Source organism: Chryseobacterium ginsengisoli, assembly GCF_039542325.1.
Lineage (GTDB): Bacteria > Bacteroidota > Bacteroidia > Flavobacteriales > Weeksellaceae > Chryseobacterium > Chryseobacterium ginsengisoli.
The window spans coordinates 1-57,671 of record NZ_BAABHX010000002.1; the positions used below are offsets into that span (position 1 = coordinate 1).

The 57,671-nt window shown below is 33.9% G+C and carries 56 protein-coding genes (1 of these 56 running past the window's edge); 17 read left to right on the forward strand and 39 right to left on the reverse strand.

The genetic code is table 11. The annotated features are described in order from the left end of the window. The 6 genes from ABD940_RS05020 to ABD940_RS05045 all read right to left on the reverse strand — a co-directional run. The coding region (locus tag ABD940_RS05020) for a DUF8202 domain-containing protein (protein ID WP_425550355.1) at positions 1-1,663 on the reverse strand (1,663 nt) is incomplete at its 3' end. Between the two features lie 45 nt (positions 1,664-1,708). Further along, positions 1,709-2,338: a hypothetical protein gene (locus tag ABD940_RS05025; protein ID WP_345200727.1), complete on the reverse strand. Its 630-nt coding sequence runs from the start codon at positions 2,336-2,338 to the stop codon at positions 1,709-1,711. Between the two features lie 112 nt (positions 2,339-2,450). Further along, a complete protein-coding gene (locus tag ABD940_RS05030; RefSeq protein WP_345200728.1) occupies positions 2,451-4,016 on the reverse strand; it encodes a hypothetical protein in 1,566 nt (521 codons plus the stop codon). Positions 4,017-4,035: 19 nt separating this feature from the next. Next, positions 4,036-5,997, reverse strand: coding sequence for a beta strand repeat-containing protein (locus tag ABD940_RS05035; protein WP_345200729.1), 1,962 nt, complete (start codon positions 5,995-5,997; stop codon positions 4,036-4,038). Positions 5,998-6,257: 260 nt separating this feature from the next. Then, complete coding sequence (locus ABD940_RS05040) at positions 6,258-6,572, reverse strand: helix-turn-helix domain-containing protein (protein ID WP_345200731.1); 315 nt, start codon at positions 6,570-6,572, stop codon at positions 6,258-6,260. Between the two features lie 18 nt (positions 6,573-6,590). Continuing rightward, positions 6,591-7,016: a helix-turn-helix domain-containing protein gene (locus ABD940_RS05045; RefSeq protein ID WP_345202614.1), complete on the reverse strand. Its 426-nt coding sequence runs from the start codon at positions 7,014-7,016 to the stop codon at positions 6,591-6,593. Positions 7,017-7,615: 599 nt separating this feature from the next. Here ABD940_RS05045 and ABD940_RS05050 point away from each other — a divergent pair. The 3 genes from ABD940_RS05050 (at position 7,616) to ABD940_RS05060 (ending at position 11,208) form a co-directional block, all read left to right on the forward strand. Further along, entirely contained in the window at positions 7,616-9,133 is a 1,518-nt protein-coding gene (locus ABD940_RS05050) for a helix-turn-helix domain-containing protein (RefSeq protein ID WP_345200732.1), read from the forward strand. Between the two features lie 85 nt (positions 9,134-9,218). After that, a complete protein-coding gene (locus ABD940_RS05055; RefSeq protein ID WP_345200733.1) occupies positions 9,219-10,274 on the forward strand; it encodes a helix-turn-helix domain-containing protein in 1,056 nt (351 codons plus the stop codon). 91 nt (positions 10,275-10,365) lie between these two features. Next, on the forward strand, positions 10,366-11,208 hold the full coding sequence (locus ABD940_RS05060; protein ID WP_345200735.1) for a GLPGLI family protein: 843 nt from the start codon (positions 10,366-10,368) through the stop codon (positions 11,206-11,208). Positions 11,209-11,275: 67 nt separating this feature from the next. Here ABD940_RS05060 and ABD940_RS05065 read toward each other — a convergent pair whose 3' ends face one another. Both ABD940_RS05065 and ABD940_RS05070 read right to left on the reverse strand, forming a co-directional pair. After that, positions 11,276-12,058 carry a helix-turn-helix domain-containing protein gene (locus tag ABD940_RS05065; protein ID WP_345200736.1) on the reverse strand — a complete coding sequence of 261 codons (783 nt, stop codon included), beginning with the start codon at positions 12,056-12,058 and terminating at the stop codon, positions 11,276-11,278. Positions 12,059-12,099: 41 nt separating this feature from the next. Continuing rightward, on the reverse strand, positions 12,100-13,137 hold the full coding sequence (locus ABD940_RS05070; protein WP_345200737.1) for an SDR family oxidoreductase: 1,038 nt from the start codon (positions 13,135-13,137) through the stop codon (positions 12,100-12,102). A gap of 200 nt (positions 13,138-13,337) precedes the next feature. On the opposite strand from ABD940_RS05070, the gene map reads away from it, so the two are divergent. Then, positions 13,338-14,102 (forward strand): type I methionyl aminopeptidase, encoded by a 765-nt coding sequence (map, locus tag ABD940_RS05075; RefSeq protein WP_345200738.1) that lies wholly within the window; start codon positions 13,338-13,340, stop codon positions 14,100-14,102. A 71-nt stretch (positions 14,103-14,173) separates the two neighbouring features. Here map and ABD940_RS05080 read toward each other — a convergent pair whose 3' ends face one another. From ABD940_RS05080 to ABD940_RS05115, 8 genes are all read right to left on the reverse strand, one after another. Beyond that, positions 14,174-14,449: a hypothetical protein gene (locus ABD940_RS05080; protein ID WP_345200739.1), complete on the reverse strand. Its 276-nt coding sequence runs from the start codon at positions 14,447-14,449 to the stop codon at positions 14,174-14,176. Positions 14,450-14,468: 19 nt separating this feature from the next. Further along, positions 14,469-16,016, reverse strand: coding sequence for a DHA2 family efflux MFS transporter permease subunit (locus ABD940_RS05085; protein WP_345200740.1), 1,548 nt, complete (start codon positions 16,014-16,016; stop codon positions 14,469-14,471). 148 nt (positions 16,017-16,164) lie between these two features. Continuing rightward, on the reverse strand, positions 16,165-17,208 hold the full coding sequence (locus ABD940_RS05090; RefSeq protein ID WP_345200741.1) for a GlxA family transcriptional regulator: 1,044 nt from the start codon (positions 17,206-17,208) through the stop codon (positions 16,165-16,167). Positions 17,209-17,349: 141 nt separating this feature from the next. After that, positions 17,350-17,556: a bacteriocin-like protein gene (locus ABD940_RS05095; RefSeq protein ID WP_345200742.1), complete on the reverse strand. Its 207-nt coding sequence runs from the start codon at positions 17,554-17,556 to the stop codon at positions 17,350-17,352. A 79-nt stretch (positions 17,557-17,635) separates the two neighbouring features. Further along, positions 17,636-17,923 carry a bacteriocin-like protein gene (locus ABD940_RS05100; protein WP_425550356.1) on the reverse strand — a complete coding sequence of 96 codons (288 nt, stop codon included), beginning with the start codon at positions 17,921-17,923 and terminating at the stop codon, positions 17,636-17,638. 451 nt (positions 17,924-18,374) lie between these two features. Then, on the reverse strand, positions 18,375-18,836 hold the full coding sequence (locus ABD940_RS05105; RefSeq protein ID WP_345200744.1) for a PA2169 family four-helix-bundle protein: 462 nt from the start codon (positions 18,834-18,836) through the stop codon (positions 18,375-18,377). A 78-nt stretch (positions 18,837-18,914) separates the two neighbouring features. After that, positions 18,915-20,054, reverse strand: coding sequence for an FAD-dependent oxidoreductase (locus ABD940_RS05110; protein ID WP_345200746.1), 1,140 nt, complete (start codon positions 20,052-20,054; stop codon positions 18,915-18,917). Positions 20,055-20,099: 45 nt separating this feature from the next. Continuing rightward, the gene (locus ABD940_RS05115; protein ID WP_345200747.1) at positions 20,100-20,930 is read right to left on the reverse strand and encodes a helix-turn-helix domain-containing protein; all 831 of its coding nucleotides are present in this window, start codon (positions 20,928-20,930) and stop codon (positions 20,100-20,102) included. Positions 20,931-21,048: 118 nt separating this feature from the next. Here ABD940_RS05115 and ABD940_RS05120 point away from each other — a divergent pair, with 118 nt between their 5' ends. Continuing rightward, the gene (locus ABD940_RS05120; protein WP_345200749.1) at positions 21,049-21,855 is read left to right on the forward strand and encodes a Cof-type HAD-IIB family hydrolase; all 807 of its coding nucleotides are present in this window, start codon (positions 21,049-21,051) and stop codon (positions 21,853-21,855) included. 127 nt (positions 21,856-21,982) lie between these two features. Next, positions 21,983-22,153, forward strand: coding sequence for a lmo0937 family membrane protein (locus ABD940_RS05125; protein ID WP_345200750.1), 171 nt, complete (start codon positions 21,983-21,985; stop codon positions 22,151-22,153). A gap of 162 nt (positions 22,154-22,315) precedes the next feature. Here ABD940_RS05125 and ABD940_RS05130 read toward each other — a convergent pair whose 3' ends face one another. The 6 genes from ABD940_RS05130 to ABD940_RS05155 all read right to left on the reverse strand — a co-directional run bounded on the left by ABD940_RS05130 (position 22,316) and on the right by ABD940_RS05155 (position 30,325). Further along, the gene (locus ABD940_RS05130) at positions 22,316-23,206 is read right to left on the reverse strand and encodes a helix-turn-helix domain-containing protein (RefSeq protein ID WP_345200751.1); all 891 of its coding nucleotides are present in this window, start codon (positions 23,204-23,206) and stop codon (positions 22,316-22,318) included. Between the two features lie 90 nt (positions 23,207-23,296). After that, entirely contained in the window at positions 23,297-24,121 is an 825-nt protein-coding gene (locus ABD940_RS05135) for an oxidoreductase (RefSeq protein ID WP_345200752.1), read from the reverse strand. Between the two features lie 210 nt (positions 24,122-24,331). Beyond that, a complete protein-coding gene (locus tag ABD940_RS05140; protein WP_345200753.1) occupies positions 24,332-24,889 on the reverse strand; it encodes an OmpH/Skp family outer membrane protein in 558 nt (185 codons plus the stop codon). Positions 24,890-25,054: 165 nt separating this feature from the next. Beyond that, on the reverse strand, positions 25,055-28,240 hold the full coding sequence (locus ABD940_RS05145) for a TonB-dependent receptor (RefSeq protein WP_345200755.1): 3,186 nt from the start codon (positions 28,238-28,240) through the stop codon (positions 25,055-25,057). Positions 28,241-28,494: 254 nt separating this feature from the next. Beyond that, a complete protein-coding gene (locus ABD940_RS05150) occupies positions 28,495-29,910 on the reverse strand; it encodes an aminotransferase-like domain-containing protein (RefSeq protein WP_345200757.1) in 1,416 nt (471 codons plus the stop codon). Positions 29,911-29,962: 52 nt separating this feature from the next. Further along, positions 29,963-30,325 (reverse strand): hypothetical protein, encoded by a 363-nt coding sequence (locus ABD940_RS05155; protein WP_345200758.1) that lies wholly within the window; start codon positions 30,323-30,325, stop codon positions 29,963-29,965. Positions 30,326-30,564: 239 nt separating this feature from the next. Between ABD940_RS05155 and ABD940_RS05160 the strand changes: the two genes are divergently transcribed. From ABD940_RS05160 to ABD940_RS05175, 4 genes are all read left to right on the forward strand, one after another. Further along, a complete protein-coding gene (locus ABD940_RS05160) occupies positions 30,565-31,110 on the forward strand; it encodes an AraC family ligand binding domain-containing protein (protein ID WP_345200759.1) in 546 nt (181 codons plus the stop codon). Continuing rightward, positions 31,107-31,409: a helix-turn-helix domain-containing protein gene (locus ABD940_RS05165; protein ID WP_345200761.1), complete on the forward strand. Its 303-nt coding sequence runs from the start codon at positions 31,107-31,109 to the stop codon at positions 31,407-31,409. The genes ABD940_RS05160 and ABD940_RS05165 overlap by 4 nt, the downstream gene beginning before the upstream one ends. A gap of 82 nt (positions 31,410-31,491) precedes the next feature. Then, positions 31,492-32,697: an MFS transporter gene (locus ABD940_RS05170; protein ID WP_345200762.1), complete on the forward strand. Its 1,206-nt coding sequence runs from the start codon at positions 31,492-31,494 to the stop codon at positions 32,695-32,697. A 188-nt stretch (positions 32,698-32,885) separates the two neighbouring features. Continuing rightward, positions 32,886-34,154, forward strand: a complete 1,269-nt coding sequence (locus tag ABD940_RS05175; RefSeq protein WP_345200763.1) for an NAD(P)/FAD-dependent oxidoreductase — start codon at positions 32,886-32,888, stop codon at positions 34,152-34,154. Positions 34,155-34,213: 59 nt separating this feature from the next. On the opposite strand, the gene ABD940_RS05180 is transcribed toward ABD940_RS05175, so the two are convergent. The 3 genes from ABD940_RS05180 to ABD940_RS05190 form a co-directional block, all read right to left on the reverse strand. Further along, complete coding sequence (locus ABD940_RS05180; RefSeq protein ID WP_345200765.1) at positions 34,214-35,158, reverse strand: aldo/keto reductase; 945 nt, start codon at positions 35,156-35,158, stop codon at positions 34,214-34,216. 159 nt (positions 35,159-35,317) lie between these two features. Continuing rightward, positions 35,318-36,127, reverse strand: coding sequence for an anti-sigma factor (locus tag ABD940_RS05185; protein ID WP_345200767.1), 810 nt, complete (start codon positions 36,125-36,127; stop codon positions 35,318-35,320). A gap of 1 nt (position 36,128) precedes the next feature. After that, complete coding sequence (locus tag ABD940_RS05190; RefSeq protein ID WP_345200768.1) at positions 36,129-36,605, reverse strand: RNA polymerase sigma factor; 477 nt, start codon at positions 36,603-36,605, stop codon at positions 36,129-36,131. A gap of 368 nt (positions 36,606-36,973) precedes the next feature. Between ABD940_RS05190 and ABD940_RS05195 the strand changes: the two genes are divergently transcribed. The 3 genes from ABD940_RS05195 to ABD940_RS05205 all read left to right on the forward strand — a co-directional run bounded on the left by ABD940_RS05195 (position 36,974) and on the right by ABD940_RS05205 (position 39,195). Further along, positions 36,974-37,543, forward strand: a complete 570-nt coding sequence (locus ABD940_RS05195; RefSeq protein ID WP_345200769.1) for a fasciclin domain-containing protein — start codon at positions 36,974-36,976, stop codon at positions 37,541-37,543. A 100-nt stretch (positions 37,544-37,643) separates the two neighbouring features. After that, positions 37,644-38,351, forward strand: a complete 708-nt coding sequence (locus tag ABD940_RS05200; RefSeq protein WP_345200771.1) for a ferritin-like domain-containing protein — start codon at positions 37,644-37,646, stop codon at positions 38,349-38,351. Positions 38,352-38,376: 25 nt separating this feature from the next. Further along, a complete protein-coding gene (locus tag ABD940_RS05205; RefSeq protein ID WP_345200772.1) occupies positions 38,377-39,195 on the forward strand; it encodes a ferritin-like domain-containing protein in 819 nt (272 codons plus the stop codon). Between the two features lie 63 nt (positions 39,196-39,258). Here the strand turns inward: ABD940_RS05205 and ABD940_RS05210 are convergent, their stop codons facing one another. Further along, a complete protein-coding gene (locus ABD940_RS05210; RefSeq protein ID WP_345200773.1) occupies positions 39,259-40,182 on the reverse strand; it encodes a DUF3078 domain-containing protein in 924 nt (307 codons plus the stop codon). Between the two features lie 368 nt (positions 40,183-40,550). Between ABD940_RS05210 and ABD940_RS05215 the strand changes: the two genes are divergently transcribed. Next, complete coding sequence (locus tag ABD940_RS05215; protein ID WP_345200775.1) at positions 40,551-40,712, forward strand: hypothetical protein; 162 nt, start codon at positions 40,551-40,553, stop codon at positions 40,710-40,712. A 143-nt stretch (positions 40,713-40,855) separates the two neighbouring features. Here the strand turns inward: ABD940_RS05215 and ABD940_RS05220 are convergent, their stop codons facing one another. From ABD940_RS05220 to ABD940_RS05250, 7 genes are all read right to left on the reverse strand, one after another. Beyond that, entirely contained in the window at positions 40,856-41,563 is a 708-nt protein-coding gene (locus tag ABD940_RS05220; RefSeq protein ID WP_345200776.1) for a YetF domain-containing protein, read from the reverse strand. A 237-nt stretch (positions 41,564-41,800) separates the two neighbouring features. Then, a complete protein-coding gene (locus ABD940_RS05225; protein ID WP_345200777.1) occupies positions 41,801-42,523 on the reverse strand; it encodes an SDR family oxidoreductase in 723 nt (240 codons plus the stop codon). A gap of 169 nt (positions 42,524-42,692) precedes the next feature. Continuing rightward, positions 42,693-43,448, reverse strand: a complete 756-nt coding sequence (locus tag ABD940_RS05230) for an SDR family oxidoreductase (protein ID WP_345200778.1) — start codon at positions 43,446-43,448, stop codon at positions 42,693-42,695. Positions 43,449-43,773: 325 nt separating this feature from the next. Then, the gene (locus ABD940_RS05235; RefSeq protein ID WP_345200779.1) at positions 43,774-44,514 is read right to left on the reverse strand and encodes an SDR family oxidoreductase; all 741 of its coding nucleotides are present in this window, start codon (positions 44,512-44,514) and stop codon (positions 43,774-43,776) included. A gap of 243 nt (positions 44,515-44,757) precedes the next feature. Continuing rightward, on the reverse strand, positions 44,758-45,687 hold the full coding sequence (locus ABD940_RS05240; RefSeq protein ID WP_345200780.1) for a helix-turn-helix domain-containing protein: 930 nt from the start codon (positions 45,685-45,687) through the stop codon (positions 44,758-44,760). 345 nt (positions 45,688-46,032) lie between these two features. Beyond that, positions 46,033-46,608 carry an NAD(P)H-binding protein gene (locus tag ABD940_RS05245; RefSeq protein ID WP_345200781.1) on the reverse strand — a complete coding sequence of 192 codons (576 nt, stop codon included), beginning with the start codon at positions 46,606-46,608 and terminating at the stop codon, positions 46,033-46,035. Between the two features lie 7 nt (positions 46,609-46,615). Continuing rightward, positions 46,616-47,599 (reverse strand): aldo/keto reductase, encoded by a 984-nt coding sequence (locus ABD940_RS05250; RefSeq protein WP_345200783.1) that lies wholly within the window; start codon positions 47,597-47,599, stop codon positions 46,616-46,618. A 393-nt stretch (positions 47,600-47,992) separates the two neighbouring features. Between ABD940_RS05250 and ABD940_RS05255 the strand changes: the two genes are divergently transcribed. Further along, positions 47,993-48,889: a helix-turn-helix domain-containing protein gene (locus ABD940_RS05255; RefSeq protein ID WP_345200784.1), complete on the forward strand. Its 897-nt coding sequence runs from the start codon at positions 47,993-47,995 to the stop codon at positions 48,887-48,889. Positions 48,890-48,923: 34 nt separating this feature from the next. Here the strand turns inward: ABD940_RS05255 and ABD940_RS05260 are convergent, their stop codons facing one another. The 6 genes from ABD940_RS05260 to ABD940_RS05285 all read right to left on the reverse strand — a co-directional run bounded on the left by ABD940_RS05260 (position 48,924) and on the right by ABD940_RS05285 (position 54,284). Beyond that, positions 48,924-49,460: a GNAT family N-acetyltransferase gene (locus ABD940_RS05260; RefSeq protein WP_345200786.1), complete on the reverse strand. Its 537-nt coding sequence runs from the start codon at positions 49,458-49,460 to the stop codon at positions 48,924-48,926. 33 nt (positions 49,461-49,493) lie between these two features. Beyond that, positions 49,494-50,765: an adenosylmethionine--8-amino-7-oxononanoate transaminase gene (bioA, locus tag ABD940_RS05265; protein WP_345200787.1), complete on the reverse strand. Its 1,272-nt coding sequence runs from the start codon at positions 50,763-50,765 to the stop codon at positions 49,494-49,496. Positions 50,766-50,776: 11 nt separating this feature from the next. After that, positions 50,777-51,793 carry a biotin synthase BioB gene (bioB, locus tag ABD940_RS05270; protein WP_345200788.1) on the reverse strand — a complete coding sequence of 339 codons (1,017 nt, stop codon included), beginning with the start codon at positions 51,791-51,793 and terminating at the stop codon, positions 50,777-50,779. Further along, positions 51,790-52,443 carry a dethiobiotin synthase gene (gene bioD / locus ABD940_RS05275; RefSeq protein WP_345200790.1) on the reverse strand — a complete coding sequence of 218 codons (654 nt, stop codon included), beginning with the start codon at positions 52,441-52,443 and terminating at the stop codon, positions 51,790-51,792. The genes bioB and bioD overlap by 4 nt, the downstream gene beginning before the upstream one ends. Positions 52,444-52,558: 115 nt before the next feature. Then, positions 52,559-53,668, reverse strand: a complete 1,110-nt coding sequence (locus ABD940_RS05280; protein ID WP_345200791.1) for an aminotransferase class I/II-fold pyridoxal phosphate-dependent enzyme — start codon at positions 53,666-53,668, stop codon at positions 52,559-52,561. Beyond that, entirely contained in the window at positions 53,658-54,284 is a 627-nt protein-coding gene (locus tag ABD940_RS05285) for a hypothetical protein (RefSeq protein ID WP_345200793.1), read from the reverse strand. Before ABD940_RS05285 ends, ABD940_RS05280 begins: the two co-directional genes overlap by 11 nt. A 65-nt stretch (positions 54,285-54,349) precedes the next feature. On the opposite strand from ABD940_RS05285, the gene ABD940_RS05290 reads away from it, so the two are divergent. After that, entirely contained in the window at positions 54,350-55,831 is a 1,482-nt protein-coding gene (locus ABD940_RS05290) for an aminotransferase-like domain-containing protein (RefSeq protein ID WP_345200794.1), read from the forward strand. A 292-nt stretch (positions 55,832-56,123) separates the two neighbouring features. After that, positions 56,124-57,671, forward strand: the 5' portion of a protein-coding gene (locus tag ABD940_RS05295) for a TonB-dependent receptor (RefSeq protein ID WP_345200795.1). The gene runs 684 nt beyond the window's last position; the window shows 1,548 of its 2,232 coding nt (coding positions 1-1,548); its start codon is at positions 56,124-56,126; its stop codon lies off the right edge, out of view.

The window sequence follows — 57,671 nt, forward strand, 5'->3', positions numbered from 1 at the left end:
TTTCTCCTGTACTTGAACCAGCTGCGCTTAATGTTGCTGCACTCACGTTCATCTGTACGTTATATGCCAAAGTGGGAGAAGTTCCTGCTCCTGCTTTGGAAACATTGTAGAATGTTCCTCCTGTTCCTGATGTTGTTGCATTGGTGGAAAATGCATTGAGCATTCCTAATCCTGCGCCCTGAATCATTCGTACTGAAGGATTAAAATTAGATGAAGTAGATGCAGTTAAGAAAGTTGGGCTTGCCGTATGAAGGGAGAAACCTGAGAGAGCCTGTAATTGTCCTCCTGTAAATCCTGAATTATTCCATGTTGTAACGTTGGCTGCATTGGTCGTTGTATTTGTACCAAAATCTGCTCTGTTCCAAACCTGTAAATTAGTAACTACTCCACCCGGAGCCTGTATAAGTGCAGCAAAAGTAAAATACTGTCCGTCGGATAATGTTACATCGGCATAGTTGTAAGTAATACCGTTGATGATCTGTGTTCCCGTCATATTGGTAACAATATTTCCGGTAGTAAATGTAGGATCGGAAGTATTTTGAACTAATTTCAAATTAGTCAGACCTTGAGGCCACATTACACGGACTGTTCCTACAGTATTGGTGTTCTGTACTTTCCATACCGATGCAAAACGCGCATTGGCATCAGAAATACCGCTGATTGATATTAATGGTGCTTTTGTCAGCCCATTGTCTCCCCATGTCATAAATTGTTGATTTGCCAATGTCCCAGTATTGGTGTCATTGGTATCATTCATATTATTAAGCCCGATCAAAACCTGTTGTCCGGAGTTGATACTCATCGACTGTCTTTGGTATAATGCTGAGTTATCATCCCTTCCAATACCTGCTATATTATTGTTATAGCCTGTATTAGTTGTAGCATTCCAAAAGGTATATGTCGTACCCGAAGATGTGTAATTACCAGCTTTTGTGATCCCGTATTTCAGAGCAAGATAACTTTCTATCTGCTGACGTCCGGAAGGTTGGGCTGAATTGTAAATAACGATTTCAGCAATATCAGCATTAGAAAAGATTGTAGTTCCCTGTGCTCCTACCCAGAAATTTTGCGTTCCAATAGGAATGGTTGTATTTGCAAGTGTGGTAGATGCAGAAGAACCATTAACATATAATCCTGCCGAACCGGAGTTACCATCCATATTCATTAGACGGATCTCATTGGCAACGGGAAGTGTAGTAGAGATCACTCTATTAGTTACTATCATGCCTGTTGCAGCAGATCCTACATTCCAAGTTCCTCCTGCTCCGTCAGAATGACTATAAAATGTATTGTTAACCGAACCTAATTTTCTAAATACTATGTATTGAGAAGTTGCATATGGAGCCGACGCAGTTGTTGTAACAGTCTGTGGAACTGAAGGTGTGTATAAACGATCATCAACCCCATCAAATCTCACTGTCGGATTAAAATTGATAGCACCTGCATTATAGGTTGGGAGTGTAGTTGCAGCTCCTTGCTGTACAAGATTGTATGAAGCTGAAGCACTGTTGTTCCATTGGGTAACAGTCCCAGCTTGTGTTATTCCTGCATTGCCTTTATACCATAACTGTGTACCGGAAACACCTCCCGGACTTTGTGCATAAAAGCCTTGACTTATGAATAAAGCCCATAATGCTGTTTTAATTTTTATAATTGTTTTCATAACTGTTTTTTAAGTTTTCACTAAATAAAATAATAGCAGATTCTTTTATAATATTAAAGCAGGTGGTGGGCGGGAATAATGAATTGATACTTCTCTCCTTATAGGAAAAGTGTTGTGTATGGAAAAAAGCTTAACGGTAATACCCGAAAAACAGATTAAAAGATAAAAAAGCGCAGACAGGAAAAGATATTTCGAAGCAACAGGATTATTCAACACTGCATTTTCAGAGGAGCCTGATGATAAGCTAAAACGATGCTTCCCTTCCAAACCTTTTATAAACGAACTGGTTGCATTTTTCTTTACCAGATTGCCGATTATTTTCTTTGGTTGGGCTTTTCTTTGTGCTCCGGTATTATAACGTTGAATTTTAATCTTAGGGACTTCCGATGCTTCAAAATTATCTATACCATATACCTGCGCTCCATTTGCTATAAATATATATTCTTTTCCTTCGACAATATTTGATTTTGAAGCAGGATCTTCCTGACTATTAACAGAAATATCATCGTGAATATAAACAGCAGTGCTGTCCTTAATATATATTTGTGGATTATTTTTACTGAATGACTGAGAATAACAAAATGTACTGATCAATACCATCAAAAATCCAAAAGGGATTCCGCAAATGCAGAAACCTTTTGGATTCAATTTTGAAGTCATCAGTTCTATTTTCATTATAAATCTCAATTTTAGATACTAAGAATGTATTTTAGTATTTTATTAAATATTTATACAGATATGTTTTTTGTCTTGTACGTATTGATAGAGTAAATATTTTCATGGAATATTAATTACTAATTTTCCATCCTTGAAAAGTTCTTGCAGCAGTGCTATAAGTAGTTCCGCTATCTACATAAGCCAATGTAGCCATATAAACAGTTTCTCCGGCAAGGCAATACAGAAGTCCACTGGCAGTAAGAGAGTTGAGCTTTGTTGTAACAGTTATGAACTGTTGCGCTATAGTTGATAGAACATTCGCTGCGTCTTTTCTGTAAATTCTCATCCCACACTGAGTGAAATTTCCTCCTGATACAGTATTGTCAAACTGTACTGATCCAATGAAATAATAATAACCTGAAGTAGGAACTATAAATGTACCCGCAGTAGGTGAGAATGCATTGGCAGCGTCAACATTTTCTGCCTGATAAACTACATTAGTATAGCTACCGCCTGCGGTTCCCGTTGGTCTATCACTAGTAATTGTTGCCGCAAAAAGCCCTAAATCTGCAGCATTTGGAGGAACAGGTCCTGATAATATCACATTTCCACTATTATCTACACTAAGATTCTTAGATGTTCCAGGAGAAGCTGGGGAAGATGATGTGAGACTGGTAAATTTTAATCCGCTTTGTCCACTTACTCCAGAATTTAACTCTAATTTTGCTGTCGGATTTACAACCCCTATCCCTACGTTATTTGTTTCAGTAATATTCAATACATTTGTTCCTCCACTCAAACCATTGAAGATTGAAAAATTTCTTGTCCCATCTGCATTGATATCCTGCAACACTTGCCAGCTTCCGATACCTAAAGCCGCACGTTTGGAGGTTGCATATGTAGTTTCCAGAATATTTATAGCCTTCGGATATTGAGTACTACCGCTGGATACAGTAAGGGGATTTGCCGCAGAAGTTGTACCGATTCCAATATTTCCTTTATTAGGTCCTGCCGTATCATAGCTTAAATACTCCAGACCCTCATAGGTTCCCAAGGAAACGCGAGCAATAGTATTATCAATATTCGTATAATTTAAAGCTCCCCATGTAGGAATTCCACCTCCTATACCAAGTCTTGTTACTGTATTTGCCGCAGTAGTTGAGTTACTTAATGTTATACCATTTCTTGCTCCAGATGCAATAACTTGCAACTTATTACCAGGATTTGAAGTACCTAAACCTACATCACCATTGTCCTTTACAATAAATTCGGCTCCCACTACTCTTGCTGTGCTTCCATCAGATTGTGTACCTATCTTTACCATTGTATTACCATTATCATTTACCCAAGCATCATTTGTGGTATCCCCCGTACTTCCAGTAATAACCTTTTGCCATACACTTCCGTCAAAATAATAATATCCAGGCGCTGTGATGTTAATGGTTTTTCCTGCAGGCGCAGAGTCTGCAGAAGTTGAATAGATAATTGCTCCGGTCTGAGCCGTTGTATAAGATGTATTTCCCAATCTTATCTGATCTCCGGTCAACCTAGGAACAATAAGTCCTTCAGGTTTACTTCCATCTGTAGTTTTGGCAGTAATATCCATCGTAGCTTTAGGATCGGTATTATTAACGCCTACTTGAGAATATACAGCAGTTGAAGCTAATGCTGCAATCGATACAATTAATTTCTTCATAGTTTCTTATGTTTTTTAGTTATAGTCCAGAAGGAATAGATGCAGAACCTGTATTAGTTCCCCCTAAATCAGCCGAAACACCGGATAGGGTTTTTGTAATAGAATTATTGATGATCATACAGTTGATTGTCCATGTACCATTAGAACCATCAGCTGTTGTTCCACCGTTATAGTCTGCATATAAAGACCAGGTAGAACCAGTAATCATTGCCTGAACGTTTAGCGGATTATAAGTTCCGGAACCTGTGGTATTAGAAAGGGATTGTTTATTAAAACTGTTTCCTACCACAACAACAGTGTACTGATTGGTAGGTATATTGGTATTAAAACTTGCAACCCAATCTTTATTAACATTTGATAACGTATAGGTTACAAAAGTGATATTAGCTGTATTTCCGGTAGAAGATTGAGATACTTTTATCTCCCCTGTAGTATTGTCTCTTACCAAAGTAGATACATTGGTAGAACCGGATGTAGGAGACGCAGTTCCGATTCTTAGATTACCGTTAATATCTAATTTTGTCGACGGATTTGTAATTCCTACTCCTACATTTCCGGCAGATGTTATACGCATTCTTTCAGTAGCTGCGTTTGTACCCGCAGAAAAAGTTAAGTCTGTTGGGGTTGAGCCTGCAGATACGGTTCCGTTTATCTGAGCAGATACGGCTGCCGTGTTGATATTACTGGTTCCATCATATCCGTTGAAAGACAGAGAGCCTAAAGAATTTCCATTTGTTACTGCTGTTTTAGCGACAGGTGTACCCTGTGATCTTGTAAAAGTAATACCTCCTGCGAATCCGCTTGTGTTTCCTGAGGAATTCAAAGTGACGTCATCATTCACACCCCCATCTCCTACAATATCAATTCTTGTAGCAGGTGTAGAAGTTCCCATACCAAGAGCTCCATTGTCATTCGCAACAACATCTGTATAAGCTCCTCTTGCTGTACCATCTGCTTTTGTGCCCAGTTTTACCAACCCTATATCATTGATCCAAATATCATTCGTAGTATCTGATGCTGCCAATGCAGTGGCTGTAGTTGCAGTTTTGGTGAGAACGCCATTCGCATCTACCGTTACAATATTGGATGTACCTGCTCCCGTTACAAGCCCTTCAAAACGTACAGGGTTATTTGCAGCATTTACATGGAGTGCATTGGATGGTGTAGTAACGCCAATTCCTACATTTCCGGCAGATGTTATACGCATTCTTTCAGTAGCTGCGTTTGTTCCGGCAGAAAAAGTCAAGTCTGTTGGAGCTGAACCTGCGGTTACAGTTCCATTTATCTGAGCAGATACAGCAGCTGTATTGATATTGTTGGTTCCGTCATATCCGTTGAAAGACAGAGAGCCTAAAGAATTTCCAGTTGTTACTGCTGTTTTAGCGACAGGTGTACCCTGCGATCTTGTAAAAGTAATACCTCCTGCGAATCCGCTCGTATTTCCTGAGGAATTCAAAGTGATGTCATCATTCACACCTCCGTCTCCTACAATATCAATTCTTGTAGCAGGTGTAGAAGTTCCCATACCAAGAGCTCCATTATCATTCGCAACAACATCTGTGTAAGCTCCTCTTGCTGTACCATCTGCTTTGGTACCTAATTTTACGACAGCATTTGTTGTATCATTGATCCAAGCATCATTCGTAGTATCTCCTGTGCTTCCTGTAATGATTTTTTGCCATACACTGCCATCAAAATAATAGTAACCGGGAGCTGTAATATTGATTGTCTTACCTGCAGGAGCAGAATCTGCAGAAGTTGCATAAAGTATTGATCCCGTTTGTGCTGTCGTGTAAGATGTATTACCCAGTCTTATTTGATCTCCAGTTAATCTTGGAGTAATAAGACCTTCAGGTTTACTTCCGTCTGTTGTTTTGGCAGTAATATCCATTGTTGCTTTCGGATCTGGAGTATTTACTCCTACTTGGGAATACATGACTGCAGACGCACATAGTGCAATTGGTAAAATTAATTTCTTCATTTCTTAGTATTTATGTTTTAAATTAGAGGGAAATGATTTCAAGTGCTTGATATACACCTGAAATCATGATAAACTGTGTGTTTTTAGAATCTTTTATTTCTCGCCCTGTTACTTTTTTATGGATATAGAATTACTTCATTTTTAGAATAAAGAGAACTATGATAATATCGAAAACAGAAGTTTCTACATCAAATTGGAAATGTTTTAAATTACAGGTCTCGAAATATTTTATATAGGGATGTTTTGTTTCTTGTTTAGTTTTATACCTGGAAAAGTTTTCTCCATTTTGCAATCGTATTTCTACTCATATTGAAATGATTGGCTACCTGACTGTTATTTAATCTGTTATTTTTTTGATAATCGAGGATACTAAAAATATCGGTAGTATTATAGGAGCGGTGTTTTTGACTAAAACTAGTAGAATTTTCTGTTTCAAATATTTTCTTATTAATTTCTAAAATATCCATTGATGAGAGATGAGTTTTGAATAAAAGTGTTTCGCACGTTTCTTTTTTATCAGGATATTTTATTTTTATAATATCTGAGTAGATTCTTCTATAATTGGGTTTATTCATCAGTATTTTTGTTTTAAATTATTGTGTGTATTTATCTATCCATTTATATAGGGTTGTTTTGGGAATATTGTATTCTTCTATTATCTGGTGTTTTGTTTTTTTTCCGGTCTGTACCATTTCCAGAATAAAATCAATGACTTCTTTTGTATAAATATTCTTTCGAAACTGCGGAAGTGCTGTTTTTTTCTGTTTTAATTCATTGTAACCAATCTTTCCCGGAGGTGCAAATAGTATCAAATGCTGTGTGTAGATTCTGAAAAAGTCATATTCCAGCAATTTGCTCCATCTCATGATGAGATCTGCATCCAGACTTTTACTTTCATACATTTCCTCTATATCTTGCTCAGAGCATTTCATAAAGTTACGGATGCGCTCAAGCTCAATTTTATTTTCCGTTACACGAAGTTTAATCAAACTTCCTATGTGGATTGTTTTAAAATCTATCGACATTTTTTCTTATCATTTATTGAATTATCAAAGTGTTTTTAATTTGTATTTTGATTAAGAAACTATGGTATGTACTTTGGATTATAAATCCCTACATTACCATTTACTATTCAAAATAAGATATTCTTATATCAAATTTGTGGTACAAAATTTGGAAATATTTTTATCTGTAAAAAGAAAATGGAGTAATGAATTCTATAAAAAATTACACATTTGTAAATTTGATTTTATTTGTCTTCTGAGACTTTGTAATTCATGAATTCAAAATTATGTAATTAAATAAATGATGAATTTTACATGTAAGTCAAATTTGTAATTTCATTAACATTTTATTAATTTACTGATAATCAAATTTATATGTAAATCAAATTTTAAAAAATACTATGCTTTTCATAATATTTTAAAAAAAATGATTACTCTGTAAATGTAATGATGATAGAAAAATAGTATTCAATGCATAATTTTGTTTCAAATATCACTATATGATAATTCTAAAAAAAATTACAATCGTAATAGTTCTCTGTTGTTTTTTTACCTGTTTATATTCTCAAACAGAAAAACAAATTGAGACACAGCTACAGTTAGCTCGTAATTTAATGCAGAAACAAAAGAATAATGAAGCCTTAAAATTAATTTATGAAGCTAACAATCATGCAGAAAAGATAGGATCTAAAAAAGGTATTTTAGACTCCAACCTACTTTTAATGTCTATTTATAGTAATATTTCTGATTATAAAAATGTGATAGAAATAGCTAATAAAACTGAAAATATAGCAAAAGAAGAGCAAAGGTTTGATGCAATGTCTATTATTCATATGTTAAGAGGTAAAGTCTATAAAAATACTGGTTTCTTAGACGAGAGCTTAAAAGAATTGAAAAAAGGAATTTTTTATGCAAATAAAATAGATGATCAAGATAAGAAACATTTTCAATTATCACGTATTTATCAAAATATTTCAAGTTATTACGAAAGGCAAAATATCAATGATTCTGTAATATACTTTCTGGAGAAAAAAAATCTTCCTGAGCTTAAACTGATAAAAGGGAATACCTCGGATGACAAACTGCAAAGAGATGATAATATTATTAGAGCTTATATTAATATTGCCAATTACTATATGGGATTAAGTGACCCACCAAAATTCGATTTGGCAGAAAAATATCTTAATCAAATACAGGTTTATAAGGAAAGCAGTTCTTATATATCAAATAATGATTTGATTGCACAAGCATTTGCGAGACTGTATTATGTAAAAAAAGATTATAAAAACTCTGCTCATTACTATGAAGAAGCACTAAAATTCGGAAATCAGTCAAAAGATCCTAAATTAAGAAGAGAAGCTTATGGTGAATTAGCAGTCATTTATGGAAAGTTGGGAAATAAAAATTTACAGTTGAAATACCTTAGTTTATCAAGGTTTTTGGAAAAAGATCTGGTTGAAAAACAAGAATCTGATTTTAAAAACTCAGCAAAACAAATAACTTTAGCAAAAGACAAAGAATATCATGGTGATATAAAAAAAATATGGATCAGGGTTATCTGCTGTTTTGTCATTCTATTTATAATTTTTATAGTATTTTGGATAAGATATGTTAAAAAAACAAAAGGAAGATATGAGACTATCATAAATAGTTTTAAAGAAAATATCAATGTTCCAATACCTCCGGCAGAAGAGCAAACAAGTCTTCAAAAAGAAATAAATATTGAGAAAAATAAAAATATAGAGATCACAGAATCTACTGTAAAATCAATTTTAGTCTTTTTGGATGATTTTGAGAAAACAAATGAATTTACAAAAAGTGATGTGAATCTCTCCTATCTTGCGAATTATGCTAATACAAACACGAAGTATCTTAATGAAGTTCTCAAAAACTATAAAGGAAAATCTTTCAGTAAATACATTAATGGTCTTCGTATCAATTATATTATGAAGCTTCTTTATCTTGAGCCAAAATACAGAGAATATAAGATAAGCTATCTTGCAGAATTATGTGGGTTTTCGTCCAGAGAAGTTTTTTCATCGGTTTTTAAGAAGGAAACAGACATTACAACTTCTTATTACATCAATCAGCTTAAAAATGAGCCGGAAACAGTTGTTAAAAACTTTAATTAAGTGTAAGAATTTATAGAATTTCATACTTCATTCTATTTTTTCATAGTACTTAAATAAGTGATTTTTGCATGAAAATAATCGCTTGATGAAAAAAACAATTAATTTAAAATTAATAGCTATACTATTAATTTCACTTATAGGCTTTATATGTTATAGTCAGGATTATAAAGTTTATTATCCAATGAGAGATAAAAAAGATAGTGTAACTAATAATTTATCTCATCCTGAAATAGCAGTACTTGTAAAAAAAGATAAACATAAGAATGGAGTTATTAATTCTGTAAGTAATAATATAGTGCATCTTGTTAAAAAAGATAAACCAGATACTGTTTCTTACAAGCAGCTTCTAGATGATTCTCTAAAATCAGCTTATACAAATATTGCTGATGCCTATGAAAAAAAAGGAGATAAAAATTCACAAGTTAAGTATCTCAAATTATCCAACAGTTTGGGTGATAGTTTAAATTTAAAGTTAAAAACGGATTTTAAAAATTCTGTAGAACAGATAACTACTGCAAAAGATAAAAAATACAATAAGGATATAAAGAAAATATGGATAATAGCTATATGTGGAATTATTCTTATAGCTATCATCTTAGGATTATTATTAATAAGACATATCAAAAAAACAAAAAACAGATATGAGGCTATTATAAAAAATTTCAAAAAAAGTACTAATATTCCAATACCTCCAACAGAAGAGCAAATCGGTCTTCAAAAAGAGATAAATATTGAAAAAAATAAACCTGCAGAGATCACAGAAGCAACTGTAAAATCAATTTTAGCCTTATTGGATGAATTTGAAAAGACAAATGAGTTTATAAAAAATGATGTGAACCTCTCTTATCTTGCCCATTATGCCAATACAAATACGAAATATATTAATGAAATACTAAAAAAATATAAAGGCAAATCATTTAGCAAATACATTAATGGTCTTCGTATCAATTATATAATGAAACTTCTTTATCTTGAACCAAAATACAGAGAATATAAAATAAGTTATTTGGCAGAATTGTGTGGATTTTCATCCAGAGAGGTCTTTTCGTCAGTTTTTAAAAAAGAAACAGACATTACAACTTCCTATTACATCAATCAGCTTAGAAACGAGCCGGAAACGGTTGTAGATAGGCTTGATTAAATTAAGTGTTAGAATTTACAGAATTCAGCACTTCCTTTAATTTTTTATGATACTTAAATAATTGATTTTTGCCGGATTAAATTTTTATTTCATGCAAAAAAAACATTATCAAAAACTGTTATTCATCTTTTTAATTTGTTTCACAGGCTCTTTTTGTTTTAGTCAAAATTATAAGATTGGCTATACAATGAATTACAAAAAAGATTCTTTATCCGACGAGATATCACATCGTGTTATGATACTTCTTGTAGAAAAGGATAAAACGAAATTTACTTCTTATGAACAGCTTATTAACGATTCATTATATGTAAAATATCAACAGAAAAAGTCTAGCTCATTTAGGAAATACGATTATGACTACGACTTTATGACAATTGCTAATAATAGAACACAGGAAATTAGTAAATTTAAACTATTGGGGATTTATTTATACGAATTATCCACTCCAATTAGCAAATTAAATTGGCAGATCCAGAATGATACCAGGAAGATTGGTAAATTTTCTTGTCAAAAAGCTACTTTAGATTTTTGCGGACGAAAATGGGAAGCATGGTTTACTAAAGAAATTCCCTTGAATGAAGGACCTTATATTTTCAAAGGTTTGCCTGGATTAATTCTTAGTCTAAAGGATTCAGAAGGTGATTATGAATTTATTTTTTCAGGGATTCAGAAGTCTTCAGCAGATAGTATAGATGATAAATCGATGAAGTCTCTTCCTGTGAAAGAAGTGCAACTTGAAAAAGTTTCATTAGAATATTATAATGATCCTTACAAAGAATTAAAATCCGGAGCTTTTGGAAGTTATATGATAACTTCTCCTAATGATCCTAGCCCAAAAAAACCTGATTTTAATAAAATGGCTAAGGAAAAACAGGAATCTATAAGAAAAGAAAATAATCCTATTGAACTTTGTAAAGCGATTAAATATCCTTAATTATAACTATTTATATTGATTTTTTTTATTAAGGCAGTTCCATAGAAACTGCCTTTTTTAATATACTTTATCTCACTTCCGAAGGCGAAAAACCAAACTGTTTTTTAAAAGCAAACGAAAAATGCGACAGATCCTCAAAACCGAGATCAATGTAAATATCATTTGGCTTTTTCAGTTTTTCCTTCATTAAGAAATGGGCTTCTTCCAAACGGCGTTTTACTAGCCAATGACTTGGTGTATCATTGAAAATTTCTTTAAAATCTTTTTTAAATGAAGACAAGCTGCGACCTGTAAGATATGCAAAACGATCTATGCTTACATTAAATTTGTAATTTTTCTGCATAAATTCCTGAAGATTGATTTTTCCGGGTGCATTAAAATCAAAGAAAATTCCCGAAAGTTCAGGGTTTTGTTTTAATAGAATTAAGAGCAGTTCTTCCCTTTTCAGATCAGAAAAAGAATCATTTATTCTTCCTGAAATTTCAAAATAAGGCTGTAGTGATTGAATAAAATTATCAATGAAAAAATTTTTATCAAGTTTAAAAACTGCATTTTTTGATTCAAATTCATTGAAAATCACGGAATGCTTTTCCTCAAAACTCCTTAGAAAAGTTTCATCGAAGAGAATGATTACTTTTTCAAAATAATTATTTTCTTTTTGCTTATTATATCTCGCCAAATTATTTTTCCGAACAATACAATATTCTCCGGGATGCAAGGTATAATGCTTGCTTCCGTCGAAATAATCCATTTTTCCTTTCGCTAAAAAGAGAAAGAAATGTTCGGGAATAAACTGTTCCGGTGAAACTTCCGGACCGATATAGCAAGATTTTATTTCACTGAATTTCATTAGATACAATTTACGTTTTTTGTAATAAAAATTGATTGTTTTTATTTAATCAATCCTAAATCAATCACACTTTTTGCTGTTGCAAGGATAGCTTCTTCCATTGGTCTTGGCTTCCATCCGAGTAGATTTTTTGCTTTTTCGTTGCTTGCACTTTTCACATTTCCTAAAAGAGGAATTATCATGTCAAATTTTTTGCTGAATAAGCCTGTTAATCTTATAATCCAGTCAGGAATTTCTTTTGTCGGAACTTTTGCAGCTTTGTCTCCTAAATTTTTTCTTAAAATTTCAGCAATATCTAAAAATGAAAGTGATGCTCCTGAAACAGCAATAAAACGTTCTCCCTTCGCTTCTGGAGATAGCATTGCTTTGATATGAAGATCGGCAACATCTCTTACATCCACGTACCCAAAAGTAAGTTTTGGACAGGCTTTCATCACTCCGTTCAACATCTGTATCACAGGCTGCACAGAATGTGAAGTGTCCGCATCCAATACAGGACCGTAAACTCCGGTTGGATTTACGACTGATAATTCCATGGAAGTTGTTCTGCTTTCGATAAATTCCCACGCTGCCTGTTCCGAAATCGTTTTAGATTTTTGATAAGGAGCAACGGTATCGTTAATTATCGTCCAGTCTTCTTCCGTATAAGGTGTTTTCTTGTTGGTTCCCATTCCAACAGCGCCAAATGCGGAAGTGAGTACAAATCTCTTAACACCGGCTTTAGTTGCCGCTTTCATCACAAATAATACACCATTTTTAGCAGGAATAATAAAATCGTCATCCGTTTTTGCGTCTGTATTTGGCGTTGGAGAAGCAGTGTGAATCACGTAAGTACAACCTTCAACCGCTTTTTCCCAACTCGCTTCATTATCAAGATCAGCCTGGATAAACGAAAGCGATTCAAAAGATTGAACTCCTCCTCTGCCAAGCATTTTTTTAACGTGATCAATTTTATTTAATGAACGCAGAGAAGCTCTTACTTTGAATCCTTTATTTAATAAATCAATCATACAATAACTTGCAATAAAACCAGAACCACCTGTTACTAAAACTATTTTGTCGTTGTTTGAATTTTCCATTTTTTAATCATTTTAATGATACAAAATTGGTCAAAATTGAAAGCATTCATTTTGTTGAAAAGTTATTTTTACTTTGTTGAGAAGTCTTTTTTTTTAGCCTTATTTAATTCTACTTTGTTGGTTATTAATATTCTAATTCAGGCTTTTAAATTAAAAAACTAATTCATTAAATTTGTATAAGCTAAACAAAAAACAAAATTATGTCAATAACAAATGAACAGGAATTAATCGGAATGCAGAAAGCGAGTGAAGCTGTCGCTTATACATTGAGAGAAATGATCAATTATGCTCAGCCGGGAATGACGACGAAAGAAATTGATGAATATGGAGCAAAAATACTGGCTGATTTTGGTGCTAAATCAGCTCCTCATCTTACCTATGGATTTCCAGGCTGGACCTGTATAAGTGTAGATAACGAATTTTGCCACGGTATTCCGACAGATGAGAGAATTTTAAAGGAAGGAGATTTAATAAATATTGATGTTTCCGCAGAACTTAATGGATTTTGGGCAGATAATGGAGGTTCATTTATTGTTGGTAAAGATATTAATCAGCATCAGAAATTAGTTGATGCTTCTAAAGATATCTTACGAAAAGCAATTGACAATATAAAAGGAGGCGTAAAAATTGCAGATATTGGTTTTCTGATGGAAACTGAGGCGAAGAAAAGAGGCTTTAAAGTCATTAAAAATCTTGGCGGACACGGCGTAGGAAGAAGTCTGCATGAAGAACCCGACGAATTGATGAATTATAAAAACCGTTTTGATACCAGAAGATTCAGGAAAAATTCTGTGGTTGCAATAGAAACTTTTGTTTCTACATCTTCAAATTTAGCAGTAGAATTGAATGACGGCTGGACAATGGTCGGAAATAAAGGTGGTTATATGGCTCAACATGAACATACAATTATCGTAACCGACGGAAAACCCATAATTTTAACTGAAATGAATGAAATATTGAATTGATTTTCAATGTTTTTATAAATAATTAAGGCTGTTTTATTTTTTATGAAACAGCCTTTTTAATTATAAATTTTTTAAATAGTTAAAGGAATAATTTGCTGTAAATCGCACGTTCCGGATTGTATGGAAGGGTCATTTTCTATAATTTTCTCAAGCGCATCGGCTTCAGAAGAACGGAGAATGGTACAAACTGCATTATCATTCATTACTTCACCATATTGCATCATTTCTACGCTACCTTTTAATCCTTTATAATATTCTTCATGAGATTTTAGGTTAAAGCCATTTAATTGTTTGAAAATCAATATTACTAAATGAGGTTCCTTATATTGTATCGGACAGATATTCATTGTATTAAAGTTTAATTTATTAATGATCGGAAATAATTACTTTTTGTGCGTTCGCGGATTTCTTTTTTATCCTTACAAATAACAAAAGAGGCATTGTCAATACGAAACACGCACCGAGAGCATAAAAAGAATCGAGATAACTAAGCATGGAAGTTTGTTTTACAACCTGAGCTTCTAATAATGCAATCGCTTTTGTATGAGCATCATAATAATTAAATCCTTTTGCCATAAAATAATTTACAGATTTATTGATTCTTTCCATGACATTGGTATCAGAGTAAGTTAAATGTGAAACCAGATCATTACGATGCACCCAAGTTCTCCGAACATAATATGTATTGATAATTGAAATTCCGAAAGAACCACCTAGTTGTCGCATCATATTATTTAAAGCTGCCCCTTGCGGAATATCTTTGGGCTCAAGGGAAGAAACAGCCATCGTTGTAAGCGGAACTGCGAGAAAAGCCATTCCGACAGATCTGAAAACCAGTGAAAAAGCAATATACTCTGCCGAAGCATCCAAACTCATGTGAGCCATGTGCCAATTGAAATAAATGAAAAGAATGTATCCCATCGCAACTATATAAATTGGTGATAATCCTTTCTGCATCAGTCTTCCGGAAATCATTAATGCTAAAACTGCGAGTAAAGCTCCGGGTAACATAATTTCTCCCGTTTGTAAGGGCGTAAAACCAAGCAGTCGTTGTGCAATAATAGGTGTAATGAAAATCGAACTGTATAATCCGACTCCTGTAATGAAGGTTAAAATTGCTGCAATGCTTAATGTTTTACTTTTTAAAACACTTAAATCAACGACAGGATTTGAAATTTTTAATTCCCAGTAAATAAAAACAGACAGTGAAATAATGGCTATAATCGTAAACCAAACAATATATCCCGTTGCAAACCAGTCTTCTGTTTCTCCTCTTTCCAAAACAGTTTGTAAAGTTCCAACTCCGATTGCGAGTAAGGCAATTCCGGTCCAGTCGATTTTTTTAACAATTGATTTTACCGGAGGTTCGGTCAAAAGGAAAAAGCATGAAACAATTGCAATTACTCCAACCGGAATATTCACAAAGAAAATCCACGGCCAGGAAAAATGATCTACTATATATCCTCCCAAAGTTGGTCCGATTGTAGGACCTGTGAAAACTCCGATTCCAAAGATTGCTCCAGCAACAGCTTGCTTTTCTTTTGGGAACTGCTCAAAAATGACCGCCTGTGAAACAGAAAGTAATGCTCCACCTCCTAAACCCTGAATGAATCTAAAGAGAACCAAAGTCCAGATATCATTGGAAAGACCACACATCACCGAACAAATGGTGAAAATGATAATAGAGCCGATGTAATAATTTCTTCGTCCCAGTTTTGCCGTTAAAAAACTTGTGATCGGAATAATGATCACATTTGCAATCGAATACGAAGTTACCACCCATGAAGTATCTTCAATTGTTGCTCCCAGATTTCCACTCATATGAGAAAGGGCAACATTTACAATGGTAGCATCTATAAGCTCCATTACAGCGGCTAAAAGAACCGTAAGAATCAATAAATTTCTTTTAAACATAATGTATTACAATATCTTCCGACTGGTAAAAACCATCCGAATTATTTAAAAATTTTATAAAAAATGAAGGCATAAAAATTCCCGGATACTCAATCTGATGATTGGTATTTCAGTGGTTTATTTCGAAAAAATTAAGTGCAAACTATAATTATGCAGTTTCCATAATGTGATCCATTCCCGGATATTTTGCAGATTGAAATGTTCTTCTGTAATCTGAAGGTGTTGTCATTAAATGTCTTAAGAAAATTCTTCTCATCGACACCAGTCCTCCAAGACCACATTGTTCAGCAATTCTTTCGATTGGGATCTCTGTATTTTCTAAAAATTTCCGGGCTTTTTCAACTCTCAGTTTTTCTATAAATTTTGCAGGCGAAACTCCTGTTTGTTTTGTAAAAACGCGTGTAAAGTTTCTGGGACTCATATTCATATAATCTGCAACCTGATTTACGTCAAGCCTTTCATGCAAATGTTCAGTAAGCCATAGTTGGGCTTTTTGTGCAATATGACCTGTTTCATATTCTTGGACAAGACTTCCAAATTGGGATTGAAGCCCTGGTCTGTTTAAATAAAATACCAATTTCCGGGCTACTTTTATTGCAATATCTTTCCCAAAATCGTGTTCCACTAAGGCAATAGAAAGATCAATTCCCGTTGTGACTCCGGCTGAAGTGAAAATATGTCCGTCGTCACTGTTTGTATAAAAAGGATTAGCATTCACTTTGATATTTGGATAAGCTTTTTTCATTCTTTCAGCTAAATACCAATGGGTTGTGGCTTTTCGTCCATCTAACATTCCCGCCTTTGCCAATGCAAATGCACCACCACAAATGGAAGCAATTCTTCGGGTATTTTCTTTATTTCTTTTTGACAGCCAATTGTAAAATTCCTGTAATGCTTTCTGACTCAACTCTCCAAAATCGTTTCCGGCAATAATTAATGTATCAATTTCGTCATTGAAGTCTAATATAGAATACTGACAATCAATACTGATTCCCGCTTCGGTAGTTATTTTTTTATTGGAAGCCGGAGAAACTATCAGAACTTCATAGCCGTTTTTAATTCCGGCTTCTTCCAAATATTTGTTTGCCTGCGAAAATACATCGGTTGGTCCGGCTAAATAAAGAAGTGTACTGCCCGTCATTGCGACAATGAGAACTTTTTTCTTTGCTTGGATTTGTAAGGCGTTTTCCATATCCTAATTTTACTGTGTAAAAGTATTAATTATCCAATTAGTCGCAAAGGACAAAAATTATACAGTTTAGGACAGGTCTTAAATTTAAAATAAAAAAACCGCTCTTTTTTAGAACGGTCAATATTTTTAATGTAATTATTATTAGCAGGTTGATTCGCAGGGAAGAAATTTAATAACAACCATTCCGTTCGATACGCATTCAATTCTGCAAAATATATTATTTACGGTATTTGCAATAGGTTTTACAAGTGGATCTAAAAAATCTAAAGATCCGGCAATGTCATCAAGTAAGCCGCTTCCTGAGATGGTCTTCATCTCTTTTCTGTTCAGTTTTTTTAAGTTTTTCATAAAAGTTTTTTGTGATGATTCTAAATTTCATAAAAAAGCCGCTCAAAATGAGCGGCTATGTTGTACCGTATTTTATTTTCTAGCAAGTAGCTGCTCCACAATTTAATACGTGTATTGAAACAACACCATTCAGTACACACTGTACTTGGCATAATCCACCTGTTAAAACTGTTACAGTTCCACTTACAGTAGCTCCTACTGTAGAACCAACACCGTTTACAGTGTTACCAACAACAGCACCAACACCGTTTAGGATACCTGTAGTAGCATTTACTGTACCAGTTACTACTCCAAATACGTTATCAAGAAGTCCAGCTCCTGAAATAGTTTTTAACTCGTTTCTGTTCAATTTTTTTAAGTTTTTCATGTGTAAAATATTTATATGATTAATACATCACTAAGATATGAAAAATTACAATATGCCAATATTATTTTGAAAAAAATACTAAAATATTTTTATGATTTAATATTTGATTAATATAATTGGTATTTTTTACATTTTTCATTTTATTGAATATCTATTTGATTTTCTTAAGATTAAAATTAATAATTCTAAAAAATAAAATGTTTTTTAATATTAATTTATTCTTTCATAATTCCCATGTTTTTGATAGTTTTTATGAAAAATGAATTCGATTTTATGATTTTAAAATTAATTTTTCGCAAATTTTATCATTAAAAATTCCTGCAAAGAGCGATTTTCAAAAAAAGTGTGAAAAAATTGAAAGTTTTTTGAAGGTAAAAAGCAAAACAACCTCCCGTTTTTGAGAAGTTGTTTTAGCTAAATATTTATTAATGGTAAGTTTCCTTATTAGCAATCAGTCTTTGTTCTTATAGTTGCTGATTCCTTTGAACTGATGATAAGAATCTTTTATATTCTTTAGATGTTCCGAAACTATATCCAAGCTGTTTTCACTCAAATTTCCAGTATCAATAGCATTTTGATAAGCATCGATTGCCGCATTTTCTCCGAAAATAACATTTTCTAAAGTAGATTCTTCCGTATTTCCTATCGTGAAAGAGTTTTTAATATCAATCCACGTTCTGTGAAGAGCTCCAGCAACAGATGATGTATCGCTGGCTTTTTCTCCATTTTCCTGAATAAGATCGATCAGTTCATTTTTCATGATCTTAGATTGTGTGATCATTCTGTCGTAATCATCTTTTACATCAGGATATTTTTCCCAGATTTTCCCTTCGACTTTCGAAAATCCCTGAATTCGGTCATTGGTAATGTGAAGCAAATCATTTAAAACAGATACTTCTTCTTGATTTTTCATAATTAAATATTTTGTGGTTTCTGAAAATTGTGCAAGAATTGTACCTTATATATAATGTAAGATTTTAGGCAGATTGAATTAGTAATTCATAAATTTCAAAAAAGAAAAATTAGGATCACGCATTTCTATTTCATTCTCGCTCGACTCGGATTGCGCTTCTTTTGCGTAGATGAACATCTTTTCTTCATAATCAAAAACAGCTTGCTCAATTGTTTCAAACCTCCCGTTTGTAAGATTTTCAGATAAATTCAAAGCATCTACCAATCCGATATTTACGCCTTGTCCGGCAAATGGCGGCATTAAATGTGCTGCATCACCAATCAAAGTTATCGGTAAAGGACGATCAGTTTTCCAGGGTTTTCCAATAGAAAGTTTTCTCGTAGGTAATCCTACAAAAAATGTCGTCGCTTTGAATAATTCCTGATAAATTTCACCCCAATCCGAAAGTTTATGCGAAAGAAATTCTAAAACTTCTTCATTATTGTTAGAATTTAATTGAACTCCATTATTCCAATCTTCGGGTATTTTGAAAATGACACCATACGTTAAAGCTCCATTATTAAAAGGATTGGCAACCAATAAATTTCCGTTATGAGAATTCATCAATCTTTTTCCGTCGCATAATTTGAAAAATTCAGGACAATTGATTTCCGGTTGAGGAACATCTCCCTGAAGAATAAAAGTTCCTGTATCTTCCACCGTATTAGACGTAACGTAATTTCTTACTTTCGACATTCCGCCATTGGCAACAATCACAAAATCGGCAGTTTCATCAGAATTGTTTTCGAATTGCAACCGCCATTTTCCATTGTTTTCATCAAGACTGATCAATTTTCTGTCCCAAATTACAGTATCGTCTTTCAGGCTTTCAAGCAAGATTTTTCTTAGATCATTTCTGTTAATTTCAGGATTATCAAACTGGTTTTCAGGTGTTATTTCTGTTGAAGCTATTATATTACCTTCTTTATCGGCGAAATTGATAGCCATCGGAATTGAATTTTCATAATATTTTTCCAGCAATCCGGCTTTCTTTAATGCTTCTTGCCCGGAAGTTTTGTGAAGATCAAGAGTTCCGCCCCAAATTCTTGCATGAGGATCTTTATCTCTTTCAAAAACAAGCACTTCTACTCCATTTTGCTGCAGTAATTTTGCCATTGTTAAGCCAACAGGTCCGGCTCCTATAATTGCAACTTTTTTATCTTTCAGTAAATTGTTCATTTAATTTGTATTAATTAGATGACAAAATTCTGAAATCTATTAATCTTAGGATTGTAAAAATGCGACAAAATCGCTGTCGGAAATTTGTTCTTTCTTTGCTTTTTGCGCAAATTTTGCGGGTGTCGTTCCGCTGTATCGCTTGAATTCTTTGCTTAAATGTGCTTGATCCGTATAACCTAATTCTATCGCCAGTTCAGCAAGATTGGAATTCGGTTTGAGCCATAATTGATTTCTCACCTGTTCAAAACGCATTAAGCCGGAAACGTCTTTCACAGTATGACCGGAAGATTGTTTAAACTTCCTTTCAAGTGTACGAACTGTAGAATGAGCCGCGTCCGCAACCTGACTTACGGAAATTGTTCCGTTCGCTTTTCGCATCGCAACTCCAGCTTTATATAATGAACTGTCGGTCGGAATTTTAGAATGTATATTTGTAAAATATTCTTTTATAAGATGAATAGCTTCTTCAATCTTATTTTCATTAATAAATTGAGTTAAAGCAGAGTGAAGTTCTGCAATTGGATGTTCAAAAACAGAAACCCCGTTTTTATTGGAAACTAATCCGAGCAAATCAAAAACCGTCCAGGGAAAACATCTTACAGCAATGATTTGCAACCGATTTTTAGTGTAAAAATGCACAGGCTCGTTGAGTAAACCTACTAAAAAAGGTGAAGGTAATTCTTGTAAAATTTCATCATGATAAATACTGCAGCCATTTCCGAAATGAAAAATAATTTCTGCATTACCATCCGGAATTACTTCAAAACTTGTTTCCGTTGCTCCGAAATTCGAGTCATTGTACCAAAAACATTTTATAGAATCTTTGAGTTGTTCCGGCGGTTCAAATTCTTGGTGAATGGTGTTGTAAGGTTTCATCTTTCTGAGGTTTTCTTAATCTAAATTAATCATTAAATATTGGGTTAAACAATTAATCAAAAATATTATTGTCGTATTTTTGTCAGTATACGTTCAATATTCAAAACGATTGTAATTAATGAATACTTTAAACACCAAAAATCCTCACAAAATAAAAGCTGTTTTCTTCGATATCGACGGAACTTTGATTAGTTTTAAAACAGGAAAAATTCCCGAAAGCACACAAAAAGCATTAGAAAAACTTCGTGAAAACGGAATCAAAGTAATTGTAGCAACAGGGCGTTCTATCAGTAGTTTGCATCATATTCAACATTTGGAATTTGATGGATTTATTACATTTAATGGTGGCTATTGTGCTACAGCTTCCAAAGAATTGATCTCCAAATATACAATTGATCCTGAAGATATTCAGAATTTAATCGATCACGCGGAGAATTTTCCTTTAAGTTATTCATTAATGTATGAAAATAAAGTTGAGATCAATGATGCAACTCCTGAAGTTGTAGGAATGTATGCTCATGTTAACCTTCCTGTTCCACCGATCCATGATAAAGAAAATATTGATAAAGAAAATGTACTTCAGGCAAATATTTTTCTAAGACCTGAAGCTGAAGCGGAATTTATGCATAAAGTAATGCCCAAAAGTATTGCATCAAGATGGACTCCTCTATTTGCGGACGTAAATCCGGGTGGAATCAGCAAAAAAGTTGGAATAGAAACTTTTTGTGAACATTTTGGAATTGATGTTTCTGAGACAATGGCTTTCGGAGATGGTGGAAACGATATTTCGATGCTGAAATTTGTAAAAATTGGAGTTGCGATGGGAAATGCAAATGATATTGTAAAAGAAATCTCAGATTTTATCACCGAAGAAGTTGATGATCACGGAATTGAAAAGGCATTAATTCATTTCGGAATTATTTAATTTTCAAGCTTTTAAATTGCATGAAATTGATCATAATTGATTTTGTGGTATTTATTTTTAATATGATTTATCTAAAAAGGCACAATATGTGTATATATTAAATCAAATCACTTAAAAATATTTAGTCATGAGAAGTATATTATGGTTAGTCGCAGTCATTTGTATTGTGGTATGGCTTTTAGGAATGTTGGGCGTTGTACCTGGAATCAGTACAGGTTATTTACTTCATGTATTACTTGTAATTGCAATTATTGTAATACTTTATAACCTTATAACAGGACGAAAACCCCTCGATTAGATCAATGTAAAAAACTGAAGATAGAAAGCTGGAAATGGGAAAACATAAATTCTTAATTTCCAGCTTTTTTATTAATTGATTGATTGATTGATTGATTGATTGATCAAAAATCTTCTGCAATTTCTTACAGAAGATTTAAATAAACGATGATAAAAATTAGATTTAATTCAAACTTGTTTTTCGGAACTCCAAAGGTTTCATTCCAGTTTGTTTCTTAAAAAGACGTGTAAAATAAGAAGCGTTTTCAAATCCTAATTGATAGGCGATTTCAGATACTCCTTTCTCTCCTATTCTGAGTAAATTTTTAGCTTCTGAAATTAAAAATATATGAATAAGCTCGATTGCAGTTTTGCCGGATTCCTGCTTTAAAAGATCACTTAAGTAACGAGGCGAAATTGCCAGTTGATCAGCAATATAGCCAACATTAGGTAATCCTATTTTTTCGAAATTTCCTTCGTTAATATATTTTTTTAATTCTTCATTGAATTTTGACGTAATTTTTCCCGTTACCTGAGAACGATCGATAAACTGTCTCTTATAAAAACGCTGAGAATATTTTAAAATAGATGAAACATGACTTAAAATGATCTCTCTACTGTATTCATCAGGGTTATTTAAATATTCGGTCTGAATTTTTTCATGAAGTTCGAAAATGATCTGTTCTTCTTTTGGTGAAAGGTGAATTGCTTCCGTTACATCATAATCAAAGAAACCGTATTGCTCGATGGTTTTAAATAATTCATGACCGTTTAAATAATCAGGATCGATCATCAGCATAAAACCACGTTCTTCAAACTCAAGATCCTTCATTTCAATCACCTGTCTTGGTTTTGTGAAGAACATACAACCGTTATCGTGATCATATTGGGTTCTTCCATACATAAAAACCCCGGACTTTATTTTTTTAAAAGCAATAATATAAGAATCCGTTGTAAATTCCTGATTTCCCAAAGTACAGCCGGAAAGGCAGCCAACTAAACCCAAAAGCGGATGTTGAGGCGCCTCCCAAAGATTTCCCGAATGAAGTTCCGTAATGGTTTTATAATGTTTCATTGGAGTTTTTTAAATTTAATTAAAGACCAAATTTAATGGATAGAATTTACTTTAACTTCAAAATGTTATCATTAAAATCTATATCAAATATTAACGACCATGAGCTGCAATGCTTACGTCTTTCCACTCTTCGATGTCTTTTAATCGGTTTGTATAGACTTCATTCATAGAATGATAAGCTATTTTTCCGAATAATAATCTTAATGGAGGATTTTCACTGTCTACAACTTTTAAGATGGGTTCGACGGTAGCATTTGGATCTCCCCAAATATCAGAACTGTTTGTTCCTTCCGCAAAACCTTCACGTACAGGATTGTAATCTGCTATGTCTGAAGTAGTTTGTGCCGCTGAAGCTCCTGCCCATTCTGTAGAGAAACCATTAGGTTCGATCAAAGTGAATTTTATTCCTAAATGTGCCACTTCTGATGCAATTGTTTCGCTTAAACCTTCTACTGCAAATTTTGAAGCATTATATAAACCTAACATTGGAAGCGTTGTTAATCCCAAGAAACTGGAAACCTGAATAATATGACCGCTTTTTTGAGCTCTCATCACCGGAAGAACCGCCTGAGTTACCCAAAGTAATCCGAAAAAGTTGGTTTCCATCTGAGCTCTTGCCTGTTCTTCTGTCGTTTCTTCAACCGTTCCGAAAAGTCCGTAACCTGCATTATTGATCAGAATATCAATGCCTCCGAAATGATTCTTAATTGTTTCAACTGCATTTTTTACGTCATCTTTTTTGGTAACATCCAATTGAACCGGAAGAATATTGTCCCCATATTTTTCAACCAAATCGTCCAGCGCTGAAATATTTCTTGCCGAAGCTGCCACTTTATCGCCTCTTTTTAAAAAAGCTTCTGCCCATAATTTTCCGAAACCTCTAGATGCACCTGTAATAAAAACTGTTTTTGCCATTATTTTTAATGTTTTTGTTGTTAAAAATTTTATTGTTTGATTTTGATATGACAAAGGTATTTCAGAGTATGGCTGAAGTTGTAGCACATTTTCGCGGAATAATAGCACAGAATTACGCGAGAATATTTTTTATTGTAAAATTTTTAAATAATTAAAAAAAGTAAAGCCCGAAAAATAACTTTCCGGGCTTTACTTTTTATGTTTACAGGATTATTTTTTACCTCCTGTTGCTCCCAATTTAGACTTTACAGCTGGTGTAATATCTTCACCTCCATCCATATAAGCGATATTGTTGTTACCTTGTGAAGCAGAAACATCAAATACATAAGCCAATCCTTTTTCTTTCGCTACTGCAGAAATTGTAGTTGCTACTTTTTGTTGAATAGGCGTAAATAATTCCCCTTGCTTTTTAGAAACATCCTGAGCTGCTTTTGTACGAGCTTCTTCAATACTTTTTCCTAAGGTTTGCAATTCAGTTTGTGCTGCTGTTAATTCTTTAATAACAGATTCTTTGTTTGCCTCACTGATCGTTTTTTCTTTATCCTGAGCTGCTTTAAGCTTAGTTTGATATGATGTGATCATTTTTTCGATCTCAGCTTGTTTTGTTTTAGTAAAAGTATCCAAAGATGCTTCTGCAGTTTTCGCTTCCGGAAGATTATTGAAAACTTCGTCAGAGTTTACATGACCTATTTTTTGCTGTGCACTTACTAAGTTTGAAGTCAGGAAAAGTCCTGCTGCTAAAGAAAATGTTGTGATTAACTTTTTCATCTTATTATTTATTTTTAAATTTTATCTGTTTTAAAAGTCTGCAAATATAATAAATATAACTAAATGCCTAGTTATATATTAATGAAAAGAAGCCCGGAAAGAATATCCGGACCTCACTTTGAAAGAATCTAATAAATCTATATGTAGTAAATAATGAAATATTAATTAAAAATTATATCGAATTCCCAACTGTGCCTGGAATCTCGATGCAAACTGATCGATCGTATAAGGCAATCCCGGTGTTGTAAAATTATACGTTGGATCTCCTGCAGAAGGCTGTCCTGTTGCTACATTTCCAACTTTCGTTAAACCAACACTCGCTGTTGAATTGAAAGTGTTTGGCACGAAGTATACTTTACCCCAGTCTTTGTTCAGTAAATTTGTTAAGTTGATGATACTTAATGAAATCTGAATCGTGTTTTTAGATTTTTCGCTTAATCTGATCTCATCCATAATTCTAAAATCCGCCTGAATATTCCAAGGAGTGAAATCTCCGTTTCTTTCCGTGAATTTTCCTCTTCTGCTGCTTAAATATTCGTTGCTGTTGATAAATTTTTCGTAATCTGCAACCTGTTGAGCTGTTGTAACTAAAATATTTCCTGAACCGTCTTTTATCGGAGCAATATATTTTGTTGCTTCAGCTGCGTCTTTGAAAATGTAGGCTAAACCTGCTGCCTGTCCTGTATTGGCGATCGTACTGTTTACAAATCCCCAAGAAAAAGGATTTCCTGACTGAGCATTAAAATAAACGTTCGCTGATATTCTATTTGACTCAGAAAGCGGTAAGGTATATCCAACATTCGCTACAACTCTATTCTTTATCGCAAAGTTTGAAGTTGTCAATTTAGGATCATTCGGTGTCAGAGATTGGTTCATTTGCCAGTTACTTTCCATCGAATTTCTGATACCGTTTGTGATGTCTTTTGCGTCTCCGTAAGTGTACGCAACAAAGAAATTTAACCCAAAATTATACGACTTTTGAAGTTGTGCCGTCAAATTGTATCTGTATCCTTCTTTGGTGTTCGAAAGCATATACGCATTCGAGAAGTTACTGTTGATATTTGTTGTGTAAATCGGCATTTCGTGATTGGTATCATAACTGAAATAAGTCACATTATCCGTTTTATTAACCTGTTGGAATTTTAAATCGTATAAAACTTTAGTATAAATTCCTTCCAATGTCAGTTTATATCCTGAAACAGTATAATCGAAGGCTAATGAACTTCTCCAGACTCTTGGCATTTTAAAGTTATTATCAATTAAATCCACCTGTACTTTTGAAGAATTCTGCCATTTCGGGAAATTTCCGCTTGATAAAGGATCTCCGTTTGCTGCCAATTGAGCGGCTGTCGGCGCATTGTAATCATAACTTCCGAAACCAACTCCGTCATTATAATAAGCATAACCCAACCAGGCAAAAGGAATTCTTCCCACAAAAATTCCTGATCCTCCTCTCATCACCAAAGATCTATCTTGAGTAAGATCTAGATTAAATCCTAATCTTGGGGAAATTGTAGGCTTGTTAAGATAATCGTTTGTAAGCTGGCTTAAAGGTGTGTAAGTATAGGTATTTCCATAATTTGGATCTGCCGGAGAATTATTTACAGCCGGGCTTAAAAGCGGTTTATTTGGTAAATCTGTATAATCTACTCTCACTCCGGGAGTTAATCTTAATCTGCCCCAATTGATTTCATCCTGAAAATAAGCAGATAACAAATTAACTTTATACTGAGCATAAGGATTATTAAATATATCATCTCTGCTTGCACCATTAAAAGGATATGTCCCTCTGATTCTTGCCGGATTTGAATTATAAAAATCATTTAAACTTTTATAAGAAATTCTTCCGTTAAGAGCATTTACAAAGCCGTAATCGATATTATATAATTCGTTGTGGGTTCCTAATAAAAATGTGTGATGACCTGCTTTATATGTTAAATTGTCAGTAATTTCAAAAGTTTTCTGCTTCATATTGAAAACCGTTGCTTCCCTGTCGTTTCCTAATAAAATTGTTCCTCCGTTGTAAGCAATTTCAACTTGTGGGAACATTGCGTTTTGAGAAGTAGGATCTCTGTAATCGTGGATCGAAGAATATCCTAAAATCAAGTTGTTGTTCCATTTGTCATTAAAACGGCTCTTCAATTCTAAAGTTGTTGTAGAAGAAGTGTTTTTCTGAACAAAATCCATGCTTGCAAAACGGAAATTAGCACCGTCTCTTTCCAGGTTTGAAGCTTGTGAGAAAACTGTATTGTTTTTAATGGACAACGTATGTTTGTCATTGATTTTCCAGTCTAATTTGTTGAAAAGCTTTCCGCTTTCGGAGAAATTGTTGTAATTATTAAAACTTCCAACATCAAAACCGTATTTATTTTTTACAAAATTTGAAATCTGCTGAGCAACATCATTGCTTACCAAAGCTCCTTGATCTCCTGCATTATAAAAAACAGGATCTGTTCTTTTTGTATATTCGATATTACTGAATAAGAATAGTTTATCCTTTACAACAGGCAATCCTACTCTTCCACCATAGATAAAATCCTGGAAAGAACTTGGCATTTTAGAATTGTCACCAACTCTGTTATTTCCTGTGATCGAGGCATTTCTACCGTACATATACAAAGATCCTTCCACGTTATTACTCCCGCTTCTTGTAACAGCATTAATACTTCCGCCTAAGAAATTTCCTAATTTTACATCATAAGGAGCGATATAAACCTGCACATCCTGAATAGCATCTAAACTGATGGAATTCGAACGCGTACTGCTTCCCGGCATTCCCGAAGTTCCTGTTTGTCCGCCTAAAGATGGGCTGAATCCAATCGCATCATTGTTAATAGAACCGTCAATTGTTACGTTATTATAACGGAAATTTGTTCCGTTGAAGGAGTTATTGGCACTTTGGGGAACGAGCTTTGTAACATCCTGAATTCCACGATTGATATTTGGAAGTCCTGAAATCTGTGCTTGGCTGATTCCTACCCCGAATTTTGCTGCGGTTGTTCTTTTGGAAGTCAGTTTTACTTCATCAATTACCTTTTCTTTATTTCCAACTTCTACCACCGGAAGATCGTTATTCCCTAATGACAGTTGAACATTGCTGTTGGAATAAACCACATTTGAACCATCCATTACCTCAATTGTATAAGGTCCTCCAGGTTGTAAATTGTCTAAACTAAACTGTCCGTTTTTGTTAGTTTTGGTTTCAAAACTGCTGTTGGTCGGAACGTGGATTACTTTGATGGTCATTTCGGAAGTTGTTCCTTTTAATCTCCCGAAAATTTTAGAGCTGGTTTCCTGCGAGAAGGCAAGACTGAAAGATAATAATGCAATAGCACAGATTATTTTTTTCATTTTTTTATACTTCAAAATTGTATTGCAAAATTATTTCGAAGTGCATTCCCATTGCGTTAACATACAGATAACATTACATAACAAAATGCTTAACATTTCCTTAAAAAAAAATTAAAAAGATTTATTTGGATATGTTGTTTTAATACTTTTTAGCAGCTGAATTCATTAAAATATGAATGTTAATCGGTGTTTTGGGCTTTAATTTTTATTTAAGTTTTTCTTAATGTTAAGTTTCTGATAATAATCTATTTGATCTACATTCTGTTTTTGATCATTTTTCCCAGCGTTTCAATATCGCTTTCAACACGGTCGGTCCATTCTAAGGCATAATTAAGACGCATACAATTCTGAAACTGATTGTGCTGAGAAAACATTCTTCCGGGAGCGAAATTTATTTTCCTGCTTAAAGCTTCATTATAAAGCTCTTCAGTGCAGATTTTTTTATCAAGTTCGAGCCAAAGCATAAATCCGCCTTTCGGTTCAGACATTTTTGTATTATCCGGAAAATAGGTATTAATTGCTCTTTGAATTTGTAAATAATTTCCATAAAGCTTCTGCCTGAAACTTTTCAAATGATGATCATAACGTCCGTGTTCCAGAAAATCAGCAATTACATCTGAGTAAAAAGAAGGACTGCAAACTGTCTGAATCAATTTTTGTCGAATGATTTTGTCTTTAAATTTTCCCGGGGCAACCCAGCCAATTCTATAACCCGGAGCTAAAACTTTAGTAACAGAATTCACCCACATCACCAAACCGGCTTCATCATAATATTTGCAGGGTTTTGGTCTTTCCGAACCAAAATAAACGTTGCCGTAGATATCATCTTCAATCAGAGGAACATTAAATTCTGTGATTAATCGTACCAGTTCTTTTTTATTTTCATCAGGCATTTGAAAACCTAGAGGGTTATTAAAATCAGTCACGAAACAACAGGCTGAAATCGTTGGTAAAACTTTTTTCAAAGCATCGAGATCAACGCCATAAACAGGATGTGTAGGAATTTCCACAGCTTTTAAACCTAATAATTGAATGGCCTGTAAAATTCCAAAATAAACAGGACTTTCCACTGCGACAGAATCTCCGGGTTTTGTAACTGCCATCAGACAATTGTAGATCGCGTTCATCGCCCCGGAAGTAATGACCAGATCATCTTCAGTTATTTTTCCTTCCAAAACCAATGTCCATTTTGCAATTTCCCGACGCAGGTGTTCATTTCCCTGAACGGGTTCATAGGCAGTTCCGCTGTCCTTTTTATTTTTAGCAACATTAATGATCGATTTTTTCATCTTTGCCAACGGAAGAAAATTATCTCCGGGAATTCCCAAAGCAAACTGTGTAATATCGGGTTTTGAGATCGTATCAAAAACTTTTTTCAACAGATCTTCATCCATTTTTTCTTTCTCGGATATATTGATCGTGGATATAGAAGGAAGTGCTAATTTTCTTTGTGAAGTCTGACTTACAAAATACCCGAATTTTGGTTTCGATTCTACCAATGATAAGCTTTCCAGTTCCATATAAGCTTGTTTCACAGTATTTAAACTTACGTTATACAATTTTTGGGCACTTCGAAGTGACGGCAATCTGTCTCCAAATTGCAGAGTTCCGCTTTGAATTTGCTTGGCAACAGCTTTTGCGATCTTGAGATACAATATATCTTTAGCCATGAAGAATTTGAAAATTTTTAATAAATATATAGTTTTAGAATTAAATTAATAATTAAATATTCAGCCAATCGATCATCTGGATAATGCTGCTTTTTAATTGCTCGACATCTCTAAAATTTGCAGAATTATTTTGTCTGAAGTAACTTTCTGCGTTTTTTTCGAAACCTGCTCTTTCATTAATTGTTAAGTCTGAGTTCTGATAAATTTGAAAATCAATTTTATTATCTTTAATAAAAAGACTTGCAAATGCAGCAATGTTACTTCCTTTTTTCAAGATAAGAAATGGAATTCCAAAATTTTCATTTACAGATTCTAATTTAAAAATCTCCAGAAAAATATTTTTTAATTGAGGAATATCAGAAATGTAAACTTCTGCATATTGACTTCTTTGTTGAGTTTTGTAATCCGTTTCCATAATCATTGCTTATTTATGAAACAAATGTATTGAGTATAAAAATTTAGACACAGATACAGAATGTATTATTTTTATGGATACAGAAAATTATTTATATTGAATCAAAATAAAATACCAATGATAATTTTCACAGCCATTAATTAATATTTAAAAATTTATTTTTCGAATTAAATTGGAATTTGAGCTTTTTAATATTAAAACAATAATATTCTGTAATTTTACCCTGATTTTAAGATAAAATGGCAAAAACGGAAATCCTTATTCATAAAGATGAACTCGAAGCGATCGGCATCGAAATCGTTGCTATTGAACAACTCGACTTCAGAGAACAAGTTCCGCATCGGGACGACCATTTTATGTTGATCATTCAGGAAAAGGGAAATTTTGTATGGGAACTGGATTTCAGGGAAATTACTTTATCTGGAAGTTCGGCTTGTTATATTGCTCCGGGGCAGGTTCACAGATATCTTAATCAGGAAATTAATAAAGGTTGGTTCGTTTTTATCGAAACGGCTTTGATATCTAAAACTTATCTTGAAATTTTTAATACATATCTTAATTCAAATCAAGCAGTTCCAATTTCTAAGAGTAATGAGATTTTTAATTTTCTCCCTGTTTTTGAAAATATTCTTAAAAATATAAAGGAAACTTTCAGAGAATCAATTGTTAATTCCTTGACGGATAGTTTAATTGGAATGTTTATTCAAAATTTAATTCAAAATCAAAATTCAGGAAATCTGATCGGGGACAAAAATATAAAACCGTCATCGAATTTAAACAAATGATTCAAATTCATTATAAGGAGCTAAAACAGGTGAAAGAATATGCATCTTTATTGAATATTACGCCACTTTATTTAAATGAAATAGTAAAAGAAATCACAGGGTTTTCTGCAAGTCACTGGATTCATCAGGAAATTATTCTGGAAGCTCAAAGACTTTTGTATTATACAGATTTGGATATTAAACAGATTGCTTTTCAACTGGGTTATGAAGATCATGCCTATTTTTCAAGATTTTTTAAAAAGAATACAGGAAATACAGCTTCTCAGTTTAGAGAAAGGAAACCATTATTTGTCCAATAACAACCTTTTATTAGCCATCGCTTAACATCTGTTACCACTCTATTTTTGTCACCGTAAAATATTAACATAAAACGGTATGACAATGAAAAATACAAAATCGGTCACAGCAAGTGACAAAATTATTCAAAAAGAAAAATCGCTTACAAATGTTCTTACTCCTATTGTAATTTCAGTTTTTGCAGTCTATCTCACGATGGGAATTTCTTTGGGAGCTTTGCCCGGATTCATTAAAAATGATTTAAAATTTGGAGATCTTACGGTAGGAATTATAATGGGACTTCAATCTTTGGCTACTTTATTAACGAGGGCTTATGCAGGAAAAATCACAGATACTTTAGGCGCTAAAATTAGTAAACAACGAGGTGTTTTTATGATTTTTGTTGCAGGCTTACTGTATATTTTTGCAAGTTCTTCGGTCGGTTTTCCTCTTGTGGTTTTAGGTTTACTGATTATTTCCAGAATCATCCACGGAATTGCTGAAAGTATGTTGGTAACAGGAGCTTTAACATGGGGAATCGGGCTTCTCGGAGCTCAAAATTCGGGAAAAGTAATGACCTGGAATGGGATTGCAATGTATGCAGGAATTGCTTTGGGAGCACCTTTGAGTCTTTGGTTAATCGATCAATTTGGGATTGTAATTCCTTTTGTTTTGGTGATTTTTTTATCTGTTATTAGTTGGCTTTCGACTTCCAAATTAACAGTTCTCGAAGTGGATGCTTCTCATGTTCGACCTCCTTTTTATAAAATAATTGGTAAGGTTTCAAATCAAGGTTTGGCATTGGCTTTTTCATCGATGGGATTTGCATGTATTGCTTCTTTTATTGCATTGCTATTTGCTGAGAAAAATTGGGGAGATGCTTCATTGGGATTCTTTTGCTTCGGAGGATTTTATATTTTGACCCGTTTGTTTTTTGCTTCTTATCCAGATAAGTTTGGTGGATATAAAGTAGCTTTAGTTTCATTTGCGATCGAAATTATCGGACAATTATTTATCGGATTTTCGACTTCCGGATGGATGGCAATTGTAGGTTGTGCGTTGACAGGAGTCGGATTTTCTTTGGTATTTCCGTCATTAGGAGTTTTGGCTATAAAAAAAGTAGAGCCACAAATGAGAGGAACCGCTTTGGGAGCTTATTCCGCATTTTTTGATCTTTCTTTAGGTTTGGCAGGTCCAGTTGCGGGGTTGATTGCAGGATGGTTAAATTATCAGGCAATTTATATTTTCGGTGCAATAAGTTGTCTTTTTGCAATTTTGATTTTAGTTAAAACAAGAAATAGTAATTTTTAAAGCAAATTTAAAGGGTGAATTGATTGATTCATCCTTTTTTTACTTAAATTTTCACTAATATTTTTATTGCAAAGGCTTTGATAAAGTAAATGATTATTTAAAACTTTGTTAATCTAATTTATACTAAAAAAACCTTCCTTTGGCTCTATTCTTGAATCCATATTGTCACACCACAATATCAATAAAATATGAAAAAGCACATCGTCATCGTAGGCGGAGGTTTTGCCGGAATCAATCTTGTGAAATCTTTGGTTAACGATAAAAGATTCCGCGTTACATTGGTAGATAAGAACAATTACCACTTTTTTCCACCGCTTATTTATCAGGTAGCAACTTCATTTATTGAGGCATCGAATATCAGTTATCCGTTTAGAAAATTATTTTCAAATTATAAAAACGTGAATTTTCACATGGGAAATCTTGTGAAAGTAAACCCTGAAAATAATTCTATTGAAACTGAAAACGGAATTCTTCAGTATGATTACTTAGTGTTGGCTTTAGGGACAGAATCCAATTTCTTCGGAATGGAAAATGTAAAAAAATGCTCTCTTCCTATGAAAACCATTGATGAAGCTTTATATTTAAGGAATTATATGCTCCTGAATCTAGAAGAAGCGGCACGAAATAAAAATATAAAAGAAGCCCAAAAATTACAAAATATTGTAATTGCAGGAGGCGGACCGACCGGAGTAGAACTTGCAGGAATGATCGCTGAAATGGGAACTTATATTGCCGAAAAAGAATACCCTGAAATCAAACTTGGTCTTTCAAATATTTATCTGATTGATGCACTTCCAACTTTACTTTCTCCGATGAGTAAAATGGCTCAGGAAGCAGCTTATGATAAGCTTTCAAGTTTAGGTGTTAAAATTATTTTAAATACAGCTGTAAAAGATTATGTTGATAAAAAAGTGATTTTAGCTGACGGAAAAACTATCGAAACTGAAACTTTAATCTGGACTTCAGGCGTGATTGGTCGTGAAGTTCCCGGAATTCCTGAAGAAAGTTTTGGAAAAGGCAGAAGATTATTAGTCGATGCCTATAATAAAGTTCAGGGAATGAAAAATATTTATGCTTTGGGTGATATTGCTTTACAGTTTTCAGATGAGAAATTTCCGAAGGGTCATCCGCAATTAGCTCAGGTTGCCATTCAGCATGCAAAAAATTTAGGTGAAAATTTGAAAAGAATTGAAGAAGAAAAAGTACAGATTCCGTTTGAATATAATGATAAAGGAAGCATGGCGATTATTTCTAAATTCAATGCTGTAGTTGATCTTCCAAAGCTTTCATTTAAAGGTTTCTTGGCTTGGTTGACGTGGCTTTTTATTCATATTATTCCTTTGGTTGGATTTGCAAGCAAAGTTCGATTGGCTTTCACCTGGTTAAGATTGTTTATAACCAATAATCCTTCCATCCGATTGATTTTAAGACCGAAAAAAGAGACGGTTAAAGAATAAATAAAATCCGTTCAATAGATTTTGAACGGATTTTTATAAGAAAAAATGTAAGCGTATAATTAATTACTTGCTTTATTCAATAGTTCTACATCGTCGTTGCTTAATTCAATTTTTGGAGCGGCAAACAATGTTTTAAGTTGAGATTCACTTGTAGCACTTACAATTGGAGCCGTGATCAAAGGATTTGCCAATAACCAAGCCAATGCGACAGCACCTTGAGTTGTATTATGTTTTGCACTGATTTCGTCCAGTGCTTTTAAAACTTCTAAACCTTTTGGGTTCAGATATTTTCTTACACCTTCCCCTCTTTGGCTTTTTGACAAATCATCTTCAGTACGATATTTTCCTGTCAAAAAACCTGCAGCTAAAGACCAATACGGAAAAACACTTAAGTCAAACTCTTTTACCAGAGAAGCATAATTTTTCTCAAAACCTTCTCTTTCCAGCAAATTATAATGTGGTTGAAGCGCAACATATTTTGGGAAATTATTTTCTTCAGCGACTTTAAAAGATTCTTTCAACCTTTCAGGAGATACATTTGATGCAGCAATATAACGGACTTTTCCGGCTTTTACAATTTCGTCATAAGCAGATAACGTTTCTTCCACCGGTGTTTTGTTATCATCAAAATGTGTGTAATACAAATCGATATGATCCGTTTGAAGCCTCTGTAAAGATTCATCAACAGATTTTAAGATATGTTTTTTACTGATGTCAAAACCATGTTCTTTTGTTTCTGAACCTACTTTTGTAGCGATTACTAAATCATTTCTGTTTCCACGGCTTTTCATCCATTTTCCGATGATTTCTTCGGATTGACCGCCCTTTCCGTTTACCCACCAAGAATATGTATCGGCTGTGTCTATAAAATTAAAACCTTCTGCTGAAAATTTATCCAAAATATCAAAAGACTTTTTCTCATCCAATGTCCATCCAAAAACGTTTCCTCCAAAATTGATCGGTGCGATTGATAAATCGGTATTTTTAATTTTTCTTTTTTCCATAGAATTATTTTACGATTAAAGAATTATTATGATAAATCTAAGGTAAGAAATTTTACTTAGGTTAATGGTTTAATCTCTCTATGAAGCCGATATCTTTTCTCAATAAAAAAAGATCAGCTTTTAAAGCTGATCTTTATATTTTATAAATTAATTTTTAGATTAAATTTCGCCCATCACATACATGTTTTCCATTGTAGGAACAGGGCTTCCTCCTTGTTTTTCCAAGGTAATTGCAAAAGCTTGTGCGTTTGGAATGTTTGCAAGAGCAATTTTGCTGTCTTTTTCTTCGGTATACATTCCTGCATTTACAGGTTTTCCGTCGGCAATTGCCCAAAGCTGATACTGCATTCCTTCCGGCGCTTTTGGCAGGGTTTCAGCATTCAGATAGACTTCTTTTGTTTTTTTATCCCAGAAAACCATAGCTTTAGAATCTGTATGTTTTTCAACACCTTTTAGCATGACCATTTTCATGTCGGGATTAGAAAACATATCCATCTTTCGATTCATTTTTTGCATAGCAAGATCCTGAGATTGCTTCTCTGTCTGCATTTTTGCAATTTCATCCTTGGTTTTTGCCTGATCGTTCATCCAGAAAAGATTTCCGGCAACACTTACTAAAAACAAAACGGAAGCTGCAATTGCAAATACTTTCCAGTTGCTATTTCCCTGTATTTTAATCTCTTCCTGCGCTTTGGCAGCCGGAATATCCGTAGAAACCACTGGTTGTACTTCTTCAATACTCTGTTCCTGCTGAATTTTACTCCATATCTTTGATTTTAAATCGTTTGGAGGTGTCACAGCCTGAACCGTAGCCAAATCTTCCAAAGTTTTCTGTGCTTCCTCAAAAGCAGCTTTTACTTCAGCATTATTCTTCATCACACACTCCAAAATCCCCGCTTCCTCTGAAGAAGCAAGACCTAGAATATAAGATTCTATAATTCCGGATGATATGTATTCTTTAGTGTTCAATTTATTGATAATCTTTTAGCAAATCTTTTAATTTCATCAGCGCATTTCGCATTTTGGTTTTTACCGTTCCAAGCGGTATTTTCAGTTTTTCGGATATTTCGTTTTGTGTATATCCCTGATAATATGCGAGGTTGATAAGTTCCTGTTTGTCAGTCTCAAGATTTTCCAACACCTTGTTAAATCCTATATAATCGGATGAATCATTGGTCGTTGAAAGCTCTGCAGAGTTATATACGAAATCGGGAAGCGATTGGTTTTTTAATTCGTTTTGAAAACTTTTTGATTTTAAATAATCTATCGCCGTATTTCTTGCAATATTAATCATCCAGGTATAAAATCTTCCTTTTGATGAATCGTATTGATGAATGGAATTCCAGATTTTAACGAAAACATCCTGAATAATTTCTTCAGTATATTCTTTGGACTGAACAATTCGGAGTATGACACCATACAACGCGCCAGAATAGTTGTCATACAAATGATGAAAACCGGTTTCGTTTTTTTCTTTGAGTAAAACGATTAGCTGTTCTTCCGAATAGTTTGTTTTAATAATGAATATTTTTCATTCCAAATATAGTAAAATAAAACATATTCCAATTATAATTCAAATCATATTTTAAATATTAATTAATTCTTGAAATTTGATATATAATTTTTAATAAGTACCACATTTTTTCAATGATTTTTCAATTTAATTAATGAGTTTTTCAAAAATACATAAAATTAATTGGTTGATTATTAGTCGTTTAAAAAAAATATTTGAATTTTTAAATCTAGATTAAAACCACTCTCGTAAATGAGGTTAGAACACAATTCAAATACATATTTAACTTAAAAAATCAAAAAATGAACACAAGATCAAAAATCGCAGTTTTAGGAATGGTAGCTTTATCATTTGCATTCAGTGGAACGTTAACTGCACAAGCGATGAAAGAAAAAACAGTAATGGTGGGCGGTGCTGCAATGTATCCATCTAAAAATATAATCGAAAACGCAGTAAATTCTAAAGATCATAAAACTTTGGTTGCTGCAGTAAAGGCTGCAGGTCTTGTAGAAACTTTACAGGGAGCGGGACCTTTTACAGTATTGGCTCCAACGGATGCTGCTTTCGCAAAACTTCCAAAAGGAACAGTTGAAAATTTAGTAAAACCTGAAAACAAAGCTATGTTGACTAAAATCTTAACATATCATGTTCTTGCAGGGAAATTTAATGCTAAAGAAATTTGGGCAGCCGTAAAAGCTAATGGTGGAAAAGCAATGATGAAAACTGTAGAAGGTGAAGAATTGACTTTCTGGACTAAAGGAAAAGATCTTTATGTAAGAGACGCAAAAGGAAATGACGCAAAAGTTACGATAGCTGATGTAAATCAGTCAAACGGAGTAATTCATGTTATAGACACGGTGTTGATGCCGTAATGGTTTTTTAGTTTTTAAACAGCATAATTTTTATGCTGTTTTTTTTCTCTGACTATTTAGAATTTAAAAAATAAATCAAACACTTTAAATTAATAATATTATGAAAAAAACTATCAATGTTTCTAATCAGGGAGCAACCCTTGATACAGGCAGAAGAAATTTTTTGAAACTGAGTGGTGTCGGTTTGGCAATTGCCGGACTTACCATGATCGGTTGTGATGACGATAACTTCGAATTTGTTGATAATAACGTTTTCGATTTGGGTAAAGGTGATGTCGGAATTTTAAATTACGCTTACGCACTAGAACAGTTGGAAGCAGATTTCTACACTAAAGTTGTAAATAATTTCTATTCGGGAATTTCTACGATTGAAAAAGAACTTTTTACAGATCTTTATCATCACGAGGTAATCCACAGAGATTTTTTCAAAGCAGCGATCAGCGGAGCAACTTCTAATGTTTTACCAACACTGGAATTTCAATACGCAAATGTGAATTTTAATGACAGAAATTCTGTTCTTGCAACAGCAAAAGCTTTGGAAGATACAGGTGTTGCAGCTTATAATGGCGCAGGAAAGTATATTTCAAATCCTGATTATCTGGTACTTGCAGGGAAAATTGTTTCCGTAGAAGCAAGACACGCTTCAGCGATCAGAAATTTAATTAATCCCGGAACTGCAGCCTTTTCCGGTGATGATGTGATCGACGCAAACGGATTGGATCTTGCAAAGGAGCCTAAAGATGTTGTAGCGGCAGCAGGAGGATTTTTCAAAACACCTTTCACTTGGAAAGAACAAGGAATCGGTTAATTATTCACTTCAAAAAATTACAGTTATGAACATTCTTAAATTACTAGATAAACTTTCTGACGATAAATTTTTCACGACAGAAACATCAAGATTAGAAACCCTTACCAATATTTCAGAATTTGGAAAAAAGGCAGCAGTTGCAGCAATTCCATTAGGTTTGGGAGCTTTAATGACAACTCCTGTAAAAGCTGAAACTAAAGAAACTACTTACGGAGGCGGAACTTTTTTCAAAAATGCTTTAACTGATGCTTTGCAATTGGCTTTAGTTCTGGAATATCTGGAAAATGAATATTATGCAACAGGTTTAGCAGCAGGAAGTTTGATTCCAAATGCAGACAGACCAGTTTTTATGCAAATTGCAAAACATGAATCGGCTCACGTTACTTTCTTAAAAAATACGCTGACTTCTTTAGGAGTAACTCCAGGAGCAAAACCGAATTTCGATTTTACAGCGGGTGGAAATTTTACACCTTTTACAAATTATAGTCAGTTTTTAATTCTTGCACAGGCTTTTGAAGACACAGGAGTAAGAGCTTATAAAGGGCAGGCTGGAAATGTAATGTCCAATAAAACGGTTTTGCAGGCAGCCTTACAAATTCATTCCGTAGAAGCGCGTCATGCGTCACAAGTACGAAGAATGAGAGCAAATAAAGGCTGGATAGAATTGGCAGACGGCGGAAATATGCCCTCTGCAACCAATCCTGTGTATGCCGGAGAAGGTAATATAACTCAAGCTGGTTTCAATACGAGTACTGCGTTTGGAGCTGCGGCAGGTTCTGCGGCTTATGACGAAGTTTTAAGTGGAAGTGATGCTCAGGCTATTGCATCTTTGTTTATTGTCTGAGTTCCTTAATTTTAGCTGTTAACCCCCTTTCTGAGAAATTAGAAAGGGGATTTTTTATATAAATTATTTTTTTAACCAGGATTGATTGTCTTTATTTTCAGAGCGTTTTTTGCCATTTTCAATATTATATGCAAAACCAACACCTAAAGTTTGTTTCAGCTGAGTTCTTCTGATTTGGTTGTGGTCATATAGTATATCTAAAGTGATATTGGTAGAAATAAATTTATTGATTTTCATATTTAAAATTCCACCGTATGCAAGAACCAGTCTTTCAGGGTGATCAAGATAATTCGAGAAGACCGAGCCAGTATTTGTTAATGTAATATTATCCATAATTTTCAATTTATATATTGCGGTTCCCAGGAAACCAAACTGAAATAATGAAGAATCTCCATCATTTTTTAACCCATCAGTTCCGGCATACTGAAGAGCATCATCCAATACGAAAGTCCATCTTGCATTGGCTGGACGTAAAGTAACCGTCAGATTATCATTGGGTCTGTAGGTAACTCCTGCTCCTACATTTAAATAACCCGGAGCCATAAAATTTGATATTTTTGCTGCTTCAGGATTGTTTCCATCCTCATAACCTGCTGCAAATTGAGTCTGTAAACTTGCTCCCATCGATAGGTACCAATTTTTCGCAAATTCTCTACCATAATTTGTTGAAAGATTGATTACATCCTGAGTTTTTCTGGTTCCTATACCTTTCGTATTATTTTGTCCGTATCCCAAGATGATGACATTTTCCCACAGATCTTTACCTTTCTCATAAGTTAAATTGTAGTTTACTCCGGCAAGCCAGCCAACATTGTTAGCTCCACCACCGATCCAGTTTGAAAAGGCAGCCTGATTCAGCATCAACGTATTTTGACCCTGAATACTCCATGCTTTTATTGTATCTGTAATTGGTGCATCTGTTTTTGTGTCTTGTGAAAACGCAAAAATTCCCGCGGAAAGGGAAAGTAGTAACAAATGTTTTTTCATAATGTAAATGTTTGGTGCAAAATTATAAATAAAGTTTTTGTTTAAAAATTATAAATGAACTTAAAACTACTTAAAAATAAGCTTTTTAGACATTACTGCTATGATTTTGTATTAATAAATATTAGTGATAAAGGAATTCTCGAAATAAATAAACAGCAAAAACCCTCCAATAGAAGGGTTTGTACATTTTAAGATAAGAAATATGGATGATTGTGTTCAGTTTCAAATTTACTAAGCTTTGCATAATTGTTTTATGACTCAAATCATATTGTATGATTAATTTTTATTATATTTAATTAATTGATATTCAATGGAAATTGAACTGTTTAAAGTATAGTTATGGTTTAATATTTGATGCTTTATTAATTATGGAAACAAAAAAATATTTACCTCAGATTTTCAGAAAAAATTTAGGAAGTAAAAAAACTTCCACAGAAATTAATAATACAGTAAAAGTGTTTGCAGTCAGTATTTTAGCATTGTTGGCTCTTGGTGTATTTACAACTTCACAGCAATTAAATGCTGGTTAACTTTAAAAAATTTTGATAGATTTTATAAATATATGCTGTATTATGCTCTGCATAATAAATATTTTTATTATATTTGTGGATCGAAATAATTTTTTTTCATCATTTGTGTTTTTTTAGGCTCCTTCTTTAGGAGCCTTTTGTTTTTAAGTAATACGTTTTTTATTGCTTGCGAGAATCCATTCATCTTTTTTACATTTCTTACAATTCCCTGCATTTCCAATTTGTTTTTCTTCTGTAAAACCGCAAAATGTACATGAATAATGTGCTTCTTGAATAATATTTTTCAAAGGATGATCTAAAGAATCCGGCATGATAGGGAGTCCATATTTCACATCTTTATCTTCAAAATAAAAAACGCTGATTTCTCCTGAACTTTCCTCAATTGCTTTTTCGATTTGTCCTAATTGCGAAATACCTTTCAATCTTAATTCAGCAAAAAATTCATCGCTTCCTAAGTTTTCTTTTTTAAAATTCTCAATAGAAAACTCACCTTCTTCAATCAGGCAAATTGGTTTTCCTTCTATTAATTGTTCTAATTTTTTATTTTTTGCGATTAGATAAGTTACAATTAAGTACAAAAGAATGATCACAATAAAAACTACAATTGAAGAAACGATTCCTACATCTTTATTAAACATAGGATCTCCCGCAGCAGAACCAAGACCGATAATAACGACCAGTTCGAAAATAGAAAGCTGTTTCACTCCCCTTTTTCCTAAAACCCTAAGTCCAATAACAATGGTGAGAAACATGATGGCAGTTCGAAGAATGATTTCCAGGATGAACGACCATTCTTCGTGCCCCATCAATAATTCTTTCCAGTCGAGTTTTAAGAGAAATATGGATAACATAGAAAATTATTTACTATCCAAACTCCAAAAAATACGCCAAGAAAAGTGAAAAAATTTAACGGTATAAATGAAAATCAGCTATTTTGAAATTTTTAAAATTCCAATGTTCTTGATTTTAATGCTAAAAATTTACACTAAAAACAGCAGAATTCACCAAGGAAAAAAGTCTGTAATTAGAAAAAATTACAGACTTTTATAGAAATTTATAAAATTAAGGATAAGTCAAAATAATTTTAATTAAACCAAAACCGCACCGCCGTCAATCGTAATAATTTGTCCGGTTGCAAAAGTCTGCTTCATCAGGAAAACGAATGTCTGAGCGATTTCTTCCGCCTTTCCTACCCTTTTTACCAATAATGAATCGCCAACATTTTTGTAAAATTCATTTCTTTGATCTTCCTGCATTCCGTTCCATAAATTCGTTTTAATAACACCTGCAGAAACTGCATTCACCCTGATCGGCGCCAATTCCACAGCCATTGCTCTGCACAAACCATCCATCGCACCGCAAATACTTGAAGCCAATGCCCAACCTGCGCCCGGTCTCTGACTTGCAGTTCCGCTCATTAAGTTAATAGAACCGCCTTCATTAATATTTTGAGTTGCATATTTTATAGCCGTTAAAGCTCCCCAATAACGAAGTGTGAAGAAAGTTCTTGCTTGTTGCAAATCAGTTTCTGAAAGATTGGTTAAGTTTAAATTTTCACCTGCTGTATAAACTAAGTGATCAAATTTTCCGATATTTTCAAAGAAATGTTTAATATTTTCTTCTTTGTTTAAATCGATTGCGTACCCTTGAGTTCCTTCCGGAAAGTCTTGTAAAGCGTCATCAATTCGTTGCTGATTGCTTGAAACAATAACAACTTTTGCACCTTCATTAGCTGCAGCTTTTGCCGTTGCCAATCCTAATCCTGAACTTGCGCCCAATATGAGTACTTTTTTATTTTCTAGTGTTTCCATTTTTTATTTAAAATTTTAAGTTTGAATTTATTTACACTCAATTTGTCATGCTAAAAGCATAAAGCATCGAGACTTGAATTTTTCCATGCCATTTTCTATTATTATGCCTAGATTCCTGCGGAATGACAAACTTTGTAGATATTGAAATAAAAGTTTATAAGTTAATTTTTTATTGATTTGCACCACCATTCACCAACAAATGCTGTCCGTTCACGAAAGAAGAAAGATCACTTGCAAAGAATTCTGCAATATTGGCAACGTCTTCCACTTCAGCTAATCTCCCCATTGGACAACTGTCAATTAATGATTTTCTTAATTCTGGATAACTGTTTTCCTCTGCGAAAATCCCTGAATGAGCCACCGCAAAAGGAATGATGGAATTTACCGTAACCCCACGATGCCCGATTTCTTTAGAAAGCACGTCTACCATGTATCTTGGAGTCGTTTTACTTCCTCCGTAAACTGCCATTCCCGGAATCGGAAAAGCGGTTGTACTCGATGCGATGTAAATAATTCTTCCGTTATCTTCTATATTTTTTGCAGCCTGTTGCATCGTAAAATAAGCGCCTTTTGTATTGATACTGAATAAACGGTCGAATTGCTCTTCCGTAAATTCTGTCACCGGAGTTTCTACCATCTCGATTCCTGCGTTGGCAACGATAATATCTATTTTTCCGAAAGCATTTTTTGCTTCATTAAATAGCTTTTCAATATCCGCAACCTTGCTCACATCCGCCTGAACTGCAATAACACCGACATTCATCGCCTGAATATTTGAAACGACCTCATCTGCGGAAGTTTTATCTCTTGAATAATTGATCACAATATTCGCTCCCAATGCAGCATACCGTTCTGCAATTGCTTTTCCTAAACCTCTGGCTGAGCCTGTAATTAAGGCTGTTTTGCCGTGTAAATTATTTTTCATAATTGAATTATTTTTTAAGTTGTGAATCATGAATTGTCAGTTATTTTTGACAATATTTGTCCTTTCCACACAAAATTGACTGTTGGATTTTTTTGATTTAATTAAATTGTTAATGAAGAATTTGTTTAAACTTTGTAAGTTTTGACTAATGTTTTAAAGATATACCGAAAACTTAGCCCTGATTGAAACGACATCCTTTTTGGTTGCGGCGGAGCGAAGCGGAGCCGTAACTAAAAAGATATAGTGGAAAGCAGGAAAAAGCGCCTAATAAAAAGTTTAAACAAGTTTGATTTTAAGATCAGCAATAATTAATTATTACCTTTATTTAAGCCATTCCGCCGTTGACACCGATATTTTGTGCGTTGATCCATTTTGCTTCGTCACTCGCTAAGAAAACGACAACATTGGCGATATCATCTGTTTCTGCGATTCTTCCGAAAGGGTTTAATGATGCCAGTTTGTCGATGGTTTCCTGAGATTTTCCATTTAAAAATAAAGCCGTTGCCGTCGGACCGGGCGAAACTGAATTTACATTAATTCCACGGTGTCCGATTTCCTTCGAAAAAACTCTCGTTAATTGTTCTACGGCTGATTTTGTCGCCACATATGTTCCGTAACCTGGAAGTATTAATCTGTTGACGGAAGTTGAAAAATTAATGATACTTCCATTGTCTGCTAATTTTGTAGCCGCTTCTCTAAGCGTATTGAAAACGCCTTTCACATTGATATCAAAATGGCGGTCAAAATCTTCATCCGTTGTTTCCTGAATGGTTTTTGTAATCATGACTCCGGCATTGTTGACCAATACATCTATTTTTCCGAAATGTGCGATGGATTGATCAAAAAGATTTTTCACATCTTCTGATTTGCTTACGTCTGCCTGAACAGCGATGGCTTCTCCTCCATTATTTTTGATGATTTCTACCACGTTGTCTGCATCCGCTTTGCTTCCTGCGAAGTTGACGATTACTTTTGCTCCGGCTTCCGCCAATTTTTTAGCTACTTCTGCACCGATTCCTTTTGAAGCTCCTGTTACAAGGATTACTTTGTTTGATAAATTGTTCATGTTTTTTGATTGTTTTAATTTTACATGACAAAGGTAGGGCGAGTGCAGACCGGTTTTATTGCAAATTCTAAAGCATTAGTTGCAAATTTTAAATATGAATGAAAAATTTCTGCAAAGTTTGTCATCCTGAAAGGATCTAGATACGGATCTTTTCATTTTGTTTTCTAATACTGTGGCTTGGATCCTTTCAGGATGACAAACGTTGGAAATAAAACTAAATGAAATTTTAATAATTGATTAGAATTATCTGCTTTCAGAAACATCTTTACGGTATTGTGCCGGTGTTGTTTTCGTATGCTTTTTAAAATAATTACTAAAATGCGCCGCCTCTGAAAAACCCAGTTTAAAAGTAATTTCTTTGATAGAAATCGAAGTATTCTGCAATAAAGCCTTGGCTTCGGAAATGGTTTTTTCTGCAATCCAAGTTGCAATGGGCTTTCCAGTTTTAGATTTTATGACGTTGCTTAGATAATTAGGATGAAGATTCTGAGCATTAGCATAATCCTGAACACGAAAAACGGTATCTATTTTATTTGAACTTAAATCACGATAATGTTTTTCCAATAGTTGCTTAAAAGATTTTACAATCTGAGAACTTCGGTTTCCTTCGTAAATCGGGTTGTAATCCTGCCAAAAATATTCTTTAATCTTGTAAAATAAAACCGCCAGAAGATGTCCGATAATTTTGTATTTGTAATGATAAGTTCCTGTATATTCGGCTAAAATCTGAAGGTAAATTCTTTCTATGATTTCATAAAATTCATCGGTTACGATTTTTGGCTTTACCGTTTCCGTTAAAAGAAAGGGAAATGTTTCAAAAACTTCTTTATTGATATGTTTTTTAAGAAAAACCTCATCAAACGTTATTAAATAAATCTCTTCAATTTTTTCCCAGCAAAATGTCCTGTAATTACTCGGGTTTGTAAAATATACCGAATTGGGCTTCACTTCAAAGGAATAATCATCGATTGTATAATTTCCCGCGCCATCTTTTATAAATAAGAATGAGAAAAAATTTGGACGATACGGCGTTGACCGGTATGGAAGTTCAAATCCGATCTCTTTTAAATTAAAAATCGAAAAACCTTCCGCTGTATCGATGAGATTGACAGGAAGATTCAGATGTTTATATAATTCAAATAAAGAATTGGATTCGAAATTGGCATTTTCCATGAAATAAAAATAGTATTTTAAAGTGAAAAAGTGAAAAAGTGAATTGTGAATTCGCTTTGCTTGTCAATTTTTTTTGTTTGGATTTGTTGGAAAAACGCAAAGGCGCAAAGATTTTTGATATTCATGCTGTTTTTAAGGCGCAAGAACACTTCGACAGGCTCAGTGTGACATGCGTCATTCAATTTTATCGAAGATAAAATCCTTGCGTTTTAAAAATGTAATTTAAAGTATAAATCTTTGCGCCTTTGCGATTTACCAACAAAAATATGAATGGTGAATTTTACTTATCAATCAAAAAAATTAACTATTGATTTACGAAGTAAAATTCACCATTCACAATTATAATCATGCAGGTTTGCTGATTCCTAAATTTTCATTAATGTATAAATTCGGATAATTAATCAGTTTTGAAACAAAATCGGCAATACTTCTTCTGGAAATCGCTGAACCGGTTTCCGGAGAACCTTTTGCAGTGATTGTATAATCAACCTCATCGGTATGGGTAAACCAATCCGGACGCAAAATAGTGTATTGCAGCCCCGAACTTTCAATATTGTCTGCCAGTTTTCTGTAAGGTTCTAAAACCGGTCTCAAAGGTTTACCGTAAATTCCAATCGAACTGATGGCAATTACTCTTTCGACATGTTCCTCTTTCATGGCCTTTACGATATTTTTAGACATCTTTTCCAAGTCACCGTCAAGATTAATATAAACCAAATCCTGATTTTTAATGGCAATTTTTACATCTTCATAATTTAAAGCGTCACCTTCAACAATTTTACAATTATCGGAAAGATATTTTGGAAGCCTGTTTTTGTTTCTCATAAACAGTGTCAACTCAATATTTTCCAGAGGTTTCACTGCTTCGATCACATATTGGGCAAGACTTCCTGTAGCGCCAATTATTAATACATTTCTCATATTTAGTTTATTTTCCTACCCTTTCCTGGAAAAGTTTAGGATATCTTTCGCCCGTTATAGTAATTTTTGAGGCGGATTCTTCGATATTTTGCAGATCTTCTGCAGTTAATTCTACATTCACAGCTCCGATATTTTCTTCTAAACGATGGATTTTTGTCGTCCCTGGAATAGGTGCGATCCACGGTTTTTGAGCCAATAGCCAAGCCAAAGCAATCTGTGCCGGAGAAGCATTTTTCTCAGTAGCAATCTTCTGGATTAATTCAACCAAAGCCAAATTTGCCTTTCTGTTCTCTTCCGTAAATCTCGGAACGATGTTTCTGAAATCATTTTCGCCAAATTGAGTGTTTTCATTAATTGCTCCCGTTAAAAATCCTTTTCCAAGCGGACTAAACGGTACGAAACCAATTCCCAATTCCTCTAAAGTCGGTAAGATTTCTTTTTCCGGTTCTCTCCACCAAAGAGAATATTCACTTTGTAAAGCCGTCAAAGGTTGTACAGCGTGCGCTCTTCTGATCGATTCTACACCCGCTTCAGACATTCCGAAATGTTTTACTTTTCCCTGTTGAATTAAATCTTTCACTGTCCCTGCAACATCTTCAATCGGTACATTCGGATCTGTTCTGTGTTGGTACAAAAGATCGATAACGTCTGTTTTTAATCTTTTTAATGAAGCTTCCACCACTTCGATAATGTGTTCCGGTCTGCTGTCGACACCTTCTGTTGGAATCGCATTTTTAAAGCCAAATTTAGTAGCAATTACGACCTTATCTCTGAACGGAGCCAATGCTTCTCCCAATAACTCTTCGTTGTGAAAAGGTCCGTAAGCTTCGGCTGTATCGAAAAATGTAACTCCTAAATCAAATGCTTTTTGTAATAATTTGATAGCTTCATTTTTTTCTGTTGCAGGACCGTAACCAAAGCTTAATCCCATACAACCTAATCCTAATGTTGAAACCTCTAATCCGCTGTTTCCTAAAATTCTTGTTTTCATAAATTTTGTAAATTGTTAATTATATAAATGTAAATTGTAATTTTGTTGGAATATCGCAAAGGCGCAAAGATTATGTTTAAACCTTTTTAAGACGCAAAGATTTTATCTGCGATAAAATTGATGACGTTTAATTATTGAAAATCTTTTGATTTTCTTGCGCCTTAAAGACGACAATATAATTATCAAAAAACTTTTGCGCCTTTACGATATTCCAACAAAGTGATTAGCAAAGAAAAATTCATTATTCACTTTCTCTGATGCAAAGTTGGCAAGTTTAGAGGATCACTTTTGTATACCGATTACTGTATTTGTTACCAAAATTACTGTTTGGGGTTTTACAATGATTTCCAATGCGTTGTATTGCCTACATTTGTATCAGGAAAATGATTAATCATGGAAAAGATTATAAAAATTAACACAGTCGATTTCTACAACAAGCTTCGTGGAGTAGAAACTTTAAATCCTTTAGTAAGCGTTCTGGATTTATCTAAAGCGAATTCTCTGCCCGAAGAAACGTTCAATTTCGGACTCTACGCGATTTATTTAAAGGAATTAAAATGCGGTGAGTTAAGGTATGGCAGAAGTACCTACGATTATCAGGAAGGAACGTTGGTTTGCGTTGCTCCCGGACAGATTATGCAGGTTCACGCAAGACCGGAAACTGTTGCACCAAAAGGCTGGGCATTGGTTTTTCATCCGGATCTTATTAAAGGAACATTATTGGGAAAACATATTCAGGAGTATAATTTCTTTTCTTATGATTCTAATGAAGCGCTCCATCTTTCCGAAAAAGAAAAGCATATCGTGATGGATTGTTTTCTTAAAATTCAGGACGAATTGGAACAGAATATCGATAAACACAGCAAAACGCTCATTGCTTCGAATATTGAGTTATTTCTGAATTATTGCACTCGTTTCTACGACCGGCAATTTATCACCAGAGATAATGCCAATAAAGGAATTTTAGAACGTTTCGAAAGTATTTTAAATAATTATTTCTCTTCCGATAAACCCCAGAAAATCGGGCTTCCGTCTGTTGCGTGGTGTGCCGAGGAAATGAATCTTTCCGCCAATTATTTCGGAGATTTGATCAAAAGAGAAACCGGAACTTCGCCACAGGAATATATTCAGTCGAAGGTCATTAATATTGCAAAAGAAATGATTTTTGATATCGATAAATCCATCAGTGAAATTGCGTATGATCTTGGTTTTAAATATCCTCAGCATTTTACAAGGCTTTTCAAGCAGAAAGTTGGTGTTTCTCCGAATATTTACAGAACTCAGAATTAATAATAAAAACCGCTGCATTAAGAGCGGTTTTATTTTATTTTTTAATCCATTCTTCCTGAAGTATAGCGTAAATTACATCATCAACCCAATTATTTTTCCAGTATAAGCTTTTCACGAAGTGTCCTTCCTTTCGCAAACCGATTCGCTCCATTAACTTCAGAGAATCAATATTATCAGGATCGATGGAAGCCATAATTCGGTGTTTATTTAAATCATTAAAAAGAAAATCAATAATACCTTTTAAAGCTTCTGAAGCGTAGCCTTTTCCATGATAGAATTTATTTAACGTAATTCCCAATTCGACCTGCAAATTTTCACTTCCGAAAAAATGAATTCCAATATCTCCGATAACAGATTTTGTTTCTTTATCGGTAATTAAAACCTGATACCAGCTTTCCGGCTGATTGAATTCGTTATTATTTCTTCGAATAAAGCTTTCAACATCTTCTAAAGTTTCAGGAATCCAGCTTTGAAATTTATTAGCTTCTGCATCCGAACGATAATCGAAAATCGCCTGTTTATCATCAATTGTAATATTTCTTAAAAGTAGTCTTTCTGTAAAAAGTTGCATGATTTTAATTTAAAGCTCGACAAAATTATGATTTTAAACTATAATTTGATTCAAAACCTCTACAATTTGAGTATAAACAAAATCCAATTCCTGCGAAGTAATGCAATATGGCGGAACGAGATACATTACATTTCCCAAAGGGCGCATGATAATTCCTCTTTTTAAAAATTCATTGTATAAAATTTTACCAATTTCATTAAAATAAGAAGTTTGTTCATTGTTTTTAATTTCCCAGGCTAAAATTGTTCCTGTCTGTCTTACTTTTTCAACCTTTGGATGTTGCTGTAATATTTTAGAAAAATTTAAATGTTTTTTGCTGATTAAATTAATATTATTTAAAGTTTCTTCTTTCAACAAAAGTTCCATACTCGCCAAAGCTGCCGTACAAGCCAAAGGATTTGCTGTAAAAGAATGTCCGTGAAATAAGGTTTTATATTTATCATCCGACAAAAATGCTTCGAAAATTTGATGAGTAGAACTTGTAATTCCCATCGGCATTGTTCCGCCCGTTAAACCTTTTGAGAAACACATAATATCCGGTTTTTCAGAAAGATAATTCGCTGCAAATAATTTTCCTGTTCTGCCAAATCCTGTAAAAACTTCATCCTGAATCATTAAAATTCCTTGTTCTCTGCAAAATTTCATCAATTCTGATAAATCTTCCGCTTGATGCATCAACATTCCTGCAGCTCCCTGAATTAGAGGCTCATAGATAAAACACGCAATTTCTTCCGAATGATTTTTAATAATAAATTTTAAATTATCAAGATTCTCCGAAGTCGGTGTATCAATGAAAATCACTTCAAAAAGCATTTCGCCAAAAGGTTTTGTCCAGACACTTCTACCGCTCACAGACATCGCTCCAAAAGTATCTCCGTGATAAGCATCTTTAAAAGCAAGAATTTTTGTCTTTTCCTTCCCTTGATTATGCCAATATTGAATGCACATTTTCAAGGCAACTTCCACCGCGGTCGAACCGTTATCGGAATAGAAAACTTTCTCATGATTATCCGGCAAAAGTTTCAATAAATTTTCAGAAAGCTGAATGGCTGGTTCATGCGTAAAACCTGCAAAAATAACCTGTTCCAAGGTATTCAACTGCTCCGAAACTCGTTGTGCAATGTACAGATTTGCGTGTCCGTGAAGCGTCACCCACCACGAAGAAACCGCATCAATGTATTCTTTTCCTTCGTCATCAAAAAGATAAATTCCCTTTCCTTTCACGATTGGAACTGCATCTTCTGCCGTTTTCATTTGCGTGTAAGGATGCCAGTTGACGGCTCTGTCGCGTTCTTGTAAAGTCATATTTTTAGAAACTATACGTTAGCATTCCACGTTTCAAATTGCTCCATTGCTTTTTCTGATTTCCCTTTCATTGGTTTCAATCCTAAAGTCTGCAGCATTTGCATATCTTCCGAAACTCCCGGATTTGGTGTTACCAAAAGGGTTTCTCTTTCTCCCGTGAAGATCGAATTGGCTCCTGCCATAAAACACCAACCTTGCTCAAATTCAGTCATTTCAATTCTTCCGGCGCTCAATCGAACCATCGAAGAAGGCATAATAATTCTTGCTGTGGCGATCATTCTTACCATTTCCCACGTATTCGTTTTTTCGTTGTCCTGAAGCGGAGTTCCTGCTACTCTGGCCAATGCGTTGATCGGAACAGACTCAGGATGTTTTGGCATTGTTGATAATGTTAAAAGCATAGAAATTCTGTCTCCGTGCGTTTCTCCAAGACCGATAATTCCTCCTGAACAAACCGTAATTCCGGCTTTTCTTACATTATTTATGGTATTAATTCTATTGTCGAAAGTTCTCGTAGAAATAATTTCTTCATAATATTGTTCTGAAGTATCCAAATTGTGGTTGTAAGCGTACAAACCTGCTTCCTGAAGACGAATTGCCTGTTCTTCCGTCAACATTCCTAATGTACAGCAAACCTCCATTCCCAAATCATTTACCCCTTTTACCATATCGATAACCCGGTCGAAATCACGGTTGTTACGCACTTCCCGCCAAGCCGCAGCCATACAGAAACGCGAGGAACCATTATCTTTTGCCTTTTGAGCCTGTTCAATAACCTGTTCGGTGGGAAGTAAAGCCTGAACTTTTATATTTGTATGATAACGAGCCGCTTGTCCGCAATATGAACAGTCTTCGGGGCAACCTCCTGTTTTTATAGAAAGTAAAGTTGACATCTGAACTTCCTCTGGATTATGCCATTCGCGGTGAACAGTTGCTGCCCTATAGATCAATTCAATAAGCGGAAGATTGTAAATTTCTTCGATTTCCTGCTTGGTCCAATCGTTTCTCAATTTTGTTTTATCGCTCATATTTTTTCTAATTGTTTTGTAATACTTTCTATATTTTCTTTTGTTAAGTTTTCTATATCTGGAATTCTTAGAATTTTTGTTTCCTGTTGAATATTTTCACAAATGATTCTTTCGGTTTCAAATGGAAAATTTCCATTAAGAATTAAATATTGTAGTTTTATTTTTCTTTGATTTAAAGCCATTATCGACAATAATGTATGATTGATACAACCTAAATAATTCCTTATCACCAAAGCAACAGGAATGTTTAATTTTTCAATTAAATCAATAATAAATTTGCGGTCATTTAAAGGAACCATTAATCCTCCTGCTCCTTCTACGATTAAATTATTTTTAATTTCAGGAATTTTAAATTCATTTAAATCAATCGTAATTCCTTCTTCTTTTGCCGATTGATGCGGAGATGCAGCCAATTGAAAACGATGTGTTTCAGGGTGACAAACCGTATTTTCTCCGACCCAGTTTTTGATTTTCATACTATCAGAAAAATCCAAATCTCCGGATTGAACAGGTTTCCAATAGTCTGCATTAAAATATTTTGTTAAAACTGCTGAACAAACTGTTTTTCCTACTTCGGTTCCAATTCCGGTTACGAAAAGGAGTTTTTGTTCTAAGTTTTTTGTTTCTTTTTCTACTTTTTTTATATCCATATTTTTATCCACCCAGTTTGTCATTCCGTAGGAATCTAGACAGAGTTTTTAGAGTTATTTTAAATTATAATTGCTTAGATTCCTACTGAATGACAAACAGATGCTGATTTTTATATTAAATAAAATTTCTGATAATCTTCGTCAAGGCAATAATTTCCTCTTCTCTATTAAAACTATGCAGACAAATTCTCAACCTCTCTGTTCCTTCTTTCACAGTCGGACTAAAAACAGCATAAGTCAAAAATTCATTATCAAATAAAGTTTCTTTTAAAGTTCTCAATTGATGATTATCAGGAATAATAATTGCCTGAATCGGACTGTTTTCAGAAGGGGGATTTTTCAAATTTTGATCACGAAAAATTTTAATATTTTCCTGAAGCTTGATTGATAATTCTTTGTTTTGATTTAAAAAATGATATCCTTCTTTAATACTCCTCCAGAGAAAATCATGCGCTGAAGTTGTATAGATAAAAGGTGATGCAAAATTGATGAGATAAGACTTAATTAAATCATTCGTTAAAACCGATGCCCCGTGAGTTCCCAAAGCCTTTCCGTAAGTAATGACCGTTGCTAAAACTTTATTCTGCAGTTGAAATTTATTAACCAAACCATATCCAAAAACGCCAAAAGCATGAGCTTCATCTATAATCAAATTCGCATTATATTTTTCTACGATTTCAACAATTTCATTAATGGGAGCAATATCTCCATCCATCGAATACAAACTTTCAATGGCAACGTAACAAAGTCCGTTTTGCTTTTTTAAAATTCTTTCCAAATCCTCAACATCATTATGCTTGAATTTCAATTTTTTAGCATTCGACATTTTGCACGCATCATGCACAGAACGATGAATTTGTTCATCCACAATAATTGTATCATGACGAGTCGGAAGTGTTGAAAACAAAGCTAGATTGGCATTATAACCGGAAGGAAAAAGCAATGCAGATTCATATTGATGTTCTTTAGCAATAAATTCTTCGGTTTCAATAACAACAAAACTATTTCCGCTTATTAATCTTGAACCGGTACTTCCTTTCAATAATTCTGGATTTTCTGTGACTTTTTTTAATATTAAATCTTGGAAATTTTTATTTCTTGCTAATCCCAAATAGTCATTAGAATAAAAATCTATTCCTTCCTGATTTTGCTTTAAAATTCTTAATGTTCCATTTTTTTCTCTTTTTTCTAAAGCTTCCTGAAAATGATGAAATTTATTCAGCATAATTTAATTGCAAAACATCTTTAGAAATTGCATTGATCCATTGTTCGTGAAGTTCTTTTTCTATATTTAAAATAACTTCAGCATGAACTTTCCAATCTTCTGAAAATTCATCCAATTGATTAATCATTTCCTCCAAATGCCCTTCTTCTTCCAGAATAATTGACTTAACCATGATTTTTGACGAAGTTTTTGTCAGAATATCCTGATAAACAGGATACAATTCATCGGCACGAACTTCAATGGCATAAGTCACAAAAAGATAGGCTGCATATTTTAACCCTTCTTTATTAAGTTTAAAATGTTGCTGAAGATATTTACAAGCCTTAATATCAAGAGAATTAAGATATTGTCGAGTTGCAATAGAAGCTAGAAGCTCATTACTTTCATAAGTTTTGCATAATTCCGAATCAATTTTTCCGATTTGTTTTTTCAGATAAAAAGCATGACGATGCTCTTCTGTAGCATGTTTTAATTGAATCAAACTAACTTTCGTCGGATGCTCACACGCAGAAATCTTTCGCGCTCCGGCATTTTCCATGAATGAAAGTGTGTTCAGCCATTTTGCATGATTTTCATTATGCTGAACAATTTTATCTAAAAGATTGTAAAATTCCATTCTTTTTTGTTTTGGTTCAAAAGTAGTATATTGCCGGATGGTTGAATGGTGCCAGTTTTAAGATTATGGATAGTCCGGTTGAAATTCCTTATCAAAGTTTCATTAAAATCGATAGAAATTCTGAGGTTTCTATTTACATGCAAATTTCAAATCAGTTGATTAATGCGATACAACGTGGTTTTTTGCCTTTCGGAACAAAACTTCCTGGAACGAGAGCTTTAAGTCAGATTTTGGAGGTTCATAGAAATACGATTGTTTCAGTTTATGATGAATTATTTGCGCAGGGTTGGGTAGAAAGTCTTCCCAACAAAGGAACTTTCGTTATTGGAAAAGATCAGGACAAACCTTTAGAAATTAAAAATTTTGAGAAAAGGCATCTCGAAAATTATCCAAAAAAGACCGGATTTTCCTTCAAAATGTCAAATATTTTAGATAATCCTTTCGAATATTCCAATTGCGAATATATTTTCAACGATGGAATTCCCGATATTCGTTTAACTCAAATCGATCAGCATTCCAGAATTTACAGTTCTATTTTAAAAAGAAAAGCTCATAAAATCGGACAATACAATCAAGACGGAAGTGAATTTTTCAAACAAAATCTTTCGAAATATTTGAATTTATCAAGAGGATTACCCATTTCAAAGAATAATCTTTTGATCACAAGAAGTACGGAAATGAGCATTTATATTGTTTCTGAAATTCTTTTATCTGCAGGAGATACTGTTTTAGTTGGTGAATTAAGCTACTTTTCAGTTAATATGATTTTCCAGAAAGCAGGCGTGAAAATTCAATCTATTCCGATTGATAGTGAAGGAATTAATGTAGAAGAAGTCCGTAAATTATGTGAAAAACAAAAGATCAGAATGCTGTATCTTACACCACATCACCACTATCCAACGACGGTTACATTAAGTGCACAACGACGATTAGAGCTTTTAAATCTTGCCACCGAATTCGGTTTTATCATTTTAGAGGACGATTACGACTACGATTTTCACTATGAAAAAAGTCCGATTCTTCCTCTTGCAAGTGCCGACACCAACGGAATGGTTGTTTATATCGGATCTTTTGGAAAGTCTCTTGCTCCTGGTTTTCGTACCGGATTTATCGTTGCTCCCGAAAATCTAATGATTGAAATGCGAAAATACTTGGGAATTATTGACAGGCAAGGTGATGTTTTGATGGAACATGTTTTAGGCGAAATGATTGCGGAAGGAGAAATCAACCGATATTTAAAGAAATCCTTGAAAATTTATCAGGAAAGACGAGATCATTTTTCTTTATTGTTAGAAGAATATTTAGGGAAATTAATTGATTTTCAGAAACCTTCGGGCGGTTTGGCAATTTGGTCAGAATGGAAAATCCCGATTAATCTGATGCAACTCAGCCGTGAATGTGCTAAAAATAATGTCTTCATTCCCAAAACGTTACTTTATCAAAACAAAAATCTCACGGCGATGCGCTTAGGTTTTGGAAATTTAAATTTTGAAGAAATGGATAAATCTGTCGATATTTTTTCAAAAACTGTAAAAATGATCTCCTAGCTGTCAATTTTGGGGATTTTATTTTGGTCAAAAATTCTTCTTTTTCATTAAAACTTAAAGTCTAAATATTACATTTTCGTTAAAAATCTATTCTGATTTCAATTTAATTTTATCAGTTTGAGACTTGCTTAAATCAATCTGTAATTAAGGTTAATCGTTTGCATTAGCCTATTAACTCTATGTTAATTACAACTCTATTCACTCTGATTAGAATTATATGACAAATATCATTTTGAAAACTCAGATAAGATTGATTTATATTTACATCACTATTTTTAATTATTCTAAATAAATGAAAAAGCAATATGCACTTTCAATTTTTTTGCTGGCAACTATAGCCGCAAATACTTCCGCGCAAACTCAAAAAGACAGCATTAACACTAAGGAAATTAACGAAATTATCATGGTGTCTTCCCGTGCTCCAAAGCAGATCAGCGATATTCCCGGAACGGTTTGGGTGATCGGCCAAAAGGAACTTCAGACCCAGATTCGAGGCGGTGCAGGATTGAAGGAAGTGTTGGGAAATATGATTCCCGGATTTGATTTTGGTAATCAGGGACGAACAAATTATGCCCAAAATATGCGTGGCAGAAACGTTTTGGTGATGATCAACGGAATTTCCCTAAACAGTACCAGAGCAACGAGCCGACAGTTTGATGCCATCGATCCTTTTAACATCGAAAGAATCGAGGTGCTTTCCGGAGCTTCTTCTATTTACGGAGGCGATTCTACGGGAGGAATTATCAATATTATCACGAAAAAACCGGCCTCAAATAAACTTGCTTTTGAAACTTCAGTTGGTTTAAAATCAGGTTTTCACAAAGATGATTTGGATAAAAGAATTGCCCAGTCCATCGAAGGCGGAAGCGATAAAGTAAAGTTCAGATTGGGAGCTGCTTTTACACAAAACGAGGGTGCATTTGATGCAAATGGCGATCAAATTATCACCGATGTAAAACAGGCAGATTTTCAGTACAACAGATCGATTGATTTATTGGGAGGAATCAGTGCGAAACTGGCTCCAAATCAAGATTTAAATGTTGATTTACAATATTATAATTCAAAAGTCAGAAATAAAAAATGGTTGTCTTTCGGGCAGAATTTTGTCGGATTTACGACAAAAAATCCTGATCTGATCAATGTATTAGACGGTGCAGATTCCGATATTGTTCCAAGAACGGAGCGTTTTATGGCTAATCTTCAGTACAGTGCGAGAAATATTTGGGGCGGACAAAATTTAATTTTACAAGCTTACGGAAGACGTGAGGAAGTTGATTTTGGGGCATCTTTTGCGGAAGTTCCGAAACCTCCGGCTGGAATTACCCTTCCGGTTTTCCTTTCTTCGGCGAGAGGAAACACGAATGCTTACGGAGCAAAATTGGTTTTAAATAAAAATTGGAATTCATTCAATTTCACGTACGGAATTGATGGAGATCTTGAAAGTTTTAACGGCGATCAGGCGATTTTTAATCCTCAAAAAAGTTCAGAAACAGGAGGTTTGGTGAATCAGACCGATGCTTTTGTGGGAAGATATCCGGATACGAAAACGTCTACCCTTTCCGGTTTTATTCAGGCAGATTGGAATATTACGGATAAATTGACGCTTTCCGGAGGTATTCGTCAACAATTCATTAATGTAAAGTTGGATGATTTTGTTGGATTTAAAGAACAGGTTTACATGCATTTCGGTTATGGAAATTCAGCAGATGTGGTGAAAGGTGGTAAAAACAATTACGATGTCACTTTGCTGAATGCAAGCTTGCTGTATAAATTTAACCTATCTTGGCAAACTTGGTTAAATTTTTCCCAAGGATTCGCCGTTCCTGATGCTGCAAAATCT

Bases quoted from the DNA above. Each gene is read 5' to 3' on its own strand.
- ABD940_RS05105 (WP_345200744.1), bottom strand. From the start codon at position 18,836: ATGAAAAATCAAGAAGAAGTATCTGTTTTAAATGATTTGCTTCACATT.
- ABD940_RS05110 (WP_345200746.1), bottom strand. From the start codon at position 20,054: ATGAACAATTTACTGAAAGATAAAAAAGTTGCAATTATAGGAGCCGGA.
- ABD940_RS05210 (WP_345200773.1), bottom strand. From the start codon at position 40,182: ATGAAAAAACATTTGTTACTACTTTCCCTTTCCGCGGGAATTTTTGCG.
- ABD940_RS05120 (WP_345200749.1), top strand. From the start codon at position 21,049: ATGAATACTTTAAACACCAAAAATCCTCACAAAATAAAAGCTGTTTTC.
- ABD940_RS05150 (WP_345200757.1), bottom strand. From the start codon at position 29,910: ATGGCTAAAGATATATTGTATCTCAAGATCGCAAAAGCTGTTGCCAAG.
- ABD940_RS05235 (WP_345200779.1), bottom strand. From the start codon at position 44,514: ATGAACAATTTATCAAACAAAGTAATCCTTGTAACAGGAGCTTCAAAA.
- ABD940_RS05245 (WP_345200781.1), bottom strand. From the start codon at position 46,608: ATGAGAAATGTATTAATAATTGGCGCTACAGGAAGTCTTGCCCAATAT.
- ABD940_RS05200 (WP_345200771.1), top strand. From the start codon at position 37,644: ATGAAAAAAACTATCAATGTTTCTAATCAGGGAGCAACCCTTGATACA.
- bioA (WP_345200787.1), bottom strand. From the start codon at position 50,765: ATGACTTTACAAGAACGCGACAGAGCCGTCAACTGGCATCCTTACACG.
- ABD940_RS05100 (WP_425550356.1), bottom strand. From the start codon at position 17,923: ATGAAAAACTTAAAAAAATTGAACAGAAACGAGTTAAAAACTATTTCA.
- ABD940_RS05220 (WP_345200776.1), bottom strand. From the start codon at position 41,563: ATGTTATCCATATTTCTCTTAAAACTCGACTGGAAAGAATTATTGATG.
- ABD940_RS05280 (WP_345200791.1), bottom strand. From the start codon at position 53,668: ATGCTGAATAAATTTCATCATTTTCAGGAAGCTTTAGAAAAAAGAGAA.
- ABD940_RS05025 (WP_345200727.1), bottom strand. From the start codon at position 2,338: ATGAAAATAGAACTGATGACTTCAAAATTGAATCCAAAAGGTTTCTGC.
- ABD940_RS05215 (WP_345200775.1), top strand. From the start codon at position 40,551: ATGGAAACAAAAAAATATTTACCTCAGATTTTCAGAAAAAATTTAGGA.
- ABD940_RS05175 (WP_345200763.1), top strand. From the start codon at position 32,886: ATGAAAAAGCACATCGTCATCGTAGGCGGAGGTTTTGCCGGAATCAAT.
- ABD940_RS05090 (WP_345200741.1), bottom strand. From the start codon at position 17,208: ATGGAAAACGCCTTACAAATCCAAGCAAAGAAAAAAGTTCTCATTGTC.
- ABD940_RS05180 (WP_345200765.1), bottom strand. From the start codon at position 35,158: ATGGAAAAAAGAAAAATTAAAAATACCGATTTATCAATCGCACCGATC.
- ABD940_RS05195 (WP_345200769.1), top strand. From the start codon at position 36,974: ATGAACACAAGATCAAAAATCGCAGTTTTAGGAATGGTAGCTTTATCA.
- ABD940_RS05040 (WP_345200731.1), bottom strand. From the start codon at position 6,572: ATGAATAAACCCAATTATAGAAGAATCTACTCAGATATTATAAAAATA.
- ABD940_RS05140 (WP_345200753.1), bottom strand. From the start codon at position 24,889: ATGAAAAAGTTAATCACAACATTTTCTTTAGCAGCAGGACTTTTCCTG.
- ABD940_RS05225 (WP_345200777.1), bottom strand. From the start codon at position 42,523: ATGGAAACACTAGAAAATAAAAAAGTACTCATATTGGGCGCAAGTTCA.
- ABD940_RS05115 (WP_345200747.1), bottom strand. From the start codon at position 20,930: ATGAAACCTTACAACACCATTCACCAAGAATTTGAACCGCCGGAACAA.
- ABD940_RS05165 (WP_345200761.1), top strand. From the start codon at position 31,107: ATGATTCAAATTCATTATAAGGAGCTAAAACAGGTGAAAGAATATGCA.
- ABD940_RS05060 (WP_345200735.1), top strand. From the start codon at position 10,366: ATGCAAAAAAAACATTATCAAAAACTGTTATTCATCTTTTTAATTTGT.
- ABD940_RS05205 (WP_345200772.1), top strand. From the start codon at position 38,377: ATGAACATTCTTAAATTACTAGATAAACTTTCTGACGATAAATTTTTC.
- ABD940_RS05145 (WP_345200755.1), bottom strand. From the start codon at position 28,240: ATGAAAAAAATAATCTGTGCTATTGCATTATTATCTTTCAGTCTTGCC.
- ABD940_RS05070 (WP_345200737.1), bottom strand. From the start codon at position 13,137: ATGGAAAATTCAAACAACGACAAAATAGTTTTAGTAACAGGTGGTTCT.
- ABD940_RS05135 (WP_345200752.1), bottom strand. From the start codon at position 24,121: ATGGCAAAAACAGTTTTTATTACAGGTGCATCTAGAGGTTTCGGAAAA.
- ABD940_RS05125 (WP_345200750.1), top strand. From the start codon at position 21,983: ATGAGAAGTATATTATGGTTAGTCGCAGTCATTTGTATTGTGGTATGG.
- ABD940_RS05055 (WP_345200733.1), top strand. From the start codon at position 9,219: ATGAAAAAAACAATTAATTTAAAATTAATAGCTATACTATTAATTTCA.
- ABD940_RS05170 (WP_345200762.1), top strand. From the start codon at position 31,492: ATGAAAAATACAAAATCGGTCACAGCAAGTGACAAAATTATTCAAAAA.
- bioD (WP_345200790.1), bottom strand. From the start codon at position 52,443: ATGGATATAAAAAAAGTAGAAAAAGAAACAAAAAACTTAGAACAAAAA.
- ABD940_RS05285 (WP_345200793.1), bottom strand. From the start codon at position 54,284: ATGGAATTTTACAATCTTTTAGATAAAATTGTTCAGCATAATGAAAAT.
- ABD940_RS05155 (WP_345200758.1), bottom strand. From the start codon at position 30,325: ATGGAAACGGATTACAAAACTCAACAAAGAAGTCAATATGCAGAAGTT.
- ABD940_RS05230 (WP_345200778.1), bottom strand. From the start codon at position 43,448: ATGAAAAATAATTTACACGGCAAAACAGCCTTAATTACAGGCTCAGCC.
- bioB (WP_345200788.1), bottom strand. From the start codon at position 51,793: ATGAGCGATAAAACAAAATTGAGAAACGATTGGACCAAGCAGGAAATC.
- ABD940_RS05080 (WP_345200739.1), bottom strand. From the start codon at position 14,449: ATGAATATCTGTCCGATACAATATAAGGAACCTCATTTAGTAATATTG.
- ABD940_RS05030 (WP_345200728.1), bottom strand. From the start codon at position 4,016: ATGAAGAAATTAATTGTATCGATTGCAGCATTAGCTTCAACTGCTGTA.
- ABD940_RS05085 (WP_345200740.1), bottom strand. From the start codon at position 16,016: ATGTTTAAAAGAAATTTATTGATTCTTACGGTTCTTTTAGCCGCTGTA.
- map (WP_345200738.1), top strand. From the start codon at position 13,338: ATGTCAATAACAAATGAACAGGAATTAATCGGAATGCAGAAAGCGAGT.
- ABD940_RS05065 (WP_345200736.1), bottom strand. From the start codon at position 12,058: ATGAAATTCAGTGAAATAAAATCTTGCTATATCGGTCCGGAAGTTTCA.
- ABD940_RS05160 (WP_345200759.1), top strand. From the start codon at position 30,565: ATGGCAAAAACGGAAATCCTTATTCATAAAGATGAACTCGAAGCGATC.
- ABD940_RS05290 (WP_345200794.1), top strand. From the start codon at position 54,350: ATGGATAGTCCGGTTGAAATTCCTTATCAAAGTTTCATTAAAATCGAT.
- ABD940_RS05250 (WP_345200783.1), bottom strand. From the start codon at position 47,599: ATGAAAACAAGAATTTTAGGAAACAGCGGATTAGAGGTTTCAACATTA.
- ABD940_RS05255 (WP_345200784.1), top strand. From the start codon at position 47,993: ATGGAAAAGATTATAAAAATTAACACAGTCGATTTCTACAACAAGCTT.
- ABD940_RS05260 (WP_345200786.1), bottom strand. From the start codon at position 49,460: ATGCAACTTTTTACAGAAAGACTACTTTTAAGAAATATTACAATTGAT.
- ABD940_RS05130 (WP_345200751.1), bottom strand. From the start codon at position 23,206: ATGAAACATTATAAAACCATTACGGAACTTCATTCGGGAAATCTTTGG.
- ABD940_RS05240 (WP_345200780.1), bottom strand. From the start codon at position 45,687: ATGGAAAATGCCAATTTCGAATCCAATTCTTTATTTGAATTATATAAA.
- ABD940_RS05095 (WP_345200742.1), bottom strand. From the start codon at position 17,556: ATGAAAAACTTAAAAAAACTGAACAGAAAAGAGATGAAGACCATCTCA.
- ABD940_RS05050 (WP_345200732.1), top strand. From the start codon at position 7,616: ATGCAGAAACAAAAGAATAATGAAGCCTTAAAATTAATTTATGAAGCT.
- ABD940_RS05035 (WP_345200729.1), bottom strand. From the start codon at position 5,997: ATGAAGAAATTAATTTTACCAATTGCACTATGTGCGTCTGCAGTCATG.